Annotated in this window: 54 protein-coding genes (1 of these 54 only partly in view); 32 read left to right on the top strand and 22 right to left on the bottom strand. The window is 63.1% G+C overall.

The annotated features are described in order from the left end of the window. The 4 genes from AC1DD7_RS05380 to AC1DD7_RS05365 form a co-directional block, all read right to left on the bottom strand. Positions 1-625 carry the 5' portion of an ABC transporter substrate-binding protein gene (locus tag AC1DD7_RS05380; RefSeq protein ID WP_477514131.1) on the bottom strand. 302 nt of this gene lie to the left of the window's left edge, so the window shows 625 of its 927 coding nt (coding positions 1-625); its start codon is at positions 623-625; its stop codon lies off the left edge, out of view. Positions 626-741: 116 nt separating this feature from the next. Continuing rightward, positions 742-2,115, bottom strand: coding sequence for an aspartate aminotransferase family protein (locus tag AC1DD7_RS05375; protein WP_477514130.1), 1,374 nt, complete (start codon positions 2,113-2,115; stop codon positions 742-744). 29 nt (positions 2,116-2,144) lie between these two features. Next, positions 2,145-3,194 carry a phosphotransferase gene (locus AC1DD7_RS05370; RefSeq protein ID WP_477514129.1) on the bottom strand — a complete coding sequence of 350 codons (1,050 nt, stop codon included), beginning with the start codon at positions 3,192-3,194 and terminating at the stop codon, positions 2,145-2,147. Positions 3,195-3,229: 35 nt separating this feature from the next. Next, complete coding sequence (locus tag AC1DD7_RS05365) at positions 3,230-3,904, bottom strand: haloacid dehalogenase type II (protein WP_477514128.1); 675 nt, start codon at positions 3,902-3,904, stop codon at positions 3,230-3,232. A gap of 182 nt (positions 3,905-4,086) precedes the next feature. Between AC1DD7_RS05365 and AC1DD7_RS05360 the strand changes: the two genes are divergently transcribed. Together AC1DD7_RS05360 and AC1DD7_RS05355 are read left to right on the top strand one after the other, a co-directional pair. After that, positions 4,087-4,635 (top strand): hypothetical protein, encoded by a 549-nt coding sequence (locus tag AC1DD7_RS05360; RefSeq protein WP_477514127.1) that lies wholly within the window; start codon positions 4,087-4,089, stop codon positions 4,633-4,635. Further along, complete coding sequence (locus tag AC1DD7_RS05355) at positions 4,632-7,592, top strand: ATP-binding cassette domain-containing protein (RefSeq protein WP_477514126.1); 2,961 nt, start codon at positions 4,632-4,634, stop codon at positions 7,590-7,592. Before AC1DD7_RS05360 ends, AC1DD7_RS05355 begins: the two co-directional genes overlap by 4 nt. On the opposite strand, the gene metH is transcribed toward AC1DD7_RS05355, so the two are convergent. After that, positions 7,582-11,247: a methionine synthase gene (gene metH / locus AC1DD7_RS05350; RefSeq protein WP_477514125.1), complete on the bottom strand. Its 3,666-nt coding sequence runs from the start codon at positions 11,245-11,247 to the stop codon at positions 7,582-7,584. The two genes, AC1DD7_RS05355 and metH, sit on opposite strands and share 11 nt — an antisense overlap. A 149-nt stretch (positions 11,248-11,396) precedes the next feature. On the opposite strand from metH, the gene AC1DD7_RS05345 reads away from it, so the two are divergent. Together AC1DD7_RS05345 and AC1DD7_RS05340 are read left to right on the top strand one after the other, a co-directional pair. Continuing rightward, positions 11,397-12,551: a WD40/YVTN/BNR-like repeat-containing protein gene (locus tag AC1DD7_RS05345; RefSeq protein WP_431120066.1), complete on the top strand. Its 1,155-nt coding sequence runs from the start codon at positions 11,397-11,399 to the stop codon at positions 12,549-12,551. A gap of 7 nt (positions 12,552-12,558) precedes the next feature. Beyond that, complete coding sequence (locus AC1DD7_RS05340) at positions 12,559-12,846, top strand: MoaD/ThiS family protein (protein WP_477514124.1); 288 nt, start codon at positions 12,559-12,561, stop codon at positions 12,844-12,846. 26 nt (positions 12,847-12,872) lie between these two features. On the opposite strand, the gene AC1DD7_RS05335 is transcribed toward AC1DD7_RS05340, so the two are convergent. Continuing rightward, positions 12,873-13,109, bottom strand: coding sequence for a hypothetical protein (locus AC1DD7_RS05335; protein WP_442004857.1), 237 nt, complete (start codon positions 13,107-13,109; stop codon positions 12,873-12,875). A 273-nt stretch (positions 13,110-13,382) separates the two neighbouring features. On the opposite strand from AC1DD7_RS05335, the gene AC1DD7_RS05330 reads away from it, so the two are divergent. After that, a complete protein-coding gene (locus AC1DD7_RS05330) occupies positions 13,383-16,124 on the top strand; it encodes an FG-GAP-like repeat-containing protein (RefSeq protein ID WP_477514123.1) in 2,742 nt (913 codons plus the stop codon). 139 nt (positions 16,125-16,263) lie between these two features. On the opposite strand, the gene AC1DD7_RS05325 is transcribed toward AC1DD7_RS05330, so the two are convergent. Beyond that, positions 16,264-17,586 (bottom strand): MFS transporter, encoded by a 1,323-nt coding sequence (locus AC1DD7_RS05325; RefSeq protein WP_477514122.1) that lies wholly within the window; start codon positions 17,584-17,586, stop codon positions 16,264-16,266. Positions 17,587-17,788: 202 nt separating this feature from the next. Between AC1DD7_RS05325 and AC1DD7_RS05320 the strand changes: the two genes are divergently transcribed. The 12 genes from AC1DD7_RS05320 to AC1DD7_RS05265 all read left to right on the top strand — a co-directional run bounded on the left by AC1DD7_RS05320 (position 17,789) and on the right by AC1DD7_RS05265 (position 29,303). Next, positions 17,789-18,559, top strand: a complete 771-nt coding sequence (locus AC1DD7_RS05320; protein ID WP_224165817.1) for an IclR family transcriptional regulator — start codon at positions 17,789-17,791, stop codon at positions 18,557-18,559. A gap of 204 nt (positions 18,560-18,763) precedes the next feature. Beyond that, a complete protein-coding gene (locus AC1DD7_RS05315) occupies positions 18,764-19,681 on the top strand; it encodes a shikimate dehydrogenase (protein ID WP_477514121.1) in 918 nt (305 codons plus the stop codon). Continuing rightward, on the top strand, positions 19,681-21,552 hold the full coding sequence (locus AC1DD7_RS05310; RefSeq protein ID WP_477514120.1) for a bifunctional sugar phosphate isomerase/epimerase/4-hydroxyphenylpyruvate dioxygenase family protein: 1,872 nt from the start codon (positions 19,681-19,683) through the stop codon (positions 21,550-21,552). The genes AC1DD7_RS05315 and AC1DD7_RS05310 overlap by 1 nt, the downstream gene beginning before the upstream one ends. A gap of 36 nt (positions 21,553-21,588) precedes the next feature. Further along, on the top strand, positions 21,589-22,488 hold the full coding sequence (gene pcaH, locus AC1DD7_RS05305) for a protocatechuate 3,4-dioxygenase subunit beta (protein WP_477514119.1): 900 nt from the start codon (positions 21,589-21,591) through the stop codon (positions 22,486-22,488). 4 nt (positions 22,489-22,492) lie between these two features. Continuing rightward, on the top strand, positions 22,493-23,092 hold the full coding sequence (pcaG, locus tag AC1DD7_RS05300) for a protocatechuate 3,4-dioxygenase subunit alpha (RefSeq protein WP_477514118.1): 600 nt from the start codon (positions 22,493-22,495) through the stop codon (positions 23,090-23,092). Further along, entirely contained in the window at positions 23,089-24,501 is a 1,413-nt protein-coding gene (locus AC1DD7_RS05295; RefSeq protein WP_477514117.1) for a class-II fumarase/aspartase family protein, read from the top strand. Before pcaG ends, AC1DD7_RS05295 begins: the two co-directional genes overlap by 4 nt. After that, positions 24,494-25,297 (top strand): alpha/beta fold hydrolase, encoded by an 804-nt coding sequence (locus tag AC1DD7_RS05290; protein WP_477514116.1) that lies wholly within the window; start codon positions 24,494-24,496, stop codon positions 25,295-25,297. Before AC1DD7_RS05295 ends, AC1DD7_RS05290 begins: the two co-directional genes overlap by 8 nt. Next, complete coding sequence (gene pcaC / locus AC1DD7_RS05285; RefSeq protein WP_477514115.1) at positions 25,294-25,731, top strand: 4-carboxymuconolactone decarboxylase; 438 nt, start codon at positions 25,294-25,296, stop codon at positions 25,729-25,731. The genes AC1DD7_RS05290 and pcaC overlap by 4 nt, the downstream gene beginning before the upstream one ends. A gap of 121 nt (positions 25,732-25,852) precedes the next feature. After that, entirely contained in the window at positions 25,853-27,067 is a 1,215-nt protein-coding gene (locus tag AC1DD7_RS05280; RefSeq protein WP_477514114.1) for a thiolase family protein, read from the top strand. Positions 27,068-27,069: 2 nt separating this feature from the next. Next, positions 27,070-27,756, top strand: a complete 687-nt coding sequence (locus AC1DD7_RS05275) for a 3-oxoacid CoA-transferase subunit A (protein ID WP_477514113.1) — start codon at positions 27,070-27,072, stop codon at positions 27,754-27,756. Positions 27,757-27,758: 2 nt separating this feature from the next. After that, on the top strand, positions 27,759-28,427 hold the full coding sequence (locus AC1DD7_RS05270; RefSeq protein ID WP_477514311.1) for a 3-oxoacid CoA-transferase subunit B: 669 nt from the start codon (positions 27,759-27,761) through the stop codon (positions 28,425-28,427). Positions 28,428-28,499: 72 nt separating this feature from the next. Next, entirely contained in the window at positions 28,500-29,303 is an 804-nt protein-coding gene (locus tag AC1DD7_RS05265) for an IclR family transcriptional regulator domain-containing protein (protein ID WP_477514112.1), read from the top strand. Positions 29,304-29,315: 12 nt separating this feature from the next. On the opposite strand, the gene AC1DD7_RS05260 is transcribed toward AC1DD7_RS05265, so the two are convergent. Together AC1DD7_RS05260 and AC1DD7_RS05255 are read right to left on the bottom strand one after the other, a co-directional pair. Continuing rightward, a complete protein-coding gene (locus AC1DD7_RS05260) occupies positions 29,316-29,660 on the bottom strand; it encodes an iron chaperone (protein ID WP_431117224.1) in 345 nt (114 codons plus the stop codon). Between the two features lie 41 nt (positions 29,661-29,701). Continuing rightward, a complete protein-coding gene (locus AC1DD7_RS05255; protein WP_442017275.1) occupies positions 29,702-30,100 on the bottom strand; it encodes a RidA family protein in 399 nt (132 codons plus the stop codon). A gap of 134 nt (positions 30,101-30,234) precedes the next feature. Between AC1DD7_RS05255 and AC1DD7_RS05250 the strand changes: the two genes are divergently transcribed. From AC1DD7_RS05250 to AC1DD7_RS05215, 8 genes are all read left to right on the top strand, one after another. Next, complete coding sequence (locus tag AC1DD7_RS05250; protein WP_477514111.1) at positions 30,235-31,107, top strand: fumarylacetoacetate hydrolase family protein; 873 nt, start codon at positions 30,235-30,237, stop codon at positions 31,105-31,107. A 26-nt stretch (positions 31,108-31,133) separates the two neighbouring features. Continuing rightward, positions 31,134-31,616: a cupin domain-containing protein gene (locus AC1DD7_RS05245; protein WP_431117221.1), complete on the top strand. Its 483-nt coding sequence runs from the start codon at positions 31,134-31,136 to the stop codon at positions 31,614-31,616. A gap of 6 nt (positions 31,617-31,622) precedes the next feature. Beyond that, entirely contained in the window at positions 31,623-32,489 is an 867-nt protein-coding gene (locus tag AC1DD7_RS05240) for an acyl-CoA thioesterase (RefSeq protein WP_477514110.1), read from the top strand. A gap of 62 nt (positions 32,490-32,551) precedes the next feature. Next, positions 32,552-34,231 (top strand): AMP-binding protein, encoded by a 1,680-nt coding sequence (locus tag AC1DD7_RS05235; RefSeq protein WP_431117219.1) that lies wholly within the window; start codon positions 32,552-32,554, stop codon positions 34,229-34,231. 14 nt (positions 34,232-34,245) lie between these two features. Continuing rightward, the gene (locus tag AC1DD7_RS05230; RefSeq protein WP_477514109.1) at positions 34,246-36,636 is read left to right on the top strand and encodes a bifunctional salicylyl-CoA 5-hydroxylase/oxidoreductase; all 2,391 of its coding nucleotides are present in this window, start codon (positions 34,246-34,248) and stop codon (positions 36,634-36,636) included. A 2-nt stretch (positions 36,637-36,638) separates the two neighbouring features. Continuing rightward, positions 36,639-38,030 (top strand): MFS transporter, encoded by a 1,392-nt coding sequence (locus AC1DD7_RS05225; protein WP_477514108.1) that lies wholly within the window; start codon positions 36,639-36,641, stop codon positions 38,028-38,030. Positions 38,031-38,037: 7 nt separating this feature from the next. Continuing rightward, positions 38,038-38,499 (top strand): acyl-CoA thioesterase, encoded by a 462-nt coding sequence (locus AC1DD7_RS05220; RefSeq protein ID WP_477514107.1) that lies wholly within the window; start codon positions 38,038-38,040, stop codon positions 38,497-38,499. Between the two features lie 123 nt (positions 38,500-38,622). Next, on the top strand, positions 38,623-39,507 hold the full coding sequence (locus AC1DD7_RS05215; protein ID WP_442004835.1) for a PaaX family transcriptional regulator: 885 nt from the start codon (positions 38,623-38,625) through the stop codon (positions 39,505-39,507). Positions 39,508-39,539: 32 nt separating this feature from the next. Here AC1DD7_RS05215 and AC1DD7_RS05210 read toward each other — a convergent pair whose 3' ends face one another. Both AC1DD7_RS05210 and AC1DD7_RS05205 read right to left on the bottom strand, forming a co-directional pair. Then, positions 39,540-40,322, bottom strand: coding sequence for a VOC family protein (locus tag AC1DD7_RS05210; protein WP_477514106.1), 783 nt, complete (start codon positions 40,320-40,322; stop codon positions 39,540-39,542). Between the two features lie 258 nt (positions 40,323-40,580). Next, positions 40,581-41,222: an NADPH-dependent F420 reductase gene (locus AC1DD7_RS05205; protein ID WP_477514105.1), complete on the bottom strand. Its 642-nt coding sequence runs from the start codon at positions 41,220-41,222 to the stop codon at positions 40,581-40,583. Between the two features lie 104 nt (positions 41,223-41,326). Between AC1DD7_RS05205 and AC1DD7_RS05200 the strand changes: the two genes are divergently transcribed. Both AC1DD7_RS05200 and AC1DD7_RS05195 read left to right on the top strand, forming a co-directional pair. Continuing rightward, positions 41,327-42,034 (top strand): HAD family hydrolase, encoded by a 708-nt coding sequence (locus tag AC1DD7_RS05200; RefSeq protein WP_477514104.1) that lies wholly within the window; start codon positions 41,327-41,329, stop codon positions 42,032-42,034. A gap of 74 nt (positions 42,035-42,108) precedes the next feature. After that, on the top strand, positions 42,109-42,318 hold the full coding sequence (locus AC1DD7_RS05195; RefSeq protein WP_477514103.1) for a DUF4177 domain-containing protein: 210 nt from the start codon (positions 42,109-42,111) through the stop codon (positions 42,316-42,318). Positions 42,319-42,410: 92 nt separating this feature from the next. Here the strand turns inward: AC1DD7_RS05195 and AC1DD7_RS05190 are convergent, their stop codons facing one another. The 3 genes from AC1DD7_RS05190 to AC1DD7_RS05180 all read right to left on the bottom strand — a co-directional run bounded on the left by AC1DD7_RS05190 (position 42,411) and on the right by AC1DD7_RS05180 (position 44,169). Continuing rightward, positions 42,411-42,875, bottom strand: a complete 465-nt coding sequence (locus AC1DD7_RS05190) for an SRPBCC domain-containing protein (RefSeq protein ID WP_477514102.1) — start codon at positions 42,873-42,875, stop codon at positions 42,411-42,413. Positions 42,876-43,168: 293 nt separating this feature from the next. Then, positions 43,169-43,441, bottom strand: coding sequence for a hypothetical protein (locus tag AC1DD7_RS05185; RefSeq protein ID WP_477514101.1), 273 nt, complete (start codon positions 43,439-43,441; stop codon positions 43,169-43,171). Positions 43,442-43,557: 116 nt separating this feature from the next. Beyond that, positions 43,558-44,169, bottom strand: a complete 612-nt coding sequence (locus tag AC1DD7_RS05180) for an NADPH-dependent FMN reductase (protein WP_442004825.1) — start codon at positions 44,167-44,169, stop codon at positions 43,558-43,560. Between the two features lie 184 nt (positions 44,170-44,353). Between AC1DD7_RS05180 and AC1DD7_RS05175 the strand changes: the two genes are divergently transcribed. The 5 genes from AC1DD7_RS05175 (at position 44,354) to AC1DD7_RS05155 (ending at position 48,122) form a co-directional block, all read left to right on the top strand. Next, entirely contained in the window at positions 44,354-45,562 is a 1,209-nt protein-coding gene (locus tag AC1DD7_RS05175) for a Re/Si-specific NAD(P)(+) transhydrogenase subunit alpha (protein ID WP_477514100.1), read from the top strand. Continuing rightward, positions 45,562-45,897: an NAD(P) transhydrogenase subunit alpha part 2 gene (locus AC1DD7_RS05170; protein ID WP_477514099.1), complete on the top strand. Its 336-nt coding sequence runs from the start codon at positions 45,562-45,564 to the stop codon at positions 45,895-45,897. Before AC1DD7_RS05175 ends, AC1DD7_RS05170 begins: the two co-directional genes overlap by 1 nt. Further along, positions 45,894-47,267 carry an NAD(P)(+) transhydrogenase (Re/Si-specific) subunit beta gene (locus AC1DD7_RS05165; protein WP_442004822.1) on the top strand — a complete coding sequence of 458 codons (1,374 nt, stop codon included), beginning with the start codon at positions 45,894-45,896 and terminating at the stop codon, positions 47,265-47,267. The genes AC1DD7_RS05170 and AC1DD7_RS05165 overlap by 4 nt, the downstream gene beginning before the upstream one ends. A 126-nt stretch (positions 47,268-47,393) precedes the next feature. Continuing rightward, complete coding sequence (locus AC1DD7_RS05160; protein WP_477514098.1) at positions 47,394-47,648, top strand: hypothetical protein; 255 nt, start codon at positions 47,394-47,396, stop codon at positions 47,646-47,648. Positions 47,649-47,765: 117 nt separating this feature from the next. Then, positions 47,766-48,122 carry a hypothetical protein gene (locus AC1DD7_RS05155; RefSeq protein WP_442017295.1) on the top strand — a complete coding sequence of 119 codons (357 nt, stop codon included), beginning with the start codon at positions 47,766-47,768 and terminating at the stop codon, positions 48,120-48,122. On the opposite strand, the gene AC1DD7_RS05150 is transcribed toward AC1DD7_RS05155, so the two are convergent. From AC1DD7_RS05150 to mscL, 8 genes are all read right to left on the bottom strand, one after another. Beyond that, a complete protein-coding gene (locus AC1DD7_RS05150) occupies positions 48,119-48,856 on the bottom strand; it encodes a maleate cis-trans isomerase family protein (RefSeq protein ID WP_477514097.1) in 738 nt (245 codons plus the stop codon). The genes AC1DD7_RS05155 and AC1DD7_RS05150 overlap by 4 nt on opposite strands. A gap of 8 nt (positions 48,857-48,864) precedes the next feature. Further along, positions 48,865-50,304 (bottom strand): amidohydrolase family protein, encoded by a 1,440-nt coding sequence (locus tag AC1DD7_RS05145; RefSeq protein ID WP_477514096.1) that lies wholly within the window; start codon positions 50,302-50,304, stop codon positions 48,865-48,867. Positions 50,305-50,331: 27 nt separating this feature from the next. Further along, complete coding sequence (locus AC1DD7_RS05140) at positions 50,332-51,216, bottom strand: aspartate/glutamate racemase family protein (RefSeq protein WP_477514095.1); 885 nt, start codon at positions 51,214-51,216, stop codon at positions 50,332-50,334. Beyond that, positions 51,213-51,896 carry a GntR family transcriptional regulator gene (locus tag AC1DD7_RS05135; RefSeq protein ID WP_477514094.1) on the bottom strand — a complete coding sequence of 228 codons (684 nt, stop codon included), beginning with the start codon at positions 51,894-51,896 and terminating at the stop codon, positions 51,213-51,215. Before AC1DD7_RS05135 ends, AC1DD7_RS05140 begins: the two co-directional genes overlap by 4 nt. Positions 51,897-52,000: 104 nt before the next feature. Further along, complete coding sequence (locus AC1DD7_RS05130) at positions 52,001-53,350, bottom strand: MFS transporter (protein WP_477514093.1); 1,350 nt, start codon at positions 53,348-53,350, stop codon at positions 52,001-52,003. A 361-nt stretch (positions 53,351-53,711) separates the two neighbouring features. Next, positions 53,712-54,626: an amino acid-binding protein gene (locus tag AC1DD7_RS05125; protein ID WP_477514092.1), complete on the bottom strand. Its 915-nt coding sequence runs from the start codon at positions 54,624-54,626 to the stop codon at positions 53,712-53,714. A 119-nt stretch (positions 54,627-54,745) separates the two neighbouring features. Beyond that, complete coding sequence (locus AC1DD7_RS05120) at positions 54,746-55,606, bottom strand: aminoglycoside phosphotransferase family protein (RefSeq protein ID WP_477514310.1); 861 nt, start codon at positions 55,604-55,606, stop codon at positions 54,746-54,748. 240 nt (positions 55,607-55,846) lie between these two features. Further along, entirely contained in the window at positions 55,847-56,299 is a 453-nt protein-coding gene (gene mscL, locus AC1DD7_RS05115; protein WP_477514091.1) for a large conductance mechanosensitive channel protein MscL, read from the bottom strand. Between the last annotated feature and the right edge of the window lie 230 nt (positions 56,300-56,529).

Raw genomic sequence — 56,529 nt, 5'->3', positions numbered from 1 at the left:
TGATGGCGTTGATGGCGGGCTTGCCCTGGGAGGTGCAGGTCCACTCCGAGACGTTGGGCAGGTGCTTCAGTTGCTGTGTTGAGCCCTTGGTCACGCCAACGTTCTTGCCACAGAGCGTGTCATTGGTCAGATTGAGCGGGTTGCCGTTCGCTACGGCTACGGCCGAGCCTCCTTTGAGGTAGTTGATCATGTCCAGCGCCTTCAGCCGCTCGGCTGTAGCGGACATGGTGGTGGCGGTGAAGTCGTAGCGGCCGCCGTCGATGCCGGGAATGATCGTGTCGAACGCCGTGTTCTCGAACTTCAGCTTCAGGCCCAGCTTCTTTGCCACCAAACGGGCAAGGTCCGGGTTCACGCCAATGGGGGTTGTGTTGTCCTCGGCGAGGAACGTCATCGGCGGGGAGCTGAGGTCCATCGCGACCGTCAGCTCGCCCTTGTCCTTGATGGCCTTCGGCAGCAACGCCACCGCGGCGGCGTCCGGTTGGACACCCTCTGAGATGTCACGGGTGTTCTGCGTCTTGGGAATCTCCGTCGCCTGGCTGCCCGTTGCCGCGCCACCGCAGGCAGTCAGGGCCAAAAGGACAGCGAGCCCCGCGGCGGCTGTTTGGATAGTATGTTTCGTCTTCATGGTGCAACCCTTCAAGTGATTTCGGCTGGTGTAATACACAGAGTGCTTTCGCAGTGGAAGGCACAATCCCCAAGCATTTGGTGTCAGCACTGGGCCGACCTGTTTGTTGTTGCGCCTTAGCGCAGTGCCTTGAAGGCACGGCCCATTCCTTCCAACAGGCGATCGGCGTCGTCACTGGAAAAGGGCATTGGCGGACGGATTTTCAGAACGTTGCCCTGGGCGCCGCAAGCCGAGATCAGGATCCGGTCCTGCCGGAGGGCATTGACGATGCTGGCGGCGGCTTCCCCGTTGGGTGTGAGAGTGGATCGATCGGTCACGAGATCGACGCCGATGAAGAAGCCGCTTCCGCGTACTTCTGCCACCTGGTCCAGATTCTGGGCGAGGTCCTTCAGGCCGGTGAGGATCTTTCCGCCAACCTTCAACGCGTTCTCTATGAGCGATTCATCCCGGATCACGTCCAGGACGGCCTGAGCTGCCGCTATGGCTACGGAATTTCCGCCGAAGGTGTTGAAGTAGCGGATGTTCTTCCCGAACTCCTGCAGCAATTCGGGCTTGAAGATTGCTGCCGCTACTGGAATGCCGTTACCCATGGGTTTGCCGATGGTCACGATGTCGGGGACGATTCCGTGGCGCTGGAAGCCCCACCATTCCTCACCCGTTCGGCCGAATCCTGGCTGTACTTCGTCGGCGATGTACAGGCCGCCCGCGGCATGGATCTCTTCGACGATGGGGCGAAGGAAGCCTGCGGGACCAGCGAAGACACCGTCGGAGGAGAAGATGCTGTCGGCGATGAAAGCAGCCACTCCGATACCGTGGCGGTGCAGGTCAGCGATGGCTGCGCGCACCTGGTCCCGCAGGTGATCCTGCAGCGAGCCTTGATCTGATGACGAGCCTTGATCTGATGAATAGCGCAGGGCGTCAGGGGCGTCGATAACCCGTACGTTCGGACCCAGGGGTACGCCCTTGCCCAAGGAAGGCGAGAACGACGAGACCTCGGCAGTAAGGCCGTGGTACGCGCCGGCCGTGACGATGATGCCCTGCTGTCCGGTCACATATTTTGCGACGCGCATCGCGAGGTCGTTGGCTTCTGAACCGGTGCACGTGAACATGACATGGCCAAGTTCGGCGGGGAACGTTGAAAGAAGCTGCTCCGAGTAATCCAGGATGGACTCCTGGACGTAGCGGGTGTTGGTGTTCAGCGTCTGCATCTGCTGGTGGACAGCCTCAACGACACGCGGGTGGCCGTGACCGACGGAAGGGACATTGTTGTAAACGTCCAGATATTCGTTGCCATCCCGGTCAAACAACGTGACGCCCTTGCCACGAACGATTTCCAAGGGCTCGTCGTAGAAGAGCCTGTAACCGGGCCCCAGGCTCTTGTCCCGGCGTCGAATGCTCTTCTGCATCTGGTCCGGGAGCTCGTCCAGGCGGCTGGGATCGAAGCCGTTAACCATGGGGTTGGAGGGCTTGCGGATTGGGGAAGTACCCATGTTTTCTCCTGGAAGCTAGGCGGTGGGGTTCATGGTGTGAAAGAAAGTTCTGGTGCCGGGGCCGCGGCAGTGGAGGCGAGCCGGTCCCAGTCAGGCTTTGAGTGGGAGAGGAGATAGTCGCGCCGTTGCGGCAACTGGCTTGCGCGCCACTGGGTTATCAGGGCCCGCAGCAGCAGGCGCGCCTGGGCGGAGACGATCAGGGCCTCCAACTCCTGCCCCGGCAGGGGGAGGATGCTTCGATAGCCGTTCATGACGTGGAGTGCGTGCTCCCAGGGGTGGCCCGGGTCTGCACCCAGCAGGTTGGCCATGGTGACGCTGATGTCGAAGATTACCGGGGTCCGCACGACGTCCCCGAAATCGATAATCCCCGTCACGTAATCGGGCCTGCTGGGGTTGACCAGGACATTGAACGGACTGAAATCCCCATGGATAACCTGGGACGTCAGCGTGCCGAGGAGCGGAACCACCTTTTCGTCGAACTGATCGAAAATGTCCTCGGCGAGGGATCGTTTTTCCTTCTCATCGACATAGTCAAGAAGCGGGCGCATCCGGTGGAAATGCTTGAGGTCCCAGAGGAGCAAACGGTCCGCGCGAGGATGATCGAAGTCCTGCAAGGCAATCCCCAGGCGGGCCAGGCTTGAGCCCACCAATCGAAGCTGGCCAGCCGACGCGTCGTGATTGGCCAGCAGGTCCCCAGGCAGGAAGCGCATCACCCGCAGTACCCGATCAAAGGCACCCGCAGGCTCCGGAATGAGGACTTGCGGCTCTCCGCCAAGGCTCCTGACAAGACGCTGGACTGGAAGTTCAGGGGCAGTCCGTTCCAAATGCTCCATGCAAGCCGTTTGGAGGTGGACGATCACTGGATCCTCATCCGAGGGTGAAATTTTCACCAGATACGTATCGTCCCCGTCCCGGAGCCGGAAAGTCTCGTCCTTCTCGGTGGGAATCCGGACCAGCGTTCCCTTCAGGCCGTAGAACTGTTCAAGCAGCTCCAGGACGGCGGGGTCAGCGAGCTGCGGATGCTCCGCCAGGAGTCCACTCTCTGATGCCACTGCTTGGATAAAAGCAGAATCACTCATTTCACCCTTTCATCGACGGAGAGCCAGCAGCCGGTTTAGAGACCGAGGTGTTTGTTGATTTCGTCCAGGGACTTAACGCTGTTGTAGTCATAGCCGCCGGTGATGGGGTCGTAGCCGCGGTCCAGCACCCAGAGGTTGCGGAAGCCCATGTCGTGCATCGGGTGCATGTCATACCGGGTGTGCGAGGCGATGTGCAGGAAGTCTTCCGGCTTGGCGTTCAGGGTATCGAGCATGTACTCGAAGGCCTGGTAACGCGGCTTGTAGGCCTGGGCCTGCTCGGCGGTCAGCACGGCGTGGAAGTCCGCACCGAGTTTGGGGATGCTGATCTCCAGGAAGCTGTCGTCGGCGTTGGATAGAGCCACCAGCTTGTAGTTATCGCCCATGAGCTTCAGCGGCGCCGGCACGTCGTCGTGGGCGTCAAAGCCGCGGACAGCGTCAGCGAACTCTGCCCCTGCACCCGGGGTTGGTCCAATACCGAAAAACTTGCAAACCCGGTCAAAGGAATTCTGCAGGATCTGCTCGTACTGCTTGTAGTCGCCAAGGACCTCGTCGAAGCGGTATCCGCGGAACACCTTCTTGAACGCAGGCCACTGCTCTTCAGGCAAACGGCCCGCGAGCAGCCGGCGGGTAGTGGCGTCAGTATCCCAGTTGATCAGTGTGCCGTAGATGTCAAAGGAGATGTACTGCGGGCGGGAGTTGGTAGAAGCCATGATGGGTCCTTTCAGTGGAGGGGTTTGGGGTTTTGATTCACTATGAATCTAAATCCCCGACTGTCAATTGTCAACAATTTCTTCGAGATATGTCCAGAGGTTCCAGCGCCAGAGCAGCGCCACCCAACGTCACACAACCCGCCACATCCCAATCCAGCCAAGCAACGTCCTACCCTTGGATCGTGACTTTTTCCAAGATCTGCACCGCCGCCGCGAGCTCCCTCGCCGCCGCTGGTCTCCTGATTACACTCGCCGCCTGTTCCACGCCAGCTGCTCCCCAGCCGAGCACCGCACCTTCGGCAGCCTCTTCTTCCAGCGCTGACGCTGGGCCCTGCACCGGTGTGAAGGTCATCGTCGATTCCGGCGCCCTGAAGCAACCCGCCGCCGACAAGACTGTTTGCGTAGCGGTGGATGCGCCGACGACGGCCGCCAAGGTGCTCGATGAGGCCAAGGTGAAAACCGAGGGAACAAAGCAATACCCCACCGAACTGGTGTGCCGGGTCAACGGCGTCCCGGCTGCCGACTTCGACATCACCCACAAGGGCGGCACCTACCGCGAAGAATGCAGCAAGATGCCCGCGGCCTTTGCCTACTGGTCCATCTGGGTCAAGCCGGCGTCCGGTGACTGGGCCTACGCCCAGGAAGGCCTCGCCACCCAACAGGTGAAGCCGGGAGAGAGCCTGGAACTGCTGTACACCATCGACGGCGCACCGGCCGCACCCAAGGCATGACCTTTCGACCCGCGCCGTTACGCGCTGCCGCGGCGCTTGCCGTCGTATTCATAGCGGCGCGGGTCATCTATCGCATCCTTTTCAACGGAGCGGGCACCGTTGGGCCGGTGCTGCTGGAATTGCCGTCAGTGCGGCTGCCCGCCCCATATGCCCACGTGGTCTTCCTCGGACCGGTAACATCGCCTGGCCTGTGGGAGGCGGTTGTTTCAGCCCTGCCGATTGCCGGGCTGATCCTTGCCTTCGGACTGCTCAACGCCTTCGTGGACGTGGCAAGGGGCTTCATGCGGCTGGCCCGCGGCGGTCCATTCCAGGGCATAGCCCGCACACTTGTGGTGGCTTGGGCGGCGCTCCCCGCGCTCGCCGACGCCGTTGCCTCCGTCCGCTTGGCCTTCCGGTTGCGGGGCGAACGCCTGGGGCCTCGAGCCCTTGTTCCGGTACTTGAGCGAACTCTTGAGCACGCCAGCCGGGTAGCCGCGGCCTTGGAATTGCGCGGCTACGGGAGAAGGGCGGCACACCAACCCGGCAGCGATCCCGGGTTGCCCCTTGAGATCAGGGACGCCCAATTCCGCATCGGCGACACCCGGCTGCAGGTCGAAAACTTCAAGCCCGGCACCGGGACAGTAACGGTTGTTACCGGGCCCACCGGCTCCGGCAAGTCCACCATCCTGCGGGGTATTGCGGGCCTCCTTTCGCACGTCGACGGCGGAGAACTCACCGGCACGGTCCGTGTAGCCGGAGTGGACCGGGCCGGAGCACCGCCGCGCGATACCGCCGGCATCGTCGGCGTCGTCCTGCAAAACCCACGTGCCGCGTTCGCCAGCACCCGCGTCCGGGACGAAATCTCACTTTCGCTTGAACTGCGCGGTGTTGCAGCCGGCATCGCCAGTGCCCGCACGGTGGAGGTCGCGGAGTGGATCGGAGTGTCGGCGCTCCTGGACCGGAACCTGAACTCCCTCTCGGCTGGCGAGGCAACGCTCGTGGCGATCGCCGCCGCCGTGGTGGAGCAGCCGGCCCTGCTCTTGGTTGACGAGCCGCTTGCTGACCTCGACACCACAGCCCGGGCCCGCGTCATCGCCGTACTCGACGCCCTCGCCCATGGATCGGGCATCTGCATCATTGTGGCTGAGCATCGGGCGGAGCCGCTGTTACCCGTCGCCGATTCGTGGTGGAGAATTCACGACGGCGGCTTGGTAGCAGGTGCCGCGCCAGCACCTGCACGTCCAGTACTGTCACGTCCGGGTGGGATCCGTTCGACGCCGACACTGTCGCCGGGATCGGCACAGTTACCGGCTTCCATAACCCCACCGCAGGACGCGCCGGTGCTGACCGCGACAAAGCTCGCTGTGCACCGCGACGGCAAGGCGCTCGTCAGCGACGCCTCACTGACCCTGCACCCTGGCGAAGTGGTCGCCTTGGTTGGGCCGAACGGGGCCGGCAAGTCCTCGCTCCTGGTGGCCCTTGCGCTCGGAGAAGGAACCAGCGGGACGGTGGACGGCGGCCGCGTCGCCTTGGTTCCGGACGCCTCCGACGACCTTTTCACGAGGGACACGGTGGCTGCTGAGCTCCGGGCGGCAGATCGACGCGAAGCGCGGGCCCGGCGTAAATCAGACGGGAACGGCTCGGACAGAACCGTGTCACAACCGGCAACATCACGTCTGGCCCGATTGCGTGGTGACGTTCGGATTCCGATAGGAAACGAGCACCCGCGGGACCTGTCGGCCGGAGAGCGTCGCATCCTCGCCATCGCACTTCAGACCGCGGACGACCCCCAAGTCCTCCTGATCGACGAGCCCACCCGCGGGCTTGATCCTGAGGCCCGCGCAGGAGTCTCGGCCGCCTTGCGCGCATTGGCGGACACTGGCGCAGCAGTCCTGATCGCCACCCACGACCTCGACTTCGCCCACGGCCTTGGCGCCCGGATCGTACAGATGGACGAAGGCGTGGCGCCTGCTGAACGAATACCGGGCGTTCCTGCCCGGGAAGACCCGGCTGCGGTGACGGTGACTCCCCCGGCTGCGACTCCCCCGGTTGTGAGGCCCGCTCTGCGGGCTAAATCCAAGGATCGGAGCGTAGAGCGGGCCCCGCAACGCCACGTCCGCTTGCCACGGACCCTTGAGATCGCAATTCTCGCGGCTGCCAACGTTTTGGCCCTGGGCGCGTTCTGCTGGCCGTTGCTCGCGGCTGCACTACCCGAGGATGCGGCCGCGGCGGTCCCGTTTGCGGCCCTGGCGATTGCACCCCTTGCCGTTGTGGGCATTGTGGTGTCCCTCGACGGCTCGGTCCGTTCCGCGCACACCGTGGCCTTGCTGGGCGTCCTGGCCGCTGTCGGTTCGGCAGTTCGTGTGGCGAGCACCGGCGTCGGGGGAGTTGAAGCAGTGTTCATCCTGCTGATCCTGGCCGGCCGCGCCTTCGGTGCCCGGTTCGGAATGCTCCTCGGCGCGGCCACGATCGCAGTCTCCAGCGCCCTGTGGAGCGGCATCGGCCCTTGGTCGCCGTTCCAGATCTTCGCCTGCGCATGGGTGGGGGCTGGGGCGGGCCTGTTGCCGCGAAGGGTTCGCGGACGGGCTGAACTATGGATGCTGTGCGCCTATGGAGTGGTGGCGTCCTACGTTTTCGGCCTGCTGACCAATCTGTGGTTCTGGCCTTTCGCTGTCGGTGCCGGAACGGGTATTTCTTACGCACCCGGCGCCCCGCTGGCCACCAACCTCAGCAGCTTCCTGCTCTACTCCCTTTTGACCTCGACGGCGGGATGGGACACCCTGCGTGCCATCACCACGATCATCGGAATCGCCGTTGTGGGACGGGCTATCCTCGCCGCTTTCAGGCGGGCGAAGCCAGTCTCCAGCCAGGACAGTCAAACCGCACGGGCTGAGGATGGTGTATCCAGGAAGGCGAGCACAAAGAGTGCCCGCCCCCACGGCCCCAAAGCCAAAGACCGGCGTCAACTCACACCTTGAAGTACTTGGCCTCCGGGTGGTGGAACACGAAAGCATCCGTGGACTGCTCCGGGTGCAGCATCAGTTCATCGCTGAGGATCACGCCCATCCGTTCCGGTTTCAGCAACTCCGTGACCTTGCGGCGGTCCTCCATGTCCGGGCACGCCGGATATCCCAGCGAGAAGCGCGCCCCGCGGTAGTCGAGCTTGAAGTATCCGGCCTTGTCCTTCGGCTCTTCGGCTGCGAAACCCAGCTCGGAACGGATCCGGGCATGCCAGAATTCAGCCAGCGCCTCGGTGAGCTGCATGACCAGGCCATTGAGCTCGTAATAGTCACGGTAGTGGTTTCCTGCGAAAAGCTTGGACGTCACTTCTTCGATCTTTGAGCCCGCGGTGACCAGCTGGATCGGCAGGACGTCGATCTGGCCCGATTCCCGGGAACGCACGAAGTCGGCGAGGCACAAGTGCCGGTCCCGGCGCTGGCGTGGGAAGTCGAAGCGCAGGCGCTCGGTGCCGATTGGACCGCCTGAGCCACCGTCGGGGGCGAGCAGCGCGGGAGTGCCGAGGACGCCGTCGAGGTCCTCTCCGTGGTGCAGCACCACCACCTGTTCGCCCTCAGAGACCACCGGGAAATAGCCGTAGGCGACCGACGCATCGAGCATTCCCTCGGCGAGGATCCGGTCCAGCCAGTACCGCAGACGCGGCCGGCCCTCGAGTTCCACCAGTTCGTCATAGGAGGCGCCGTCGTCCCCTCGCCCGGGCTTGAGCCCCCACTGGCCCATGAAAGTGGCGCGCTCATCGAGCAAAGCAGCGTAATCGTGCAACGCGACGCCGCGCACAATTCGCGTGCCCCAGAACGGTGGAGCGGGGACAGGGTTTTCGGTGGTGACGTCGGACCGGCCGGGCATTGCCTCCGGTTCGGTCACCGTGAACTTCGGACCACTCTTGTGGATCCGCTTCTTCAGGGGCGGAAGGCCGACCGCGTCCGGGTCAGCGCCGCGAGCCACCTGCACCAGCGGTTCCATGAGAGCGAGGCCCTCGAAGGCGTCCTTGGCATACCTGACGGTCCCTTCGAACTGCTCCGCCAGGTCCTGCTCCACGTAGGCACGGGTCAGGGCTGCACCGCCAAGGATGATGGGCCACTTTTTCGCCAGGCCCCGGGATTGGAGCTCGGCAAGGTTTTCCTTCATCACCACAGTGGACTTCACGAGCAGGCCGGACATGCCGATCACGTCGGCGTCATGCTCCTCCGCCGCAGCCATGATCTCGGCGATTCCCTGTTTGATGCCGATGTTGACCACTTTGTAGCCGTTGTTGGTGAGGATGATGTCCACCAGGTTCTTACCAATATCGTGCACATCGCCGCGCACGGTAGCGATCACCATGGTGCCCTTGCCCGACGAGTCCGACTTCTCCATGTGCGGCTCAAGCAGTGCGACCGCGTTCTTCATCACCTCAGCGGATTGCAGCACGAACGGAAGCTGCATCTCGCCGGCGCCGAAGCGCTCGCCTACAACCTTCATGCCTTCCAGCAGTTGGTCGTTGATGATGCCGAGCGGGGTCATGCCTTCGCTGCGTGCGAGGTCGAGGTCCTCCTCGAGGCCCTTGCCTTCGCCGTCGATGATGCGCCGCTGCAGGCGTTCGCCGGTAGGCAGCGCCGCGAGTTCCGCAGCGCGCTGGTCCTTGAGCGCGGCGGTATCGACGCCGGCGAAGAGGTCAAGCATGATGGCCAGGGGGTCATAGGTGACGTTGCCATCGGCGTCGTACTCGCGGCGGTCCCACACGAGGTCCAGGGCCACCTTGCGCTGTTCATCCGGCAGTGACGCGAGCGGGACGATCTTCGCGGCGTCGATGATGCCGCTGGTCAGGCCCGCCTGGACGGCCTCGTGCAGGAACACCGAGTTCAGCACCATGCGCGCGGCTGGGTTCAAGCCAAAGGACACGTTCGAGACGCCGAGTGTGGTCTGGATACCGGGGTACTTCGTGGTGATCTGGCGGATTGCCTCGATGGTTTCGATGGCGTCCCGGCGGGTTTCTTCCTGGCCGGTGGCGATGGGGAAGGTCAGGGCGTCCACGATGATGTCTTCGACCCGCATCCCCCATTCGCCCACCAGGGCGTCTACGAGGCGGGAAGCGATGGCCACCTTGCCTTCGGTGGTGCGGGCCTGGCCTTGTTCGTCGATTGTCAGGGCAATCACGGCCGTGCCGTGTTCCTTCACAAGCGGCATGATGCGCGCAAAGCGGCTGTCCGGGCCGTCGCCGTCCTCGTAGTTGACGGAGTTGACCACCGGACGTCCGCCGATGTGTTCGAGTCCGGCCTGCAGCACAGGCGGCTCGGTGGAATCGATGACCAGCGGGAGGGTGGACGCCGACGCGAAACGCGAGACGATCTCCTTGATGTCTGCGACGCCATCGCGCCCCACATAGTCGATGCAAACATCGAGCAAGTGCGCGCCGACCCGGACCTGCTCGCGGGCGATATCGACGCAGTCGTCCCAGCGCTCTTCCAGCATCGCTTGGCGGAACGCCTTGGAACCGTTGGCGTTGGTGCGCTCACCAATGGCCAGGTAAGCCGACTCCTGATCGAACGGAACGTGGTGGTAGAGGGACGCGACGCCGGCCTCCCGCTCGGTGGGGACCCGGCCGCCGGCGCTTTTCGCGCCGCCGGTGACGGTTCCGGCGTCGGGCGCGCTGCCGTTGGTGCGGAAGGGCTCAAGACGTTCGACGACGGCGGCCATATGCTCCGGCGTCGTACCGCAACAGCCGCCTACCAAGCCCAAGCCGAATTCACGCACGAACTGCTCGTGCGCAGTGGCGAGTTCCGTGGGGGAAAGGGGATAGTGCGCGCCGTTCGCGCCGAGGATCGGCAGCCCGGCGTTGGGCATGCAGGCGATAGCGACCGAGGACTGCTTGGAGAGGTGCCGCAGGTGCTCGCTCATCTCATCCGGACCAGTGGCGCAGTTCAGGCCGATGGCATCGACGCCCAACGGCTCCAGGGCTGTGAGTGCAGCGCCGATTTCGGAACCCATCAACATGGTTCCGGTGGTTTCAACCGTCACCTCCACGAAGATGGGGAGGCGGACGCCGCGGGAGACAATCGCCTGCTTGCAGCCGTTGACGGCGGCTTTGGTCTGCAGGAGGTCCTGGCTCGTCTCGATGAGGAATGCGTCCGCTCCGCCATCGATGAGGCCCTCGGCCTGCAGGGCAAAGGTTTTCTTGAGGTAGTCGTAGCTGGTGTGGCCGAGGCTGGGGAGCTTGGTGCCAGGGCCCATGGACCCCAGGACCCACCGCATCCGACCGTCTACGGTTTCCGCTGCCTCTGCGCGCTCGCGGGCGATCCGGGCCCCTTTATTCGCGAGTTCTTCGATGCGGTCGTCGATGCCGTAATCGGACAGGTTGGACCAGTTGGCGCCGAAAGTGTTGGTTTCCACGGCGTCGATTCCCACCGCAAAGTACGCGTCATGAATGTCCGCGATGACATCCGGACGGGTGTCGTTGAGGATCTCGTTGCAGCCTTCGAGGTTTTGGAAGTCGGCCTCGAGCGACAATTCCCGGTCCTGCAGCATGGTGCCCATCGCGCCGTCGGCAATGACGACGCGCTGGTTGACGGCGTCGAGGAGCGACTGGGAACGGGTGGGACGAGGGACGGAATCGACGTCCAGTGCAAAACGAGGCATATAAACAGAGTACGTGCGAGGCCGGACACAGTACGGAGTATTTCCATGTACTACTTCCATATGTGGATAACCGTGGTCGGCTTCAAACCAGGACGGTTATCCACATAGCTCCAAGGAACCCGTTGCCACCCATGCGCCCTGATGGTTCGATGGGGTTCATGGCTACCGCAGAAAGTTATGTCCTAGCGATCGGAACCAAGAAGGGTTTGTGGCTGGCAACCAGCCCGGACCGCAAAGAATGGTCCCTCTCCGGCCCGCACTTCCTGATGAGCGAGATCCCCAGCATCGGGATAGACACCCGGGACGGCAGAACCAGAATCATGGTGGGGGTGCGTTCGGAGCACTGGGGTCCCACCGTTGCCCATTCCGATGACCTCGGTGCCACCTGGACCGAGCCCGAGCAGGGCGCCATCAAGTTCCCGGACGGCGCAGACGCTGCCTTGGAACGCATCTGGCAGATTTACCCCGACACCGAGTCCCGCCCCGGCGTGGTCTGGGCTGGGTGCGAACCGATTTCAGTGTGGAAATCAACCGACGGCGGCGAGCACTTCGAGCTGAACCGCGGACTGTGGGACCACCCCCATCGCAGCGAGTGGGGTGCGGGGTATGGTGGCGCGGCGGCCCACTCGATCGTGGTGGATCCGTCCGGCGAGAAGGTCCATGTTGCCATGAGCACGGGCGGCGTTTACAGATCGCTCGACGGCGGGACCTCCTGGGAGCCCCGCAACAAGGGAATCTCGGCCTACTTCATGCCTGATCCCAATCCCGAGTTTGGCCAGTGCGTTCACAAGATTGCTGCGGATGCCGCCGTCGAGGGCCGTTTGTACGCACAGAACCACCATGGTGTGTACCGCACAGACGACGACGGCGAGAACTGGAACTCCATCGCAGACGGACTGCCGGCGGACTTCGGATTCGTCATGCTGACCCATCCCCGGCGCGAGGGCACAGCCTGGGTCATCCCACTGAAGGCCGACGGCGAACGCATCCCGCCCGACGGCAAGCTGAGTGTGCACCGCACTGAGGATGCCGGTGGCACGTGGAGGGAGCTTCACACAGGTTTGCCGGACCACGAATACAACGCTGTGCTTCGCGATGCCGCATCCGTGGACACGGCCGAACCGACTGGCGTGTACTTCGGTACCCGCGGCGGATCGGTGTACGCCAGCGCCGACGAGGGCGAGACCTTTACTGAAGTGGCCTCGCACTTGCCGGACGTGCTGTGCGTGCGTGCCGCCGTCGTGGTTGGAAGCCGCAGTGGCGTGGAGCGGGAAGCATCAGCCAGCGCCCCGGTACCTGGTTAGGCCCGTTGTGGCTGACTTTACGGTGGTGTTGCCGGGTGTCCTGCAGCCACTCGTCGGCGGACAGTCCTATCTGACTGCGTCCGCCGACGGGGCTGTGACCGTTGGACAGTTGCTGGACTCCGTCACCGGAGAATATCCGGTGCTGGCCAGGCGTTTGCGGGATGAAACCGGTGCGCTCCGCCGCTTCGTGAATATTTACGTGAACGGCGATGAGGTCCGGCGTCTGAAGGGTCTTGATACGGAGGTCGTGGCCGGCCAGGAGGTCTTGATTATCCAGTCCGTGGCGGGCGGCTAAGCGGGCGTTTGGGGTCAAGCCGGGGTTCAGGCGACGCGCCAAACACTGCATTCGTCGGTATTGATGGCTTTCCTCATCCCGGAGACGTGGTCCATGATCCAGACGACACCGATTCCCGGTGCTGTTTCCTGGACCCGTCCGCGACGAATGACTACGTCGTCGTAGGCGGGACCTACGGACATGCGGGCCTCGATCTCGTCTCCGCGGTGGAGCTGGCTGAGCGCGCGTATACGTGTTGTGTGAGTAGTGACTTCCTTCAGCATGGTGTCCTCCTGAACTGGAGCTGGTGCCTGCACTTGCCGGCTATTCCAGTGTGACGGGGCATTGTTGCCGGAGTATTTCGGCGTGGTTAGGGTCCGGTTAGCATTCCGGGATGCTTGCGTTTCGGGTAACGCCCGACGCCGGTGCGCGCCATCGGCGGCAGGACTCGCCGACGGTTGGCGCGCACCTCCGCAAGCCACTGCCGGCCCGGTTGTAGCCTGATCTCGGTTCTTGAGACTCAAAGGAACCACAGACTCCGTCCCCGGGGAGATTCAATGGTTTTTTTGCGACGTGCAATCGCTGTCTCCACAGGCTTGGTGGTTTTCGCCACCGGCCTGTTTTTCGTCCAGGCCCCTGCTTCGGCAGTGCCGGAACCGACGCCCGATAATCCGAACGTACGGTTCTTCGAGGGGACACCGCATTCGGAGCACGTCTTCGAGACGCCACCCGGACAGGCGCCATCCAGCGGTGGCGAGATCACCGACGTCGAATCCCTTCTCGGCGAGGGCGCAGCAGCAACCGGCCCCAACGGCGATATCCGGGTTCGATTGGTCACAGCCAAACTGGCGGACAACACCAACCCGGTCTCCATGTCAGGGGCCGAGCAAACGGTGGCGGCAACCAGCAGTTACTGGAAAGCCATGACGGACAACAAGCTGTCCATGACCGTGGACAGCAAGGTCTCCGGGTTCCAATCCAAAGCCAGGTCGACCGACAGCTACAGCACCATCATGTCCACCATCACCAGCGAATTGAAATGGACAGCCAGCCCCTATACAGCCCTGGTGATCTTCATTCCGACGTCCACGCTTTCCGGGAACGCCCTGGGCGTCGGCTACAGCAGTGGCAGCTACAGCGGGCGTGTGCTGATGCCGCAGCTCAGCAACTTCTCCAACAACGTCATGAGCCATGAATTTGGGCACGTGATCGGATTGATGCACGCCGATGCGTTGCAGTGCTACAGCGGCGCATCCGACGTGGGCGTGGACAGCACCGGGCGGTTCACGGATAGCTCCTGCTACATCCGTGAATACGGAGACACCACGGACCTCATGGGGGCGGCGCAGTACGCCCAGCCGGTGGTGAGCTCCAGCTTCTGGGACTACGCAGGGCTGGGCCGTGGCGACGAAATCCGCGATGTCGGGGTGGCCACGGGCGTCAAAAGCTACACGTTGAAGCCTTGGGGAGGCACCGAGGCGCAGAGGGCCATCAAGTTCACGGACCCGGTCAGCAAAGAGGTCTACTACTTGGAACTCAGGCAGCCGGCGGGGTACGACAGTTATCTCGGGGAGCAGGGCAGGCCCGCTGGCAACAGGGGCGTCAAGATCGTCCAACGTGGCGGCGCCACGATCGCTTCATCGCTGATTCTCATGCCATCCACCATCCCGTTCCAGGAACAGTACTACGCCAAGAACCACGCTTGGCAAGCCGGCAGCACCTTCACCACGTACACGGGCACCCAGGTCACCATCAACACCGTCTCCACAACCTCGGCGACTGTCACCATCAACGCCGATCCCAAACTCAAGGCACGCATGCGTTTCTCCGCCGGCGACTTTGACGGCGACAAACTGGCCGACGTGATCTCCCGGGAAGCTGACGGTTCGCTGCTGCTTTTCAGTGGCCTCCCCGGAAACCGGCTGGATGATCCGGTGCAGATTGGCTCTGGGTGGGGCATTTTCAACGCCGTCCTGGGAACGTCGGACTTCAACGGTGACGGCTTTGCGGACGTTCTGGCCCGCACCAGCGACGGTGCGTTGTGGCTTTATCCCGGCAACGGCAAGGGCGGTTTCCTGTCCCGGAGCCAGATCGGGTTTGGTTGGCAGGGCTTTACCCAGTTGGTCGCTGCGGGGGACTTCAACGCCGATGGCCGGAGCGACCTGATCACCGCCGGCACGGATGGCCGCCTGTGGTTGTATCCAGGCAACGGCACAGGTGGTTTCCTCGCCCAAACGCAGATCGGCCAGGGCTGGGATTCCTTCAACAGCCTGGCAGCGTCAGCTTCGTTCGGCGGCGGCGCTCCGGGCTTGCTGGCACGTGCCAGCGACGGCACCCTCTACGTCTACCCAGGGGATGGCAAGGGCGGCTTCCAGCCGCGTGCCGCCGTCGGAACTGGTTGGAACGGCGTGGGTGACATCGTTGGCGGCCGGGACTTCACGGGCGACAAGCGCGTGGACGTCCTGACTGCAGCAGCGGCCGGGCGCATGACCCTCTATCCAGGTGACGGCGTTGGCTTCGCGGATCGGCTTGCGATCGGGACCGGATGGAACCAGTTCGCTCAGGTGTGGGAAGCAGGCGATTTCGACGGCGATGCTGCCGCCGACATCCTGGCGCGCGGAACCGACGGCGCGTTGTGGCTTTACCCGGGCAACGGATCGGGCAGTTTCCTTCCGCGTGTTCAGGTCGGATGGGGCTGGGGCCAATTCACGTCGGTGCTGAGTGCGGGAGATTTCGACGGCGATTCCCACCCCGATCTTGTGGCCCGGGCTTCCGATGGGACACTGTGGCTTTACCCGACCGATGGCACGGGACAGTTCCTTGCACGTAAACAGATCGGCACCGGATGGCAAGGCTTCGAGCAGTTGCTGGCCCCGGGCGATTTCACGGGCGACGGAAAGCCGGACATCGTTGCCCAATCCGGCGATGGCGTGCTGTGGGTCTACCCTGGCAATGGCACCGGGGGCTTCCTTGCCCGCAAGCAGATCGGCACCGGGTGGGACATCTTCAACCTGGTCCTGCAGGCCGGTGACTTCAACGGCGATGGAAGGGAAGACCTGGTTGGCCGTTCCGGTGATGGCGGACTCTGGCTCTACCCGGGGAACGGCGCTGGCGGCTTCCTTGCACGCTCCTACCTTGGTTCAGGGTGGAACATGTTCTCCAGCATCGCTGCTCTCGGTAACGGGTTTACGGGTACCGGCGACCCCTCTGTGGTGGGAGTCGCCGGGGACGGGACGTTGCTGATGTACTCCGGAACGGGTGCTGGGAAGTTCAAGCCGGTGGCGCTGAACCCGCGGTAGGTCTTGTGTTGCCGGGGAGTGCACTCCTTCCCGGTTGCCTCTCACTTCAGTTAGGTCAGACACCGAAAGCCCGGAATGTCAAAGGACATTCCGGGCTTTTCCGTTGCTGGCGCCCAGCAAGTGGGAGGAGCGCGGTGACTTACTTGTGCAAGCCGAGTTCCGCCGTCGGGACCTTTACTGACTCGCGGGCCGTAAGGGCAGAGACGGCTGCGATCACGCAGATGACTGCCGTGAAGATGGAGATCTGCACCCAGCCGCCAGGCTTGGTGCCGCCGAGGGCTGTGACGATGGTCGGAGCGAAGCCGGCCATGAGGAAGCCGAGCTGTGTGCCGATGGCCAGACCGGAGAAGCGGACCTTCGTGCTGAACATTTCACCGTAGAAGGACGGCCACACGGCGTTGGCGGCGGCATACCCGAAGGAGAAGAACACCACGGAGACCAGGAACATGAGCGGGACGACTCCCGATTCCAAAGTCAGCAGGAACACCGGAGTCATGATGGCGCTGGCGATGGCGCCGTAGATGAAGACGGGCTTACGGCCGATCTTGTCCGCGAGCATGCCGAACAGCGGCTGGGTACCGAGGGCCACAATGTTGGCCACCACGACGAGCCACAAGGTGATAGTGCCGCTGACGTGGGCCACATCCTGGGCGTACTTGATGGCCAAGGTTCCGAATACCGTGCTCACGGCTGCGATGAATGCACAGCACACCACGCGGAGGACGTCGCGCCAGTGCAGCTTGAGGAGGTCGGCGATGGGCAGCTTGGCGATCTGATTGTTCTTCTTGGCCTCTGCGAATGCCGGCGGCTCGTGCAGGGTGCGTCGGATGAAGAACGCCACGATGACAACTACGGCGCTGAGCCAGAACGGGATGCGCCAGCCGATGCCGTACTTGACCTCGTCCGGGAGTGCGAGAACTGGAATGAACACCAGGGCTGCAAGGATCTGGCCACCCTGGGTGCCGGTCAGCGTCCACGAGGTGAAGAACGAGCGGCGGTTGTCCGGAGCGTGCTCCAGCGTCATTGACGAGGCGCCGGCCTGCTCGCCGGCAGCCGAAAGACCTTGAGCAAGGCGGGCGAGTACCAGCAGGACGGGAGCCCACCAGCCAATGGTCTTGAAGTCCGGGAGGCAGCCGATCACGAAAGTGGCGGCACCCATCAGGACCAGTGTGAACATGAGGACCTTTTGTCGGCCGATCCTGTCGCCGAAGTGCCCCAGGATGACGGCGCCTACAGGACGGGCAACGTAGGCGAAGCCGAAGGTTGCGAAGGACATGATGGATGCGTTGGTGTCCGCGTCCGGGAAGAACACGTGCGGAAAGATCAAGGCGGCGGCGGAGCCGAAGATGAAGAAGTCGTAGTACTCCACTGCGCTTCCCAGGAAGCTGGCGAGTGCCGCCTTCTTGGGAGTTCCTGCTGGGGTAACTGTGCCTGGCGTCGCTGACGGCATTGTGTGGCTCATGGGTGTTCCTTCTGTGACGACGATGTCGCGGATCTAGCTTCTGCGGGAAGACCAGAGCGAGGTGCGGCCGGATCAATCCCAAAGTAACCACATGGTGAGAGCTACTTGTGCAATACAGCAATAGTGGCCGTGACTGGGGTCACTTGTCAAGACTTGTCCCCACTATCTAGAAATAGCTCTCACGATGTGAGAGCATCTAAGCATGAGTGTGAAAGAGGACACAAAGACCGACATGGTCGGCAAGGCCCTGGGCCTGTTGGTATTGCTGGGAAATGAGCCCAAAGGCGCGAGTGCCGCGGATCTGGCCAGGAGTGCGGGACTTCCGTTCAGCACCACCTACCGGCTGCTCGGCTCACTGACGCGCGACGGATTCGTGGATTACGAGCCCGACGGCCGTCGGTATCACTTGGGATTGCGGGTCTTCCAGCTGGGCCAGCGGGTTTCCAACCACCACGGTTTCGCAGCAACGGCCCTTCCTGTACTCCAGCGCGTTACGGAGCGGACCGAGGAAGCAACCATCCTCTCCGTGCGCGACGGAAACCATCATCTGACCGTGAACAAGGTGGACGGTCCCAAGACCTTCCGCGTCACCAGCGATCCCGGCCATCTGGGCGCGCTGCACACGACATCCGTGGGTAAGGCGATTGTCGCTTTTGAGAACGACGCCGAACGCGAACGACTGCTCGAAGAGTTGCCTTTGGAGCCACTCACTGAGCGCTCCATTACCGATCGGGCTGCATTCCGGGCAGAGATTGAGCAGGTGCGCCGGCAGGGCTACGCGGTGATGGATGAAGAAAACGAGATCGGCATGCGCGCGGTCGCGGTGCCGGTCCTCAATTCCCAAGGCCACGCCTTTGCGTCTCTCGCCACGGCTGTTCCGGTCTTTCGTCTCACCATGGACGAACTCATCGCCCACGTCCCCACGTTGCAGGAAGCTGCGGCTGAACTCGCGGCCCGCTTGCCCCAGCGCTAGCCCAACTGGGGGACAGGACATGTCGCTATGAGCCCCCAGTGGGGCGTTATCTGTCCCCTAGTTGGGTGAGGGGAGCGCAAATGTTCGCGATAAGAACAAGCGTGCGGAATATGAACACTTGTAGTAACCTAAATAACACCCCGGGGAGCGGCGCCCCAGAAAGTGCCAAAAACCCGGCGGTGCTGAAGTCAAAGGAGCTTTAGGATGAGCAACCGAGCCGAGTCCGTTCTGGTGGGCCTCATAGGCGAAGGCGTCATGCCCTCGCTCACGCCGCCCATGCACGAACGCGAAGCCGATGTGCAGGGCCTTCGCTTGCTGTACCGCCCCATCGACCTGCTGGACCTGGCCTTGCCGGCCACCGCCGTCGGGGACCTCCTCACCGCAGCCCAGCGCATGGGCTTCAATGGCCTGAACATCACGCACCCGTGCAAGCAGCTGGTGCTGGAGCACCTTGACGAGATTTCCGACGACGCCCGCAGCCTGGGTGCCGTCAATACAGTCCTGATTCAGGATGGTCGATTCATCGGCCACAACACAGACTTCTCCGGATTCGGCTCGGCGCTCGCCGACGGGCTGCCGGATGCGAAGCTCGACCGCGTGGTCCAGCTTGGTGCTGGCGGTGCCGGGTCCGCGGTCGCGTACGCGTTGCTCAAAGCCGGCGTCAGCACGCTGGACCTCGTGGACATGGACTCCACACGTGCAGCCGAACGTGCCACGGAACTCGGCGAACTTTTCCCGGCCTCCACGATCACGCCGCGCACTCCCGCCGAGCTGAGCGAGATCATGCCGCTCGCCGATGGCTTGGTGCACTGCACGCCTATCGGTATGGCCGCCCATCCGGGACTGCCGCTGGACATCGACCTCCTGGAACCGCGCCACTGGGTTGCCGACATCGTCTACCGGCCGATCGACACGCGCCTGGTCCGCGAGGCGCGCGCCAAGGGTTGCGACGTCCTCGACGGCGGCAGGATGGCAGTCGGTCAGGCGGCCGACGCTTTCCAGCTCTTCACCGGACGCGACGCCGATCGTGACCGCATGCGGGCACACTTCCTGGAATTGATCGCCGTGGAAGATGCCGCAACCCAACTCTCCGCCACGGTACTGGCGAAGGCGGCCCACTGATGCGCACTGGAATCGCCACCGTCTGCCTCTCCGGCACACTGAAAGAGAAGATGCAGGCCTGCGCAATAGCGGGCTTTGACGGCATCGAAATCTTCGAGCAAGACCTCGTCATCTCGCCGCTCAGCCCCGAGGAAGTGCGGAAAATGGCTGCCGATCTCGGCCTGGGTCTGGACCTCTATCAGCCATTCCGCGATTTCGACGGCGTCACCCCGGACCTGCTCAAGGCCAACCTTCGCCGGGCCGAGGCCAAGTTCAAGCTCATGTCCCGCCTGGGCGTGGACACCATCCTGGTCTGCTCCAACGTGGCCACGGCAACAATCAACGACGACGAACTTCGCGCCTCCCAACTGGCAGAGCTTGCTGAACTTGCCGGGGACCATGGCGTCAAGGTTGCCTACGAGGCATTGGCCTGGGGTAAGTACGTCAACGATTACGAGCACGCGTATCGCCTGGTGGAGATGGTGGACCACCCGAACCTCGGAACGTGCCTGGACTCCTTCCACATCCTCTCCCGCGACTGGGATACCGCGCCGATCGAGGACATCAACGCGGACAAGATCTTTTTCGTCCAGGTTGCCGACGCCCCCAAGCTCTCCATGGACGTCCTCTCCTGGAGCCGCCACTACCGGGTGTTCCCGGGAGAGGGCCAGTTTGAGCTCGCCAAGTTCATGGGGCACGTGGTCCGCGCCGGCTATACGGGTCCGGTTTCGCTGGAAGTTTTCAACGATGTCTTCCGCCAGGCGGACGTCGAACGGACGGCTGTGGACGCCATGCGCTCCCTGATCTGGCTGGAGGAGCAGAGCGCCAAGTGGCTCGAAAGCACCTCCGCGGACTCCGCAGCCAGCAACGGAAGCGCCTCCCGGCGTCGTTATCCCATGGAACTGGCCACTCTGCCCAAGGTGAACGAACCCGCCGGCTTCAACTTCGCCGAGGTCAAGGCCGACGACACCGCCCAGCTTGAGAAGCTCCTTGGCCAGCTTGGCTTCGAGTTCGAGGGCCGCCACCGCACCAAGGACGTCCAGCTCTGGACCATGGGCAAGGCCCGCGTGATCATCAACGAGCAAGCGGCACAGCACGCCGAACCGGCTATTGCGGCTTTGGGGTTCGACGTCGACTCTCCCGTGATTGCCTCCGCTCGCGCCCAGCAACTCAAGGCGCCGGTGGTTGCCCGCAAGGTCCAAGCCAATGAGGAAGTCTTCCAAGGCATCTCCGCGCCGGACTCCACCGAAATCTTCCTGTGCCAGGGAAGCCCGGACGGGACTGCCGCGTGGACGCACGAGTTTGGCGAGGGCCTGGAACACCCTGGCTCAGGCGTCAGCGCGGTGATTGACCATGTTAATTTGGCCCAGCCGTGGCAGCACTTCGACGAAGCCGTCCTGTTCTACACCAGCGCCCTGGCCCTTGAACCGCAGCCCTTCGCTGAGGTTCCGAGCCCCAGCGGACTGGTGCGCTCGCAGGTCATGGAGACCTCGGACGGCTCAGTCAGGCTGGTGCTGAACCTGGCACCGGCACAGCAGGCGCAGACTGCCCGCAAAACGTACCAGGAACACATCGCATTCGCCGTGAACGACCTCGTGGGTGCAGCCCGGGCGGCCCGCGATCGTGGCCTCGAGTTCCTGCAGATTCCGGCCAACTATTACGAAGACCTGGACGCGCGGTTCGAGGTGGAACCGGAATTCCTGGCCACCCTCAAGGAGCTCAATCTCCTGTATGACCGCGACACCAACGGAGAATTCCTGCACTTCTACACCGCCACGGTTGGCAGCGTCTTCTTCGAAATGGTGGAACGCCGCGGCAACTACGACGGCTACGGAGCGCCCAACGCGCCGGTGCGCCACGCCGTCCAATACGACTCGCTGCACCGCATTTAGACCCATAACGAAGCCATCAACCGAAAGGAGCCCGCCGTGCCGCAAGAACAGACTGCACAAGTCAACTCTGCACAGGTCAACTCTGCACAAGCGCTCGAATCCGAGGAGCTCGTGCCTCCCGCTGAGGCACATGCAGCGCATGATTCCAAGAAAGTGGAAACCCAGGCGGATCTCAGTGCTGAGATGAAGGGCATTGGGGACCGCTACGCGGAGGCATTGAAGAACGGCAAGGTGCCGGAGACCATGCCACGTCTGGACTACGCTCCGTACCGCAGCAGCATCCTGCGCCACCCGACCAAGAGCCTGCACCACGCGGACCCGGAGACAATCGAGCTCTACTCGCCCGCGTTCGGCCACCAGGATGTGCACGCGCTGGAATCGGACCTGACCATTCAGCACAACGGTGAGCCGCAGGGTGAGCGCATCATCGTCGCCGGCCGCGTTCTCGATGGCGACGGCCGCCCGGTTGCCGGCCAGCTCGTGGAAATCTGGCAGGCCAACGCAGCCGGCCGCTACATCCACAAGCGCGACCAGCACCCCGCACCGCTGGACCCGAACTTCACCGGCGTCGGCCGCTGCATCACCGGTGACGATGGATCGTATCGCTTCACCACGATCAAACCCGGCGCGTACCCGTGGAAGAACCACCTGAACGCCTGGCGCCCGGCCCACATCCACTTCTCCATGTTCGGCTCGGAGTTCACGCAGCGCATCGTCACCCAGATGTACTTCCCGGGCGATCAGCTCTTCCCGCTGGACCCCATCTACCAGTCCATCGTGGACCAGGACGCCCGCGACCGCCTGGTGGCTGAGTACGACCACGAGCTCACCAGCCCCGAATGGGCCCTTGGCTACAAGTGGGACATCATCCTGACCGGCTCCAAGCGGACCTGGACAGAGAACGAAGCATTCGGCGACGCCGGGGACGAGGAGTAAGCACATGAGCAAGCTGACACCCACACCGGGCCAGACCGTCGGACCCTTCTACGGTTACGCCCTCCCCTTTAACAAGGACAACGAACTACTCGCCCCGGGCAGCCCGGGAAGCATCCGCCTCCAAGGCACGGTCTACGACGGTGTCGGCAACACCATCCCGGACGCCATCCTTGAAATTTGGCAGCCGGACTCCGAGGGCAACATCGTCCAGCGCACCGGCTCCCTGGTCCGCGATGGCTACACCTTCACCGGCTGGGGCCGCGGTTCTGTCGGGAACTCCGGCGTGTACACGTTCACCACCGTCAACCCCGGACCCACCTCGCCGGGTGCGGCCCCGTTCATCTCCGTGGCGGTCTTTGCCCGCGGCCTCATGAACCGCCTCTTCACCCGCATGTATCTTCCGGAAAATGAGGAAGCCCTGGCCAACGATCCGCTGCTGAGCTCCCTGGATCCCCAGCGTCGCAAGACCCTGATCGCCCGTCGCGACCCCGACGGCGGCCTCACCTGGGACATCCGACTGCAGGGCGGCGACGAAACTGTATTCCTGGATTTCCAGCAGGACGGTTCGCTGGAAACCAGCGTCAACGCGGACTCACAGCCATGACCGACGGCGACTTCGGCCTCCTTAGCCCCGTTTCGGCGTCGCCCGCTGTTGCGGCGCTGACGGGCGACCGTGCAGTGATCGCGGCGATCCTCGACGTCGAAGCCGCCTGGGCGGTTGTCCTCGAGGAAGCGGGGCTCGTCCCTGCAGGTTCCGCCGCAGTTGTGGCCGAAGCCGCCGACCCCGGTTCTTACGACGTCGCTTCTGTGGCGAAACGCGCCCAGGGCGGGGGCAACCCTGTGATCCCCTTGCTGGGTGACCTGCGGGCGCGGGTGAAATCCTTGGACGCTGGCGCGGCAATCGCTGTGCACACCTCCCTCACCAGCCAGGACGTCCTCGACTCCGCCCTCGTGCTGCTCGCCAGTCGCACCATTTCATCACTGCTGGCCGACGTGAGACGCACGACGACGGCGCTCGCTACCTTGGCGGAACAGCATGCGGACACCCTGTGCGTGGGCAGGAGCCTGACGCAGCACGCGCTGCCGTACACGTTCGGGCTCAAGGCCGCGCAGTGGTTCCACGGTGTGGCGGCTGCAGCTGCGCGGTTGGAAGCGCTTGAACTACCCATACAGTTTGGCGGGGCTGGCGGGACCCTGGCGTCGGCAACCAAGCTGACTGCTTCCTCGCAGAGCACTCCCTTTGATCTGGCCGATTCTTTGGCCTCAAAGCTTGGCCTCGCAACGGCCTCTGCTCCTTGGCACACGAATCGCCTGGCCGTCACCTCCCTGGGCGATGGACTTGCTGCCCTGATTGATTCCTTCGGCAAAATCGCCGCGGACCTGCTGTTCCTGAGCCGACCGGAAGTCGCCGAGCTCGGCGAACCACTGGCCGCCGGACGCGGGGTTTCCTCGGCCATGCCACAGAAGCAGAACCCTGTGCTGTCCGTACTCATCCGCAGTGCGGCGCTGCAGGCACCCGGCCTCGCGTCGCAGCTGCACCTCGCGGCGGCCACCTTCAACGACGAGCGCCCGGACGGCGCCTGGCACAGCGAATGGCCAGCCCTGCGCCAGCTGCTCGCGCTAGCCGTTGGTGCCGCTGGACATCTCCGTGAACTCGCGGAAGGTCTTCGTGTCTTTCCGGAAGCGATGCGCCGGAACCTGGAAATTTCGGGACCGCTGCTCCTCAGCGAAGGTGTGATGGCCGCCATCGTGCCTCTCCTGGGTCCGCACGGAAAACAAAAGCTGCAGAACGTTGTCGATGAAACGCTCAAGGCGCCCGCGGCCGAGCAGACGCGGATCTACACCAAGCTGCTGCGCGAGGCTGTCCCTGCGGACAAGCTCAGTGACGTCGAACTCGAGGCACTCCTGGATCCCGCGAGCTACCTCGGTGAAGCTGCCGAGATCACGCGCCGGATCCTTGCCGCCTATCCGGTCTTCGCAGGAATCTCAACGAAGGGAGCCACCCGTGGCTAAGCCAACCGTCAAGGCCGTTCTGCTGTCCCCACAGCGCGAACTCGGAACGAAGCCGCTCCTTGTGGTCGGCCCATCGTTGGGCACCTCCACCGTGCTCTGGACCGAAACGGCAGCGCTGCTTGGCGATGAGTACGACGTCATCGGCTGGGACCTCCCCGGCCACGGCATCTCGCCAGCCGCCTCCGAAGGATTCGATATCGCGGAACTGGCGGACGCCGTCGTCGATCTCGTGGACTTTGTGAGTCCGGGCGCGAAGTTCCACTACGCAGGCGTCTCGCTGGGCGGTGCCATCGGCCTGCAACTTGGCATCAAGCATGGCGACCGCCTCCGCAGCCTGTCCGTGCAGTGCAGCGGCGCCAAGATCGGCACGCCTGAAGGCTGGCTGGAGCGCGCCGAAACCGTACGCAAACTGGGGACGCCCGTGATGATCCAGGGCTCCGCCGAGCGTTGGTTCGGTCCCGGCTTCATGGACCGCCAGCCGGAAATCAGCAGCCGCCTCCTGCATTCACTCCGCGACGCCGACCGCTTCAGCTACTCGTTCTGCTGCGAAGCCCTCGCCGGATTGGACGTCCGCGAGCAGCTCGGCAGCATCACCGTTCCCACCCAGGCGATTGCCGGCGTCGAGGACTCTGTGGCGCCGCCATCACTGGCCGAAGCTGTTGTTTCCGGTATCACCGCAGGCGGCGGTACCGCTCAGACGGTGGCGCTCGACGGCGTCGCGCACCTCGCGCCAGCGGAGGCGCCTGCAGTTGTGGCCGGGTTGATGCGGACCTTTATGAAGGAGAACGGACGATGACCTCTTTGTCTCCCGAGCGGAATGGTGCCGTTCAGCCGAGCGCCACCGCGCAGGACATTTACGACGCCGGCATGGCGGTGCGGCGCGAAGTGCTCGGCAATGAGCACGTGGACCGTGCGAACACCAACATGGACTCCTTTACCGAGGACTACCAGGACATGATCACCAGGATCGCCTGGGGTGGCATCTGGACGCGGCCCGGCCTTAGCCGGCAAATGCGCTCCGCCGTCACCCTCACGGCGCTGGTGGCGCACGGTCACTGGGAGGAGCTCGCGATGCACATCCGGGCGGCCCTCAACAACGGCCTGAGCAGGGACGAGATCAAGGAAATCCTGCTGCAGACCGCAATCTATTGCAGTGTTCCCTCGGCCAACTCGGCCTTCAAGACGGCGCAGAAAGTATTCGCCGAGATCGACACCAACGAACCCAACTAGTCCCCACCGCCACCCTCGCCTCGCAAGCTCGGCCAGGGAACCCTGGCGGCGTGGGCCCCACCCGCTTGATGTCCTTGAGCTCCTATAGCTAGTTGAAACTACAAAACCTAGAGGAAACCCCATGAACCAGGCTTTTGTGTACGACGCCGTACGCACACCCTTTGGCAAGTTCGGCTCCGGCCTCGCGGCTGTCCGTCCCGATGACCTTGCTGCCCACGTGGTCCGTGAGTCCGTAAAGAGGGCTCCGGAGCTGGATGTTGAACGGATCGACGAAGTGGTGTTTGGCAACGCCAACGGCGCCGGCGAGGAGAACCGCAACGTGGCCCGGATGGCCACCCTGCTGGCAGGATTGCCCATTTCCATTCCGGGGACCACGGTCAACCGTCTCTGTGGTTCGTCGTTGGACGCGGCAATTATTGCGTCCCGCCAGATCAATGCCGGCGATGCGGACCTCATGCTAGTGGGCGGGGCAGAATCCATGTCCCGTGCGCCGTGGGTGCTGCCGAAGACTTCCAAGCCGTACCCCGCCGGTGATATGACGCTCGCGTCCACCACGCTGGGCTGGCGTTTGGTGAACCCGGCCATGAACAAGGACTGGACCATCTCATTAGGCGAAGCCACAGAACGGCTGCGCGAGAAGTACGGGATTACCCGTGAACGCCAGGACCAGTTCGCGGCGGACTCACACAACCTGGCCGACGCTGCGTGGAACGAAGGCTTCTACGACAACCTTGTTTCGCAGGTTCCGGGAACGGACCTGGTTCGGGATGAGGGAATCCGGGCTGGTTCATCCGCAGAGAAGCTGGCTGGGCTGAAGACCGTTTTCCGTGCCGAGTCTGACGGGCCCGACGGCGGCACGGTCACCGCCGGGAATGCCTCGCCTTTGAATGATGGTGCTTCGGCCGCGTGGATCGGCTCTGAGGCGGCCTCCTCGATCCTTGGTCTCGAACCCCTGGCCCGTATCGCCGGCCGTGGTGCTCATGGCAACGATCCCCAGTTCTTCGGGTTCGCTCCGGTGGAGGCGGCGAACAAGGCCCTCGCGAAGGCGGGCATCGGCTGGGACCAGGTTGGCGCCGTCGAACTTAACGAGGCGTTCGCCGCGCAGTCGCTGGCGTGCGTTGACGCGTGGGGGATTGACCCCGGAATCGTGAACCAGCATGGCGGGGCTATTGCGATGGGCCACCCACTCGGTGCCTCCGGTACCCGCCTCCTCGGGACGCTTGCCCGTTCCCTGCAGGCTTCCGGGCAGCGCTGGGGAGTGGCGGCGATCTGCATCGGGGTTGGGCAGGGCTTGGCTGTGGTCCTGGAAAACGTTTCTGCTGGGGTGAAGGGTTAGTCATGTTGAATTTCATTGACACCGTTGGCGAAGCTGTCGCCGGCATCAAGGACGGGTCCACCGTGATGATCGGCGGGTTCGGCAACGCCGGGCAGCCATTCGAACTGATCGACGCCCTGATGGACTGCGGCGCGAAGGACCTCACCGTGGTGAACAACAACGCCGGTCAGGGCGATCAGGGGCTCGCGTTGCTGATCAAGGAAGGCAGGGTCCGCAAAATGATCTGTTCGTTCCCGCGGCAGTCTGATTCCTGGCACTTCGATGCCAAGTTCCATGCGGGTGAGATTGAGTTGGAGTTGGTTCCGCAGGGCAACCTGGCCGAGCGTATCCGTGCCGCGGGTGCAGGGATTGGCGGGTTCTTCACACCCACTGGCTACGGCACCACGCTGGCTGAGGGCAAGGAAACGCGCTTGCTGGACGGGAAGTGGCAGGTGTTCGAAACGCCCATCCACGCCGACGTCGCCCTCATCAAGGCACTCAAGGCGGACCGCAAGGGCAACCTCGTGTACCGAAAAACTGCCCGGAACTTCGGCCCCATCATGGCGGCCGCTGCCAAGCACACCATTGTGCAGGTCTCGGAGATCGTGCCCACGGGTTCGTTGGATCCGGAGAATGTGGTGACGCCGGGGATTTACGTCAACAGTGTGGTCCGGGTTGGTTCTGCAGAATTCGATGGGAAGGTGGCTTGATGATGAGCACTGCGACAAGTATCCAGACGTCCGAGAAGCCGTTGGGTCGCGACGAACTCGCCCAGTTGGTGGCACGCGACATCGCGCCTGGCTCATTCGTGAACCTGGGCATCGGCCAGCCCACGCTCGTGTCCAACTACCTCACCGAGGAACAGAACATCACGCTCCACACGGAGAACGGGATGCTCGGGATGGGCCCCGCGGCTGAGGGCGATGAGATCGATGGCGACTTGATCAATGCCGGCAAGATCCCCGTCACCGAGCTGCCCGGAGCCTCGTACTTCCACCACGCCGACTCCTTCGCGATCATGCGCGGTGGGCACCTGGACATCTGCGTCCTCGGCGCCTTCCAGGTCTCCGCCACGGGCGATCTCGCCAACTGGCACACCGGCGCCCCGGACGCCATCCCGGCTGTGGGTGGTGCCATGGACCTTGCAACGGGCGCCAAGGATGTGTTCGTGATGATGACGTTGTTGACGCGCGAGGGCGTGTCCAAACTGGTGGAGCAGTGCACCTACCCGCTCACTGGCGTCGGCTGCGTGACTCGCGTGTACACGGACAAGGCCGTCTTCCTCACAGGCCCCAACGGCGTCACTGTCCGCGAGACGTTCGGCTGCACCTTCGAGGAAATCCAGGAGCTCGTACCCCTGCCTCTGAAGCCCGGCGCCTAACACTGCTCACGTTGTGGGGCCTGCTCTGGGGATGCAGAGTAGGCCCCGCAACGCACCTTAGGATTGGTAACCATGACCGATTCCGCAGTTACCCCGCAGGCCAGCGACCAGTATGTGCAGTCGTTGGCCAGGGGTCTGGCCGTGATCCGGGCGTTCGATGCGAACAACCCGGTCATGACCCTCAGCGAAGTCGCAGCCCGCACCGACCTGACCCGCGCCACGGCCCGTCGTTTTCTTCACACCCTCGTGGAGTTGGGCTACGTCCGCACGGACGGCAAGACCTTCGCCCTCACTGCAAAGGTGCTGCAGCTCGGGTACTCGTATCTGTCGGCGCTGTCCCTGCCTCAGCTGGCTCAGCCACATCTGGAGCAGTTGAGCATGAAGCTGGGGGAGTCCACGTCAGCGGCAGTCCTTGACGGTCCGGACATCTTCTACGTTGCCCGCGTCGCGACCCGCCGGATCATGAACGTCGGCATCACTGTGGGCACCCGTTTCCCGGCATACGCCACCTCCATGGGCCGTGTGCTGCTCGCCGGTCTGCCACAGGCCAAGCTCGAGGCATACCTGGCCAACGTCGACCTCAAGCCCATCACGCCGCGAACCGTGGCCAACGCGGCAGACTTGAGGTCCGCCGTCGAGCAGGTCCGTGCGCAAGGCTGGTGCCTGCTGGACCAGGAGCTGGAAATCGGGCTCATGTCCATCGCGGCGCCGGTGTGGAACCACAACAACGGCGACAACGTTGCGGCGATCAACGTGTCCCTGCAGGCCCAGGCTGTCGCGGCGGAGTCGGACCCGGACAAGTATCTCGAGTCCGTACGGCAGGAAGTGGTCGCAACGGCCAACGCGATCTCGCAGGACGTGTCCGCGAAGCACTAAATCGAGGCGCCTCTACTTCCGGATCGCAGCCAGCCGCGTCTCGAGAATGCGCCGCACCATGGAGTCGGGAACAGGGTTGTCCGCAGAGAACCGCAATGTCCCCGGCGACCACGAGTAGCCGCCCAGCTCCTCCGACATCTCCGGCAGGATCTGCCCACTAAACGGGTACAGGGCCAGGTGGTTCTTGGTTTCGAGTACGCTCACGAAGCCCTTGCCATCCACAAGCAAGGCAGGCATGCCGTAGCTGGTGCCTTCCTCGGCGTCCGGGGCAAGTTCACGTGCGATCGCAACTATCCGCTCCAGGATTTCCCGGTTGCCTTTGCTGACGTTCTCCAGATATTCGGTGACGGTTCCCATAGGGGACATGCTTCACTAAGCCCGCAGCAGAGGCCAGAGATTTAGCCCTCAGGAATAACCGCGATGCCCTGGATTTCGATCAGGGCCTCTTTCTGCCACAGCCGGGTCACACCTATGCCGGCCATCGCCGGGTACTGTGTGCCAGCCATTTCACGCCAGATTCGTCCGATCTCGCGGCCGTTCGCCATGTAGTCGTCTACGTCTGTGAGGTAGATGGTGACGTTGACGAGGTCCTCCGGCTGCCCACCGGCTTCCCGCAGCGTGGTCAGCACGTTGGAGAACGCCTGCGTGAACTGCTCCACGATCCCGCCGGGGACGATGTTCATGTTCTTGTCCAAGGCAGTCTGTCCACCCAGGAACACCGTGTTGCCGGCAAGCATGCCGTGCGCAAAACCGGATGGCTTGGGGAGTGACTCCGGGTTGATTGTTTTGTGGCTCATGCTGTTCCTCCTTGTTGTGGCAACTGCAAAAACTTTTGAAATGCCTCTGTGCAGATCATTTCTGCCGTGCTACGTTGAGCATATGTGACGATCGTAAAAAAGTCGACACATTGAATCTCGAAGGAGCAGAACCCATGAAACTTGCCACCTTGCGCACCTCCGGCGGAAGTACGACGGCGGCACTCGCCACGGGCGCCGACACGTACGTTGCGTTGCCGGCCAACGACGTCGGCGCGCTCCTGGCCCAGCCGGAATGGCGGTTGATCACCGAGAAGACAGCCGAAGCGGCGGTGGAGGGCGGGCAAGTCGTCATCGCAGCAACTGAAGCTGACTTCGCCCCGCTCCTGCCCCGCGCCGGAAAAGTCATTTGTTGCGGGCTGAACTACGGGGACCACATCCAGGAAATGGGACGCGAACTTCCTGAATTTCCCACCCTGTTCGCCAAATACGCTGACACCCTGATCGGGGCCACGGACGTCGTAGAAGTCCATGGGAGTGGGCGCGTGGACTGGGAAGCCGAGTTGGCCGTCGTCGTGGGTTCTGAACTGTTTCGTGCCGACGAAGACCAGGCCCGGGCGGCAATTGCCGGGTACACCGTTGCCAATGACGTCTCCATGCGTGACTGGCAGAACCGCACCCTGCAGTGGTTCCAGGGCAAGGCCTTCGACGCAACCACACCAGTGGGCCCGGTGATGTTGACTGCGGACGAGGCAAGCGAAAGCTTCGAGGTCCGTGGCTACGTCAACGGTGAGCTCGTGCAGCAGGGCAATACCAGCACCCTGGTGTTCGGCCCCGCACAGCTCCTGTCCTACATTTCCCAGTTCACCGTCCTGCGCCCCGGCGATCTCGTACTCACGGGCACGCCCGGGGGAGTGGGCATGGGGATGACCCCGCCGCGTTTCCTGAACGACGGCGACGTCCTCACCACCGAAATCGACGGCATCGGCCGCCTGGAAAACCAATTCCGAATCCACGCGCCGGTCACGCCAGTCCCCGCCAACGCCTAAAACCCACCGCCAAAAGGAGAACCCCCATGAGCCAGACCACCACCGAATACCGCCTCGAAGGCGACAACTCCATCTACGCCGGCGCTGACGGCAAGGTTGTCCCCGTAGTCACCCGTGCGGGTGAAGAAGACACCAACACCGCCCAGTCCGGGGATTGCATCCGCGTCTCCGGAGTGAGCATCCAGCACACTCCGGCAACCAAGATCTGGTTCGGCCAGGTGTCCAACACCCCGGGCTACCGCTCACTCCCGCACCACCACGGCGAGGCAGAGACCGGTGGCTATGTGCTCCGCGGCCACGGCCGCATCTACTTCGGCGAGAACTACTCGCAGTTCATCGACATGAAGGCCGGCGACTGGGTGTTCGTCCCGCCGTTCATGCCGCACGTCGAAGCAAACATGTCTGTCACCGAAGAACTCGTGTGGCTCACGGCCCGCACCCCGGAGAACCTCGTGGTCAACCTCGACGACGTCCCGGACGAAACCCTCGCCGACTACCGTCGGGCGTAACCAGCCATGATCACCGGAACCTTGACCTCGGAGACCTTCCTCAAGGCTGTGGAGATGACAGCCGTTGAAGCCCACGTTTTTGACGAAGCCTACGAAGCCACCACCCAGTACGTTCCGTGGCCAAAAGCCTATGGCGGAGACATGGTGGCCCAAGCGGCAGCCGCCATGATGCTGTCCGTGGAGGCCGACAGGCAGCTCCACTCGATGCACAGCTACTTCATGCGGCCCGTGGACATCGGTGCCCATGTTCGCTACGAAGTAGAGCGCTTGCGCGACGGTCGCGGCTACTCCACCCGCAACGTCCGTGGTTTCCAGAATGGTAAGCCTGTATATGCCGCGATGGGTTCGTTCCAGGTTCCCGAAGATGGTCCGGACTTCCAGCCCGAGGCTCCTGCCGCCGTCGAGCCTGAATCCCTGCGCTCCGCAGCGGAAGCACTGGACGGGACAGAAGGCCCAGCCGCAAACTATTGGTCTACGGGCCGTAGTTTCGACATGCGGCATATTCCAGGACCGGTATACATCGAGCTTGAGGGTGGATCCATGCCGCAGCAGGCAATTTGGGTCAAGGCTTTCGACAGCCTCCCCGACGACGCCAACCTCCACCGCACCGCCCTCGCCTACGTTTGCGACTACACGATCCTGGAGCCGCTGCTCCGGGTCAACGGACTCAACTGGTCCAGTCCCGGGCTCGCCACCGCCAGCCTTGACCACTCCATGTGGTTCCACCGCGATGGCCGCGCCGATGAGTGGGTCCTCTATGCACAAGAGGCCATATCCGGCCAAAGCAACAGGGGCCTGGCCATGGGCCGCTTCTTCGACCGGCAAGGAAGGCTCCTCGCCACAGTCGCCCAAGAAGGCATGATCCGCGCCTGAACGGCTTTACCCCCCCCAACATCATCCCCAGCTTCACTGACGCACCACTGAAAGGAACGGCCATGAGCATGACGCCATCGGCCCACGTGGACACGTTCACGCGCGACCACTTGCCGCCCGCCGACACCTGGCCGGCGCTCGAATTTACACTGCCGGAACTCCACTACCCGGAGCGGCTGAACGCTGCCGCCGTGCTGATCGACAACGCGGTCGAGACGTACGGCCCGGACCGGCCAGCGCTCCGCACCCCGGATGGCACAGTCTGGTCTTATGGACAGTTGCAGCTGCACTCCAACCAGGTTGCCCAGGTCCTCACCGAAGACCTCGGGGTAGAGCCCGGAAACCGTGTGCTGCTCCGCGGCCCCAACAATCCATGGCTGGTTGCCGCCTGGCTGGGTGTGCTGAAGGCGGGCGCCGTGGTGGTCACTACGATGCCCATGCTGCGTTCCAGCGAGGTCGCCACGCTCATCCAGCTCACCAAGCCTGTGGTCGCCATTTCCGATCACCGCTTCGTGGATGAGCTCGCGACGGCCGCAGGCGAGGACGTCACCGTCCTGAGCTACGGAGGGCACGACGACGGCGATCTCACCCAGCGCTGCCAGCGCAAGAGTGGGGAGTTCACGGCTGTGGACACGTCGGCAGACGACGTAGCCCTGCTGGGTCCAACGTCCGGGACCACGGGTGTGCCGAAGGTGACCATGCACTTCCACCGGGACGTCCTGGCGAATGCGGACACCTTTGCCCGCCACATCCTTCAGCCCACAGCTGATGATGTCTTCGCCGGTTCCCCTCCACTTGCCTTCACGTTCGGGCTCGGCGGATTGGTGATCTTCCCGCTGCGGTTTGGCGCGTCGTCGCTCCTGACGGAGAAGGCCGGGCCTGTGGAACTGGCCGAGCATGCTTCGGCTGCCGGGGCCACCATCCTTTTCACGGCTCCCACTGCCTACCGGGCGATCCTGAAGGAAAAGCGCGGGGACTTGCTCCGTGGCCTCCGCGTCGCTGTTTCGGCGGGGGAGCACCTGTCCAAGGAGACGTGGGAAGCGGTCCGTGAGGCGACGGGCCTGAGGCTGGTCAATGGTATCGGCGCCACAGAGTTGCTTCACGTGTTCATTTCCGCTGCAGGGGATGACATCCGTCCAGGTACTACCGGCAAGGCTGTGCCGGGCTTCCGTGCAACCATTCTTGATCAGGACGGCCACCAGCTTGGCCCAGGCCAGTCTGGCCGGCTTGCAGTGATTGGCCCTACGGGTTGCCGCTACCTGGACGACGCACGCCAAACGAATTACGTGGTGAATGGCTGGAATGTCACTGGCGATACGTTCTCGATGGATGAAGACGGGTACTTCACGTACCAGGCCCGCTCGGACAACATGATCGTGTCCTCCGGCTACAACATTGGCGCACCCGAGGTGGAATCCGCCATCGACCAGCACCCGGACGTGGTGGAGAACGCGGTGATCGGGCGGCCTGATCCTGAACGCGGAAGCATCGTGTGCGCGTTCATCGTCCTGCGAGAGGGCGTCATTGGCGACGCCGCGAAGCGCAAGGAAATCCAGGACTTCGTGAAGCAGACCATCGCCCCGTACAAGTACCCGCGCGATGTCCGCTTCGTCACCGAGCTGCCGCGGAACCCCAGCGGCAAACTCCAGCACTTCAAGCTCCGCGATGGCCTCCTCAAGGAGAGCACCACAGGCGAAGCAGAAACCCAACAACTTACCCCCGCCGGCCAAAGCCAGGCTTGAGAAGGAGCATGAGCATGAAGATCGCAATCGTTGGAGGCGGCCCGGGCGGCCTGTACTTCGCAGCACTGATGAAGCAGCTGGATGCGTCACACGAGATCACTTTGTGGGAGCGGAACGCTGCCAGTGACACGTTTGGTTTCGGTGTGGTGTTCTCCGATGAGACATTGGGCGGGATCGGGAACGCGGATCCAGTGGTCGCGGAGTACATGAGCCGCCGGTTCGCGCGGTGGTCCGATATCGATATCCACTTCCGTGACCAGATGATCACGGTCGGCGGGCAGGGGTTCGCGGCGATGAGCCGCAAGGAACTGCTGGAACTGCTGCAGCGCCGCTGCATCGAACTGAACGTCGATGTCCGGTTCTCCACCCTGGCCCCGGCCATCGAGGACCTCGAAGCGAACTATGACCTGGTGCTCGCCGCTGATGGGGTGAACTCCCAGATCCGTGCTAAGTACGCCGACGCGTTTGGCCCGGACCTGGACCCCCGGACCAACAAGTTCATGTGGCTTGGTACGGACCAGGTGTTCGAGGCCTTCAAGTTCTTCGTCAAGGAGACTGAATTCGGCGTCATGCAGATCCATGGCTACCCGTACTCCGATGAGGGCTCGACGTTCATCGTGGAAATGCACCAGGACGTATGGCACGCGGCAGGGTTCGACGAAACCGCCAACGAGGTCTTCCCTCCCGGGGTCTCGGACGAGAAAGCGATCGCGAAAATCCGCAGCATTTTCGCGGAGGAGCTGGATGGCTACGAGGTCCTGTCCAACAACTCCAAGTGGATCAACTTCACCACGGTGCGGAACCAGAGCTGGCGCAAGGGCAACGTGGTCCTGCTCGGCGACGCCGCCCACACCGCGCACTTCTCCATCGGCTCCGGCACGAAACTGGCCATGGAAGACTCACTCGCCCTCGCGGCCTGCCTGCACGAGCACCCCGACGTGGACTCCGCTTTGGTAGCGTACGAGGCTGAGCGGCGTCCCGTCGTCGCCTCCACGCAGCGCGCCGCGCAGGCATCGCTGGAGTGGTTTGAGCGGATCGGCCAGTACAAGGACCAGGACCCCACCCAGTTCGCGTTCAACCTGCTCACCCGCAGCCGCCGCATCACCCAGGAAAACCTCCGCCTCCGGGATCCCGAGTTTGCGCAGGCCGTGGACCGGAACTTTGCCGAATCCCAGGGCCTTGCCCAGGTAGCGCCGGCGATGTTCCAGCCCTTCCGGATCGGGGAACTGGAGGTGAAGAACCGCATCATCGTCTCCCCCATGGACATGTACTCCGCCACCGACGGGATCCCCGGGGACTTCCACAAAGTCCACCTCGGCTCCAAAGCCCTCGGCGGCGCGGGCCTGGTCATGACCGAAATGGTCTGCGTGTCCGAAACCGGGCGCATCACCCCCGGCTGCAGCGGCCTGTACACGGACGGACAACGGGACAGCTGGAAGGAAATCGTGGACTTTGTCCACGCCCGCTCCACCGCCAAAATTGGTGCCCAGCTGGGCCACTCCGGCCGCAAGGGCTCCACCAAGCTCATGTGGGAAGGCATCGACCAGCCCCTCGAGTCGGGCAACTGGCAGGCCATTGGACCGTCCGCCCTGCCGTACGGTCCGGAAAACCAGACCCCGGCCGAACTGGACCGGGCCGGCATGGATGCCATCACGGCCGAGTTCGTGGCTTCCGCGGTCCGCGCGGACGAGGCAGGCTTTGACCTCCTGGAAATCCACGCCGCTCACGGCTACCTGCTCTCCTCCTTCCTCTCCCCGGTCTCGAACAAGCGCACCGACGAATACGGTGGCAGCCTCGAAAACCGGTTGCGGTTCCCGCTGGAAGTCTTCGACGCCGTCCGTGCGGCGTGGCCTGCCAACAAGCCGGTGACGGTGCGCATCTCCGCGACGGACTGGATCGAGGGCGGCAACACCTCCGACGATTCGATCGAGATCGCCAAGGCGTTTGTGGAGCACGGCGCCGCCGGCCTGGACGTTTCCACCGGCCAGGTCGCCAAGGAGGAAAAGCCTGCGTTCGGCCGCAGCTACCAGACCCCGTTCGCGGACCGCATCCGCCAGGAAGTCGCCGCACCCGCCGGGGTGGCCGTGATCGCCGTCGGCGCCATCTCCAGCTACGACGACGTGAACTCGATCCTCCTTGCAGGACGCGCGGACCTCATCGCCCTGGGCCGCACCCACCTTTACGACCCGCAGTGGACTTTGCACGCCGCTGCAGAACAGGAATACCACGGTCCTGGCGCACAATGGATCCCGCAATTCCGCGCCGGCCGCCGCAAACCCCCAAGCGCCCGCACGGACGCCGTCCGCCCCCGCCTGTCCCTGCTGAAGGAACCCGACACTGAAGAAACCACCACCCACCTCCGCTGGACACCTGCGTCCGCCGCTGCATCTGCGTTGGTGAAGTAGCCATGGCCGCCGCACCGATTAATGACTGGAACGTGCCCAAGCGCACCACTGGCTTGGTGTTGATTTGTTGCTGGCTCGCCATCCTCGCTGAGGGGTACGACGTCGGCGTCCTGGGGGCAGTGCTTCCGGCCCTGGCCGAGTACAAACAATGGAACCTCAGCCCGCTTGCCCTGGGTGGGCTGGGATCATATGCCTTGATCGGCATGCTTATCGGAGCCCTGTTCATCGGGACTCTGAGCGACCTCGTAGGCCGCAAGAAGATGCTGTTGGCGTCCATGGTGATCTTCACCCTCACCCAGGCTGGTGCGGCCTGGGCTCCGACGCCCGAGCTGTTTGGCCTTTTCCGGCTCATCGGCGGACTGGGCATGGGCGGTGTCATCCCCGTGGCCGCAGCCCTGACCATCGAGTACTCAGCTCCCAATAGGCGTTCCTACAACTACGGCCTCATGTATTCGGGCTACTCGCTGGGCATCGTTGCGGCCGCGCTTGCTGCGATGTTCGTGCTGCCGGTTGGTGGCTGGCGGGCCGTGATTGCTATTGGTGCCGCGCCGATTGTCCTGCTGCCCATCATTTGGAAGTTCCTCCCGGAATCGTTGGAGTACCTCGAGTCCAAGGGACGTAAGACCGAGGCCAAGGCCTTGGCTGCCAAGCTGGAGATCGCCGACTACCAGCCGGTGGCAACGGTGGCAGAGCTGGGTTCACAGGCCTCCTCACACGCCGCAGATCCGTGGTGGAAGACCATCACCACGATGTTCTCCAGGAAGTACCTGCGCTCCACGGTGTTCTTCTGGATTTCCCTGTTCTGCGGCCTGGTACTCGTCTATGGCCTGAACACCTGGCTGCCGAGCATCATGAAGAAGGCCGGCTACGATCTGGGCTCGTCCCTGACATTCCTGTTGGTCTTCAGCCTGGCCTCCGCCATCGGCGGCCTGCTCCTTGGCCGTGCGGCAGACAAGTACGGCAAGAAGCTCATCCTCGTGGTGTTCTACATCCTGGGTGGCCTGGGCATCATGCTCCTCGTCTTCCCCAACACCATGGTGGTCAACCTGCTGTTCGTGGCCTTCGCAGGCGTCGGTTCCATCTCCACGTCCCTGGTCCTGACCGGCTACATCGCTGACTACTATCCGGCCAAGGTTCGCGGTACGGCCACGGGTTGGGCTCTCAGCTTTGCCCGCCTGGGTGCGATCTCCGGACCCTTGATCGGCGGCTGGATTGCAGGTTCCAAGCTGCCCTTCGAGGCCAACTTCGCGATTTTCGCCGGCATCGCAGTGGTGGCCGCGGCCGCCGTCGCTATGATTCCGAAGCCGCAACCCGAGGTGACAGTTGTTGCGCCCAACGCGGCAGCCGACGTCGCGGACCCGGACGACGAGACCGCGGCAGTCAGCACCCGCTAGGAGAATCATGGACGCGTTTCCTGAAGCGAGTGTTGAGCGGACGGTTGAGTGGGTGGACACCGATGCCTCCGGCCACCAACACAACTCGGCCATCCTCCGATGGGTGGAAGCCGCCGAGGCAGAGCTGTTCCGCTCCCTGGAGCTGCCCGACTACTTCCCCAACGCTCCCCGCGTCCAGCAGGTGATCAACTACAAGGCCAAGCTCTGGTTCGGCCAGCGCGTCACCGCCACGGTGAAAATCCACGCGCTCGGCCGGACCTCGCTGACCATGGCCTTCGAGGTCCGCGGCCACCGACTTGAAGATATGCCCCGCGGAACGCCCGACGGCGTCACTCAGCAAGGTGCATCGTCGGACGGCAGCGAGGTGGCCGCCTTCGGGACGGTGACCACGGTCCACGTCCCCAACGGCACCACCGCCGCGCAGCCTTGGCCGGAACATTTCGTCCGGGCTGTGCGGTGTGCTGACTAGCTGACAACAAGGACGCCCTCAGGATCGGCTGGCAGAGCATCAGCCTTTCCCGGCCATTGATGGTTCCCCACCTATGATGAACATGACTGGCGCCTAACCTGGCGCGGAAATGAGGGTCCTTCAATGTTCGCCGTCCCGGCACCCCCGGTGCGCCATCAGCAACTCCTGGTCACCATCTTCGGTCTTTATGGCAGGAATGCTGGTGATGCGTTGCCGGTCTCCGCGCTGGTTTCGATGCTCGGTACGCTCGGCTATGACGCGCCGGGTGTGCGATCGTCCGTTTCCAGGCTTAAGGCAAAGGGTGTCCTGAAGAGCGTCCGCGAAGGCGGCATTGCCAAATACAAGATCGCCGAATCGGTGAGCGACGTCTTCCGTGAAGGTGATCGGCGGATCTTCGCCCCGGAACAGCCAGCTCCTGTGGATACGTGGGTGCTCGCCGTGTTCTCGGTGCCCGAGTCGATGCGGAACCGCCGGCACCAGCTGAGGTCCGCCTTGTCCAGCCTGGGATTTGGGTCCGTGGCGTCCGGTGTATGGATCGCTCCGGCACACAAACTGGAGCAGGCTCGCGAACGCCTCACCGCCAGCGGGCTCATCGAGTTCGTGGACCTCTTCCGCAGCGACTACGTTTTCGATGGCCCCATGCGGCCCAAGATCTCCGAATGGTGGGATCTCAAGGAACTCGATGAACAGTTCACGGAGTTCCTTGAGATCTACCGGGGCGCCGAGCAGCAGTGGATTGACCTGGTGGGAACCGACCCTGAGGCGGCCTTGGCTGATTCGACGGCCGAAGTGCGGCGCGACGCTTTCCGCTACTACATTCCGATGCTGACCTTGTGGCGGAAGTTCCCTTACCGGGACCCCAACCTCCCGACGGACTACCTTCCGCCTGAGTGGCATGGGCCCGAAGTCCGCCGGACCTTCCAGGCAGTGCACCGGCTCGCCGCGCCGCTCGCCGCGGCACACGCCCATGAGGTCATCAGCGAAGCTTTGGATCCAGTCCTGACGTAGCCGTTGGTGCGGGTTTAGCCGGCGGTCCGGGCTTAGTCCTTGGTTCGGGGCGCGTCGATGATGCCGAAGATTTCTCCCTGCGGCGCCTGCAGGATTGCCATCCGTCCCATGGGGCTGTCCATGACTGGCACCAAGGCTGAAGATCCGAGTTCCATGGCTGTTGCGGCGGTTCGATCTACATGGTCACTGGCAAACCACGTCAGCCAGTGATTCGGCGCGCCCTCGGCAATTTCGGTGTCGTGCTGAATGCCGCCCACTTCGCGGCCATCAGAAGCCCGCTTGGCGGTTGCGTATATGAATCCGTCCTGGTCGATGTCCTGATAGCTGAAGCCAAAAACATCGGCATAGAAGGACCGGGCCAGCGCGTAGTCGCGGGTGTGGAGTTCGTTCCAGCACAGTGCACCGTGCTCGTTGACGCGCTCCGCCCCGACATGGCTTCCCGCCTGCCAGATGCCAAAGACCGCACCCACGCTGTCTGCGGCAATTGCCATGCGCCCGGAGTCCATCACATCGAAGGCAGGAGCGATGAGTTGGCCACCAGCGGCGGCTACCTCTTTGCACGTGGTGTCGACATTGTCCGAGGCCAGATACGTAGTCCAGACGGTTGGCATGCTGGAATCCTGTTTGGGGCCGAGTCCCGCAACAGCTTGTCCGTCCAGTTGGGCCAGTAGGTAGCCCCCTGCCTCTTCGTCGCCGGAGAGGTAATCCCAGCCAAACAACTCCGTGTAGAAGGACTGGGCGGCAGGGAGATCATCGACCCCCAGATCCACCCACGCAGGTGTTCCTGCAGGCCATTTCTCAGTTTGGGTAGACATAGCAACTCCTTGGGTTCGGGGCTTAATTGGCGCGGCTGCCTCCCGGAATGCCCCATGCGCCGGGCTTCCTGGGAGGCAGCCACTCCCTTTGTGCGTCCAGCGTCCAATTCGTGATGCGATTCGGCCCAAATCTTGGCCGCAAATCGTGCCCACCCGTCGTGGAGTGGCAGTCCCACAGCACCCCAGCACAAAGGAGGCGGCAGGCGTAAGCCGCCTGCCGCCGTCGTGCGTGTTTTGTTGTGAGATGGTGCGGGTCTATCAGACGGTGCGGGTCGCCTTGGCGAGGTTTTCGCGAAGTTCACCCGCGTTCTGACGGATGACGTAGGCCGGGCGATCGCGCTCGACGCGCCAGCTGTCTTCGAGCGGCCCGATGTTGACGGTGTCGAAACCGAACTCGTCGTAAAGCTTGGTCACGAGTTCGGCGGCCTCCGGGAAGTCGCTGGCTGTGGCCAATGCGCGGCGGTTGGGCGTGCCGGCAGGAATGCCATCGGTAGTGATGTCCTTGGCGAAGATGTGGTTGAAGCCCTTGGCCACCTTGGATGTGGGCAGGTGCTTCTGGAGCAGGCCCGAGGTGGTGGTCTCGCCGTTATCGAGCGCGGGAATACGGCCGTCGCGCTCCCAGTAATAGTTGTTGGTGTCGATGACGATCTTGCCTTCCAGCGGCTCCGCCGGGATGTCCCGGTAGTTCTTCAGCGGAACGGTCACGACGGCGAAATCACCTGCCGCTGCTGCCTCAGCCGCCGTCGCGGCCCGGGCCCGCGGCCCGAGTTCTGTTACCAGGTCCGCGAGGGTTTCCGGCCCCCGCGAATTGCTGATCACGACGTCGTAGCCGAGTTCAACCGCTTTACGCGCAACCTGGCTGCCAATGTGTCCTGCACCGATGATTCCGATTGTTGTCATACTCCCGCCAACAAGATGTTGCAGACGCGTATTTCCGGCGTTACGCAATATGTCGAAGAGCGCGTCCAGTTTCCGCGCAACGGAACGGTAAGTAGACTTACTAAATGTCTACTCAAGCCAACTCCAGCTCCAAGAAACGCGGTGTCCTCTTTGACGTCGATGGGACATTGATCGACTCCAGCTACTTCCACGCGTTCGCCTGGTGGCAGGCATTCAGGCGCGAAGGCTTGGACATCCAGATCTCCGACATTCATCGCTGCGTCGGGATGGGTGGCGACAAGCTGGTCCAGCACCTGGTGCCGGACTGTCCGGAAGACATGCAAAAGGAACTGAAATCCGCGCACGGGGCTGTGTTTTCGACATTCTGGCCGTCTTTGCGCGCCTTCGACTCCGCCCGGGACCTCCTTGCAGCCTGCTCGGATTCCGGGTTGGCGGTCGGGCTGGCCTCGTCGGCGCAAGAGCGCGACCTTGACGTCAGCAGGCGGCTCCTCGACGCCGGTGGGTCCATTGACGCGTGGACCAGCTCCAACGATGCGGACGAAAGCAAGCCTGCCCCGGATATCCTCCTGGCGTGCCTGAAGAAGCTGGAACTCGATCCAGCGGACATCGTCTTTGTTGGCGATGCAGTCTGGGACGTGAAGGCTGCTGCGGCAATTGGCGTTCCCGCCATCGCCCTGACCTGCGGTGGTATCAGCGAGGCCGAGCTCCGCGACGCAGGCGCCGCGGAGGTCTACGACAATCCGCGGCACCTGCTGGAAAATCTGGAAAGCAGCGCCATTGGAAGGCTGACGGCGGGGAGGCTCAGTGGATAGGGCGCGCCGCAGTCCGCGCCACAGCGTTGAGTAGCATTGCCCCCAATTGACCAGCAACGGAAGGAAGTCGCATCATGCAGCAGTATGTCGTCCTGCAAGTGATCCTCAAGGAGAAACTGTTGGGAACCGGTTCGGGCAATCTGACCTCCCTGGAGAAAGCCATCAACGATCAGGCCGCGAAGGGCTACCGGCTTCACACCATCACCACGTCGAGCAGCGGGAGCAAGGGGATCGGCGGCGGGGACCGTATCCAGGCAACGATGGTGTTCGAGCGCCTCGGATAAAAGCGCGCGTGTTGGTTTTTCTCCGTAACTGCCCTGATGACAACGGCGGCGGCGAAAACGGATCGTCACCTGCTCGTTTCGCCATCACCAGACTATGTTTTAAGGGCTCCTGGTATCCCGTTGAGGCGAAGGGCCGTCCCGGTGCGCAGATGAGGCAGGTCAGCGCTGCCGTCGCCGGTTCGCGTGAGGAACGTGACCTGCTCTGTCCAGGTCAGCTTGCTCCTCCCTGTTTCCGCATCCGCCAAGGTCACTGTTACAAGCGATGCCCACCGGGTTACATCGTCCACGATCGCTTCATAGACGAAAACGATCCGGCGATCGGGAATGATGTCGAGGTAGCGCGAACGATTGCGCAGTTTCTCGGCCTGCCCGTCTAGCAGGACGAAAGTGCTGCTCGCTTCCTCACCGCCGCCAATGCGGAAGTCGTGATCATAGACGGACCCCGTTCCTGGCATCCGAAACCATTGCCGGCGCAACCGATCATCCGCGAACACGGCGAAGAGGTCCGCCCGGTTCGCATCGAAGTCGCGCGTGATACTGAAAGTCTCGTGCCTCACGTCCGAAGGCTGCTCCCCACTCGTTTGGTCGGAAGGGTGCCCATCACGCAGCTCAGTCATGTCAGCCAACTCTCTGTTTTCTCATCACGTATCTGTGGGAACAGAGGCAGGCCGCAGTTGCTTCCCGCACTTGATCTCAGCCGGACGGCCACGCCTGGCGTCGTCTAGAGTTCCTCGTCCCGCACTTCCTCATTCCGGCCGCGTCCTCGAACTGCCCAGATGATCAACGCAATGACGATGATCGCAGCAACGGCTGCCAGGATCCACGGCGTGACGTCGGTCCGGGTTTGTTCCTAGGGTTGGGACTCTCCGGTCCCTGGGTTCGCGGGTCCGCTGCTTGCCGGGTTGGACGTGGTTTGCCCGCCGGACGATGGAGCTGGGTTTGTGGGTGTCGCCGTTGATGGGCCGGACGGGTTGCTGGGCGAGGCCGACGGCGTGGGGGTGGTGGCAGCTACGTGACCTTGGAGGGCGGCCGGGTTTGCTGCGTTTGCTGCTGCCGCGATGGACAACATGGACCCGGTGAAGAGGGTCAGTGCCAGGGTTGTCAGGGCTAATCTACGAAGCATCGTTTCTCCTGTGGGATAGGGCGTGTCCGCGAATCCTCATAGTAGTAAGCATACTGACTAACAAAGAAAATGGGATGGGTGTCGCCCCTAGACAAGGGGCGACCCCACCCGAGGGGCTAGCGCGTTAGCTTGGCGGAATCCGGTTCCGGATCGCCGATATGGCCCGGAGCGTTGGCTGCCAGGACACGCTGGACGAACGCGCTGTATTCCTCCATATAGTGGCGCAGCAACCCTGCCGTGCCCTCGTCCTTAACCGAGCCGTCGTCGTCGTACGCGTCCGCGACGAAGCGGATGTAAGCCTCCGGCGCATTCAGCTGAGGTGCGTCGAGGAAGCTGAGGACGCTGCGCATGGAGGACTGCATCACCGCGGTTCCGATGCCACCAGGCGACGCGCCGATAATGCCGGTCGGCTTCCGTGCGAAGGAGTTGCTTCCCCACGGTCGTGATCCCCAGTCGATGGCGTTCTTCAATGCGCCTGGAATGGAACGGTTGTACTCGGGGGAGACGAACAGGATGCCGTCCGATGCGGCGATCGCGTCCTTCAATTCCCTGCCGGCGGGCGGGAAATCGGAGTCATAGTCGGAGCTGTACAAGGGGAGGTCCCGGATGGCGATCTCATGGAACTCCAGTTCCGGAGGCGCCACGCTGATGAGCGCCTTGGAGAGGACCCGGTTGATCGAGGTACTAGAGAGGCTTCCGACGAAATAGCCGATTTTGAATGTGTCCATAGCGGCGTTCCTTCCCGACGGCACGGCCGGAACCGGCTCGTCGACGGTGTGGACGCTGGTTGCCCCAGCTTCCACCGACCCTAATGGACTTGTCCACATAGCGCACCCCCTACTCCCGTCCGGACCCTTGCGGCCATAGACTCATGCCAACTGGTTCCGGAGAGTTCCCGAAGAGGGGTGGCGGGTGAAAGCAGGCATAGCGCGCGAGGCACTCGACGGCGAGCGCAGAGTGGCAGCCACGCCCGAAACGGTCAAGCAATTGACCGGGTTGGGCCTTGATGTTGAGATCGAGTCCGGAGCGGGGCTTGCCTCCGGACACAGCGACGATGATTACCGGCAGGCCGGCGCTTCTGTTGTGCAGTCCTTGGATCTCGGATCCGTAGACGTTTACTGCCACGTGCGTCCCATGGAACCGTCGACGGCGGGAGCTCTCCGCCCGGGTTCAGTCACCGTCGGTTTGGGGTCGCCGTCGTCGGAGTTGCCAACCGTCCGCGCGCTCGCCGCAGGTGGCATCACCTCCTTTGCGCTGGAACTGGTTCCCCGGATCTCGCGGGCCCAATCCATGGACGCCCTGACCTCACAGGCCCTGGTGGCTGGCTACCGCTGTGTCCTTGAGGCCGCGACGCGACTGCCGCGCTTCTTCCCCCTGTACATGACCGCGGCCGGAACTATTCCGCCGGCGCGAGTCCTGGTGCTGGGGGCAGGCGTGGCCGGACTCCAGGCGATCGGCACTGCCAAAAGGCTTGGCGCGCGTGTTTCAGCCAATGACATCAGGCCGGCCTCGGCAGACGAAGTGGCTTCCATGGGTGGGACTTTCATCAAGCTGGACCTTGAAACAGCCGAAGCTTCAGGCGGATATGCGCGCGAGCTCAGCGCAGACAGGGGTGCCTTGCAGCGTGCGCTCCTGACCCCGCACGTAGCGCAGGCAGATGTCCTCATCACCACTGCTGCCGTCCCCGGACGCCGGGCACCACTTCTGGTGAGCCGCGAAATGGTCCAGGGGATGCGCCCAGGATCGGTCGTAGTAGATCTGGCGGCAGAGTCAGGCGGAAACGTGGAAGGCAGCATCCCCGGGCAGGACATCCACATCCCCACCGCTGATGGGCAAGGCGAAGTGACCTTGGTGGGGCTCAAGGACCCAGCGTCCGCGATGCCCGGCGATGCCTCACGCTTGTTCGCCAAGAACGTGGCCAACCTGATCGCATTGATGACCCGGGACGGAGTTGTCGCCCCGGACTTTGAAGACGAGGTTGTGGCGGGAACCTGCCTCACCCACGACGGCGAGGTGCGGCACGCGCCAACGGCTGAGGCACTCACGGCGCTCGCGGGTGAGACCGGCCCCTTTGGCAGTGCCCACACCGCGGCCAACCCTGGCAGTGAAGGAGTGCATTGATGGATGGCATGAGTCTGCTGACGATCACCGTACTGGCAGTTTTCGTGGGCTTCGAGGTCGTCTCCAAAGTTTCCAGCACCCTGCACACACCGCTCATGTCCGGGGCAAATGCGATCCACGGGATCATCCTCGTGGGTGCGATCATCGTCGCTGGCGAGGCCTCTGATCCGTGGGTTTTGGCGGTTGCCCTGCTGGCTGTTGTCCTTGCCACTGCCAACCTTGTGGGCGGCTTCGTGGTGACCGACCGCATGCTGGAGATGTTCCGCGGGAGGCAACGGCCGCCGTCGCCAGTTGTTTCATCCGAGGATCATGCGGGTAAGGAGCTCGGCCGGTGACTCTTCTGGATCCCACCTGGACAGCTCTCCTCTATCTCGCAGCCGCAGCCTGTTTCATCCTGGCGCTTAAAGGTCTGAACTCACCGCGGACGGCACGGCGTGGAAACCTCATTGGGGCGTTCGGAGCCTTGTTGGCTGTCGTCACAGTGTTCGTCTCGGTGAAGCTGGACAACGTTCCGTGGATCGTTGGGGCAATAGCTCTGGGATCGGTGGTGGCCGCACCCGTGGCACGGCGCGTTCAGATGACGCAGATGCCCCAACTCGTGGCCCTGTTCAATGGTGTGGGTGGCGGCGCAGCCGCGCTCGTGGCCTTGCTGGAGCTCTCGCACACGGGTGATGCGTGGGTCCGCCTGGCCATTGTTTTCACGCTGCTCGTCGGGGCCGTTTCCTTCGCCGGTTCTGGAGTTACGTTTGCCAAACTCCAAGGGCTGATGACCACCCGGCCAGTAACGTTCCCGGGCCTGCCTGTGTTGATGGCCGTAGTGTTGCTGGCGGCAGTGGGCGCAGGGGTTGTGGTGATACTGAACGGTTCGCTGCTGCTCGCGCTTGCGCTGCTGATGCTTGGTCTTGTGACCGGCATCCTGCTGGTCCTCCCGGTGGGTGGTGCCGACGTGCCCATCGTCATCTCGCTGCTCAACGCCTTCACCGGATTGGCCGTGGCCGCATCCGGATTGGTGCTGGGCAACGTACTCCTGGTGGTGGCCGGCACCCTGGTTGGGGCGTCCGGCACCATCCTCACTCGGGCCATGGCCGCCGCAATGGGCCGCAGCGTTGCGGGCATCATGTTCGGTGCCTTCAAGGGTGGCTCCACGGCTGGGTCCACTGCGGTTAGTGAGCGCCCGGTCAGATCCTCCAGCCCGGAGGATGTTGCAGTGCTGCTCGGGTACGCCCAGCGGGTGATTATCGTTCCCGGGTACGGCTTGGCCGTGGCGCAAGGCCAGCACACGGCCGCTGAGTTGGCCTTGGCTTTGGAGGCGCGCGGGACCGAGGTGGACTTCGCCATCCATCCTGTGGCCGGACGCATGCCCGGGCACATGAACGTCCTCCTGGCCGAGGCAAACGTGCCGTACGAGTCGCTGAAGGAAATGAGCGATATCAACCCGGAGTTCAAGACGGCCGATGTTGCTTTGGTGGTGGGTGCCAACGACGTAGTGAACCCTGCAGCCAAGACCACCTCCGGCTCGCCGATTTACGGAATGCCCATCCTGGAAGTAGCTGACGCCCGGCAGGTGGTATTCCTCAAACGGTCCATGCGTCCAGGATTCGCCGGCATCGAAAACGAACTTTTGTACGAGCCACAGACCACGTTGCTGTTCGGCGACGCAAAGGATTCATTGACCAAGGTGTTGGGCGCAGTAAAGGCGCTCTAGGAGGATCGGCCCTCTAATTTCGGGCCCAAATTTCGCGTCACGTTCCGACTGCTGAAGCCACATCTTTTAAACAGAAGTCTGCCCAGAAAGGCGACTGCGGAAAGATGCATGGCTAGGAGTCATCGATTGCAAGACGATATGAACGATTCGACGCCGGATTCCCGCTTCGACAAACCACAAAGCAAGAGGGTGACAGATTGGAGGCCACTCGTTGGCCTGGACGTTCAAATCTGGCGCGGCAACAAGATCGTGGACCAAGGCCTCGTGGAAGCGGTGACCGCTGACGGCGACGTTTTCTGGCTCAAACAAGAGGGAGCAACAAACCGTCGGCTTGTCATGAAGGAAGCCGGAACAGGGCTTCGGGTACGGCTCATCACCTGAGCACAAAGCCGGGGTGCCCGGTATCGCACCCTTCCCGGCCATCCGCCGTCGTCCTAAGCTGAACCGTACGAGTTACCCAACCCATGCCGAACCGCCACATCTAAGCGAGGTTGCGCCATGACCGTCAAACTCAACAAGAAAGCATTCGATAACGCGAAGCACCTGATCAGCGACGGGAAGATCGTCAAGGACGTCCGGGATGACTGGAGCGAGCATGCCCCGTCCACCCAGGACGAGAATAAGTTCCTGGAGAAGCACGGCCAGGCGGAGTATTCCAAGTGGTATCTCGGTGTGGACGACGATCACCCGGATGACCAAAAGGGCCACTACAAATTCCCCTTCGGCGACTTCAAGAAGATCCACAGATGTGCGGTCATCTCTGCCGAGAGCCGTGCGGCGCAGAACGACTATGACGATATCCGGGATGCGCTCGGCAAGCTGCTCGAACGCATCGATGAGGATAACGAGGATTAGTGTACGGCGTCAGCCAGCAACCGCCCCCATTTCGGGTCCAGCAACGGAGCTCCGGCAAGCTTGAGGGCATGCCAGAGTGTCACTGCCACGGAATCGAGTACCGGGACGCCTGTTCGGGCTTCTACGTCTGCTGTGATGTTGGCTCCATAGAGGTTGGTGCACAAATAGACCAAGGCATCGGGATGAGCTGCAGCCAGCTCCAATGAACCCGGCAGCATTTCCTCATCAGTAACGCGGCCAAAGGATTCGTTATCGGTGAGATCAAGGTGCCGGTGATCGATCGTCTTGATGCCTTCTTTGATATAGGACGCGATCACGGCCTCATTCACGTCTGCGGTGTAAGGCGTGAACAGACCAATTCGCTCGGTGCCAAAGGACGAGAAGGCCTCCAAGTAGGCGAGCGTGGACGTGGTGGCCGGTATGCCTGTGGCGTCGGTGATCTCACGGACCAAGGCGTGGTCGTGGGAAGCGCCGAGCCAGGATCCGGACGTGCCGTTCCATGCAATAACGTCCACGTTCGCTGTGGCCAGCAACTCGGCGGCGGCGCGCATCACGGAGGAATCGAATTGCTTGTCCGAGGAGTCGTCCAAGGCAATCCTGGTGACGGGGATGCGGGTTGAATGGATGGTTACATCCTGGCGGTCGCCAAGAATCCGGTAGGTCTGCGGCTCGAGGCAGGTGTTGGAGGACGGCACGATCATGCCGATGCGGATGGGGTGGTTGTTTGAAGGCATGGTTGCTCCTAAGCGCTAAGGGATTCGGCAGAAGGAATGACGGGAACGGAGAGGGCGTCGCGGTGTTCCGTGAAGCCGTTGCGGGGCACGAAGCGACCCACCGGCCCGGGATCGTGGAAGCCTGCTTCATCAAGGACCACCCGTCCCGCGGAGATCACCACTGCGGGCCAGCCGCTGAGCGTCTTCCCCTCAAAAGGCGAGAAATCAGTCCCCATGTGCAACGCACCGCCGTCGACCGTTTGCTGTGCGGCGGGATCGAAGATCACGATGTCGGCATCGAAGCCTTCCATGATCGCGCCCTTTCGCGGGACTGCATTGATCCTGGCGGGGCCTGCGGAGAAAACCTCAACGAAGTCCTCCACAGAGCCGCCCGACTCCGTAACCAGTGCCGTGAACGTCACGGGCATGCGGGTTTCCACGCCGGGGAGGCCGTGCGGCATGTAGCGGACATCGTCCGTGCGCTCGCGTTTTTGGGAGAGGTCGTAGCAGGAATGGTCCGAGGAAACGGCGTGGATGGCACCGGCAGCAAGCCGAGCCTTCAAAGCGGCCACCGTTTCGGCACTGCGCATCGGCGGGCAGCACGCGTACCATTCCGGGAACGCGGAACCATAAACGGTGTCGTCCAAAGTCAGATAGTGCGGGCACGTCTCGGAGTAAGCCTCCTGGCCGCTCTCGCGGGCTTCGGCCACGAGGTCCACGGAGCCCGGAGTCGACTGGTGGACAAAATAGACGGGCGCTCCGGTGTACTGAGCCATGGCCAGGGTTTCCTTGACCGAGATCTCTTCGGCAAGCTCGGGCCGCGTGCGGTGCAGGTGCTCGATGCCGATGCGACCGTCCGAGGCGTGCTGCTCAGTGCAGTCGGTGATGATGGGATCGTGCTCTGCATGGATGTACGTGAGGCCATCCAGGCGCACCATCTCTCGCATGACCTTCAGGATGGTGTCACCATCGGCCATGGTTGAGCCGCGATTGGTGGTGTACATCTTCACGGACCTGACGCCCTCGGCTGCAAGCTGCTCGAGCTGCCACGGAACCGTCTCATCCCACGTGACAACAGCGCCGTGCAGGGCAACATCGCAGCGGGATTCTGTGGCGAGGCGCTTCTTGTTCAGGACCGCTTCGAGCGGAGTCTCCTGTGCATCGCGGGGGATGCCGAAATCGATGATGGTGGTGGTGCCGCCCCAGAGTGCTGCCGTGGACGTGGTCCCGTAGTCATCCAAAGTGCGGAATCGGCCCGTCACTTGGGCAACATGGCAGTGGCCGTCGATGCCGCCGGGGATGACCAACTGGCCGTGGGCTTCAATGGTTCGTGCGGCCGCGGGAATGGGTTCGGCAGCGTCAACGAGCTGGACGATGCGTCCGCCGTCGACTACGACGTGGGCGGCTTGCCTGCCGAAACTGTTGACGACGGTGCCGTTGGCGATGACGAGATCGGGGAAGTGGGACATCGTTGTCCTCCTTGTTCTTGGAAGTTTTTAGCGGGACGGGAGGGCGGGCGATGCCGGAACCGGCGCGGAGGAGAGGTGCGCGGAGTGGGCTGCTGACTGGGCCGCGGACTGAGCACCGGTCAGGGCAGCGTCGAGGTTTTCCGAAAGACCCTGCCGCCGTTTGACCGGTGGCGCTGCGAACGAGCCGCCTCGGTGAACGCCGGACTTCAACGCGACCACGGCCTCCGTCATGCGGATCCCGGCGGAAATGCCGTCCACCACGGGCACGGGGATCTGACCTTCGAGCTCCCGGGCAAGCCCGGCTAGCGGCGCACCGGCAAGGATCACGACGTCGGCGCCGTCCTCAGTGACGGCCTGTCGGCTGAGTGCCAGCAGGGTTTCCTTGAAATCTGCCTGCACCGACCCTATGGAGTTCAGGCTTTGGTTAATGGAGCGGATGGAAGCGAGACGGCCGGCAAAACCGAAGCGCTCCACGCAGTCCAGGTACCAGGCCTGGATCCGGTCCGAAATGGCGATGATCGAGAAACGGTGGCCCTGCAATGCTGCAGCGCACAGTGCCGCCTCGGTGATGCCGATGACCGGTACGTCAACGAGTTCCTTCAGCGCAGGCATTCCGGGATCACCGAAAGCAGCCACAACGATGCCGTCCACAGCGGCCGGGCCGCCCTCGAGCGTAAGGCTGGCGCCGTCGCGCCCAAGGCCGGCGCCGCCGTCGTGCGCGTATTCGGCGATCAGCTCAGCCACCGCGCCGGCGGCGATAAGCGACTCGAAGCGGGTTTCGATATATTCGACGCCGTGCCCGGCTGTCCGAACAATCAATTCGGTGTCCGGCCCCGCCGAGCGCACGGCCTCAGCCTCGATCAGGGCTGTGACGTCGTCGCTGATGTTGGGGTTGATGACCAGGAGTCTCATGGTTTTTTCCGTTGCAGTTTGGGCTCGGTGTGGCTGGAATCCTCCGGGAACTGCTCGCGGTACTTGCCGATGTGCGACGCCGACTGGATAGCGGCGCGGTCAGGGTCGCCACTGGCGATGGCACCGTAGAGGTCGCGGTGTTCCTGGATGAGTTCGGGGAGATCGCTGACGTGGCGGAACAGCCAGTGCATGCGTCCCTGGAGTGGTTCCAGCGCGGAGCGGAGAAAATCGTTGTTGGCGATCGCCGTGATGGCATCGTGGAAATCGCTGTTGGCGCGGTGTGCTTCCAGGATGGAGCCCTTGGCCAGGCAGCGATCGGCCTCATCCAGCAGGCCGGCGAGGTGTTTAAGGTTCTCGGTGGTGGCCCGCTTGGCGGCAAGCCGGCAGGCGAGGACTTCCAAGGATTGACGGACGTCGAAGAGGTCCTCCACATCCTTGGGGCTCAGGCCGCTGACTTCCGAACCACGGCCGGCGCGGTCCCGGATAAGTCCTTCCTGCCTCAGCATCCGGAGTGCTTCGCGGATGGGCAAGCGGGAAACGTTGAATTCGGCGGCGAGGTCGCGCTCCACCAGCCTGGTGCCGGGCGCATAGTGCCCCTCAAAAATCCTGGAACGGAGCGTGTCACGCACTGACTCCCGGAGGGGGCGATCAGTGATGTTCGTGTCTTCTGCGGCTAGCATTTCCAGCTCCATTTCGTGATGTGTGAGGCAGCGCGCCCGGCGACCAAGCGGGCTTCCGGCCGTCCGGCGGTTCAGGACCGTCCGGCCGGGCCCGGTCAGGCGAGTTAGACCGGGAGTCGCTTGTTGTAATCCAAGACCAGGACGGAGATGCCCATGATCACAGCGGAGCCAACAAAGTACAGCAGCGCCCAGGTGTAGGAACCCGTGGCCCCGACGATCAGGCCTACCACAATCGGGGTGACGAATCCGGCGATGTTGCCGCTGAAGTTCATGGCCCCGCCGAGTACGCCCGCATTCGTGCGGCCGCCCAGGATGGACGGGATGGACCAGAACAGGCCAACCCACCGCAGGAAGAACAGGACTACCGAGAGAAGCACGACGGCGGTGATGGGGTCCGCGACGACCGTGACACCTACGAGGCCGCCCACCACTACGACGCTGGAGATACCCAGCAGGGTGCGCATGACCCGGTTGGCGGAGGCACCGGATGCCCGCCACTTGTCCGCGATGATGCCACCGAGGATTTCGCCGACGAACCCAGCGCCGAAGATCACGAACGTGGACCAGCCGATGGTCTTCAGATCAAAGCCCTTGGCTTGAGCCAGGTAAAGCGGTCCCCAGGTGAGCAGGCCGTAGAACACGCCGTTGAAGCCAAGCCAGCCGAAGCACATTGCCCAGAAGGAACGGAACTTCAGGTATGGCAGGAGGGCGCGCTTGCCCTGTGCGCCTTCCTTGGCGGCCTCGGCGTCGTCCTCAGCGTGGGAAGCCTCGATGTAATCGGCTTCTGCATTGTTGACGCCCTTGTGCTGGCGGGGGTTATCGCGGATGTACCACCAGACCGCCAAGCCCATGAGAATCGTGAGGGCGCCAGCGATGATGAAGGACATCCGCCAGCTGCCCGTGGAGGCGATCAGCCAGGTGATGAGGATACCGCCGAGGCCAGCGCCCAAGGGAGCTCCGGCGTCGAGGATGGTGGCGCCGCGGCCACGTTCCTTCTTATGCATCCAGATGGCGTTGAGCTTGCCGCCGGCAGGCATGACGCCCGCCTCCGTCACGCCGATGCCCAGGCGGGCGATGAACATGCTGAGGAATCCGCCGGCGAAACCCGAAGCGGCAGTCGCGGCACCCCAGCCAATGCAGGACGCCGTGACCACTTTGCGTGGGCCAAACTTGTCGATCAACAGTCCCACGGGGATTTGCATCAGGGCATAGGTCCAGAAGAACGCCGACAACAGGAGCCCCACAAGCTCGGGCGGGAGGTTGAATTCCTTCTGGATGATGGGGAGGGCAACGGATATTGAACCGCGGTCGATGTAATTCACGGCGACCAGGACCAGGAGCAGGATGAAGAGCTTCCAGCGGACGTTTGTGCGTCGCTGCACGCCGTCCTTGCCGGTTTTGGGCTCGTTTTCCTGGTTTTCCTGGGTTGCCAGTTGGGTGTTTTGGGGAGACACAGCTTCTCCTTCAGAGGAGTCAACAGGGGTGGAATGTCTTTGGGGGGATGAGCCGGGCGTGGATATCGCTTCGGCTGGATCCGTGCCGGCGGCAACTGTTGCGATCCCTGCCCTTTTGGTGGCGGGGACCGCAGCCGGTAGCGGGTCTATTTGGGATCCCGTTTTGGGATCCCAAAATCTAAGTTAGATGTGACGGGCGGCACTGTCAAGAGTTTTGGTATACCTAATCTGAAAACGGAATGTGACCGGGCGGGATGGCTGCGTACGCTCCTTCCCGGCTACTCCTGCGTGGACGTGCGAAAACCCGGCCTTTCCTAGGTAATTCCGGGCTTTCGAGGTGCTGACTGGGAAGGAGCGCTGATTAGCCCTGGTATGCCGTTGGCGGGGCGTCAATTGTGCTGTATGCCAAAATCTCCGCCAGCTCAGCCAGCCTGTGTGCTCGGGCCGACTCGGCTGGAGTGAACGGCTCGCCTGGACGGGAGAAGACCAGGGGCCCGTGCCATGCAGTTGGAATCTTGAGAATGTCCGTTGAAGGCCCGACGCCGGCACTCGCCTCGGGTGCCAGTTTCTCCGGATCGTTGGGGACTACTTTGGCGGAGAGCAGTTCGGCGACCGCATGCGGGAGCTCATCCGGGTTCCCCGCAATACGTGTGGCGAGGCTCAGCGCCTTGGTTTGGCCGTCGGCCATGGCGAGTGCCGTGGTAGGCCACACGTGCGACTCACGTCCGCCGCCGTCGTCGAGTGCTTTCAGCAGTTCATGTTCTGTGACCTCGCCCGGGGCGGAGAGGACGAACTCATCCATCACTATTTGCGTGGCTTCTGTAGCCTGGCGGTCCGGGCCTTCGCGGCCCGGGCTGTCCATCGGGTGAACGTGGATGCTGAGGATATTCGTCTCCAGCTTGGCCAGGGACTGAGCGATTTTCTGCAGGGAACCGGGCTGGTCCCGCAGAATGACACGAGCACGCCACAAAGCCGGGGCCGCGTGCAGCTTGTGCCGCTGGCGGAGGGCCGGAGCATGCAACCATCGCCGGAGGACCTTCGCTGCCGATGGTTCTGCCACCCAGATAACCAGCACTGTGGCAGTCACGGTCAGCAGCAGCACCTTGGCCACATAGGGGAGATGGGTTTCCACAACTGCCGCGTGAACCAGCAATTCAATGGGAAGCATCACCGCGATGTTGGCCAGGGTGAGCCGGGCCTTGGGCGGTTCGGGCAACCGTCCGCAGACATCGCACCGGAGATCCGCAGTAACGGGAGAGCTCATTTTGGGCTTCATGGTTTCATGCTGCCCCGCGCCTGTTTCGGGACGGTTGCCTCCGCGTCACGTTCTGGGGACACGTGAAGGCCCGGCGTTCTCGGACCGAGAATGCCTTTCCGGCAGGCGGCACGATCCCGCTAGCTCTCTTGGCTTCCCGTGGCGAGCCTTTCCCTGAGCCATTGAATTACGGCTAGCCCCTGGTCACGCTGGAAACTCCGCAGGCCGGGAAGACCTGCGGGTGGGGGCAGCCTGGCAGCATCCAGGAAATAACCGCCGAACCCAGCCAGTGCGCAGTCAACGCTGTATGCAGCGGCTCCGGCGAAGACCTGATGCGATTTCAGGATGGATTCGACGTCAAACAAAGGATCGAACACCCGTACGTTGATAAGGGTCGTAAGAGCATCGATCCAGGCCGATCCGACGCAAGCCCACGGCCAGTCCACAAGAATGGCCTCGTTGTTGGGTGTGATCAGGATATTGTCGGCGCGAATGTCAGTGTGGACCAGCGTGTTGCCGCCAAGAACGCGAAGACCAGATTGTGCGAGCTGATCCAATCGTTCGAGGTTGTTGAGGATCCATGGCTCACAGTCGTGTGGAAGATCAACACGGATGCGGGACCAACCCTTGAAGGCATCAGCCAGTTCGTGCTCCAGAGTCGGTAGTTGCTCCAAGGCTGGAGGAACAGGCGCCACGGCCAATCGAAGCAGCGCATCGAGCACAATCGTCAGCTCTTCGGACCGCCACGGAACGTGCGGATGCCGGCCGTCGACATCGCTGAGGACCAGGGCCACCCATTCTCCGTCGTCGTAAATGCCAATCAGCCGAGGTGCAGGAACCCCCTCAGCCAGCTCACCGGTGACAGCCGCCTCCTTGCGGTGGATGTCAGGCGAATGCTCATTCAATTGCGGGCTCACTGCTTTGATGAACGCCCTGCGCCCCGAGGTTGTCCGTACTCTGTCAGCGGTGCCGGGCGAAAAGCCACCCTGTTGCCGGGACACTGCTGCAACACGGTCTCCCAGAATCTGCTCGATGCCAGCTTGCACACCCCGCCGGCAGATCGTCCCAGCCGATACGTGGACTCCATTCCGGTTGCATGGAAGCCAATACTAATCTGGTGCGCGATCCTTCCTGTTTCCCCGCGTCAATCTGGACGGGACATGCGAAAGCCCGGCGTTCTCGTACGGAGAATGCCGGGCTCAGCTGTGTAACTGGGAAGACGTGCCCTAAGGGAGTTTGGCTTAGCGGATGGAATCCGAATCGAGGTCCGAATCCCGCTCGGTACTGCGCTGGGCGGCAGCTTCCTTTAGAAGGTCGCGGATTTCGGCCAGGAGGGCCGTGTCAGCCGGCAGCGGTTCTTCTTCGGGTTCCTCGGTGGAGAGGCGATCCTTGACCAGTGAATTGATCTTGTTCATGGGCGCTACGAAGATGAAGTAGACCACTCCGGCAGTGATCACGAAGGTTACCAATGCCGTGAGCACGGCACCAAAGTTGATGAACGTAGCGGGGTTGTCCTGCCAGATCCGGAAGCCCAGGCCGTCAGCGTTCACGCCGCCTGCAGCCGCGATGACGGGGTTGATGATGTTGGTGGTGAAAGCGGCGACGAGTGCCGTGAACGCACTGCCGATGACGACGGCAATAGCCAGTTCGATCACGTTGCCGCGAAGTATGAAGTCCTTGAAACCCTTAAGCATGGAAATGTCCTCCGATTGGGTGCGGTGTCTGGCTCAAGCAGAGATCAAACTACCACTCCGAGGTTTCAAAAGGGTGTCAACGGGATGTGAGAGTGCCCCTATGTTTTTCGTCAAGTGGTGGCGGGTGTTGGGGGTTGGTAGAGGGCGCCGTCGCGGAGCATTGCGTAGAGGGTGTCACAGCGGCGTCGTGCCAGGGCAATGATTGCCTGGTTGTGGCGTTTTCCTTCGGC

This window comes from Paenarthrobacter sp. 10L412, assembly GCF_056395565.1.
The sequence above is the reverse complement of the archived record's forward strand: the minus strand, read 5'-3'. Positions and strand labels throughout refer to the sequence as shown.

Excerpts from the sequence above, each read along its gene's own strand:
- AC1DD7_RS05255 (WP_442017275.1), bottom strand. The coding sequence starts at position 30,100 with ATGAGCCACAAAACAATCAACCCGGAGTCACTCCCCAAGCCATCCGGT.
- AC1DD7_RS05215 (WP_442004835.1), top strand. The coding sequence starts at position 38,623 with ATGTTCGCCGTCCCGGCACCCCCGGTGCGCCATCAGCAACTCCTGGTC.
- AC1DD7_RS05365 (WP_477514128.1), bottom strand. The coding sequence starts at position 3,904 with ATGGCTTCTACCAACTCCCGCCCGCAGTACATCTCCTTTGACATCTAC.
- pcaG (WP_477514118.1), top strand. The coding sequence starts at position 22,493 with ATGAGCAAGCTGACACCCACACCGGGCCAGACCGTCGGACCCTTCTAC.
- AC1DD7_RS05140 (WP_477514095.1), bottom strand. The coding sequence starts at position 51,216 with ATGAGACTCCTGGTCATCAACCCCAACATCAGCGACGACGTCACAGCC.
- pcaC (WP_477514115.1), top strand. The coding sequence starts at position 25,294 with ATGACCTCTTTGTCTCCCGAGCGGAATGGTGCCGTTCAGCCGAGCGCC.
- mscL (WP_477514091.1), bottom strand. The coding sequence starts at position 56,299 with ATGCTTAAGGGTTTCAAGGACTTCATACTTCGCGGCAACGTGATCGAA.
- AC1DD7_RS05295 (WP_477514117.1), top strand. The coding sequence starts at position 23,089 with ATGACCGACGGCGACTTCGGCCTCCTTAGCCCCGTTTCGGCGTCGCCC.
- AC1DD7_RS05265 (WP_477514112.1), top strand. The coding sequence starts at position 28,500 with ATGACCGATTCCGCAGTTACCCCGCAGGCCAGCGACCAGTATGTGCAG.
- AC1DD7_RS05315 (WP_477514121.1), top strand. The coding sequence starts at position 18,764 with ATGAGCAACCGAGCCGAGTCCGTTCTGGTGGGCCTCATAGGCGAAGGC.
- AC1DD7_RS05230 (WP_477514109.1), top strand. The coding sequence starts at position 34,246 with ATGAAGATCGCAATCGTTGGAGGCGGCCCGGGCGGCCTGTACTTCGCA.
- AC1DD7_RS05355 (WP_477514126.1), top strand. The coding sequence starts at position 4,632 with ATGACCTTTCGACCCGCGCCGTTACGCGCTGCCGCGGCGCTTGCCGTC.
- AC1DD7_RS05155 (WP_442017295.1), top strand. The coding sequence starts at position 47,766 with ATGACCGTCAAACTCAACAAGAAAGCATTCGATAACGCGAAGCACCTG.
- AC1DD7_RS05180 (WP_442004825.1), bottom strand. The coding sequence starts at position 44,169 with ATGGACACATTCAAAATCGGCTATTTCGTCGGAAGCCTCTCTAGTACC.
- AC1DD7_RS05220 (WP_477514107.1), top strand. The coding sequence starts at position 38,038 with ATGGACGCGTTTCCTGAAGCGAGTGTTGAGCGGACGGTTGAGTGGGTG.
- AC1DD7_RS05325 (WP_477514122.1), bottom strand. The coding sequence starts at position 17,586 with ATGAGCCACACAATGCCGTCAGCGACGCCAGGCACAGTTACCCCAGCA.
- AC1DD7_RS05270 (WP_477514311.1), top strand. The coding sequence starts at position 27,759 with ATGAGCACTGCGACAAGTATCCAGACGTCCGAGAAGCCGTTGGGTCGC.
- AC1DD7_RS05320 (WP_224165817.1), top strand. The coding sequence starts at position 17,789 with ATGAGTGTGAAAGAGGACACAAAGACCGACATGGTCGGCAAGGCCCTG.
- AC1DD7_RS05370 (WP_477514129.1), bottom strand. The coding sequence starts at position 3,194 with ATGAGTGATTCTGCTTTTATCCAAGCAGTGGCATCAGAGAGTGGACTC.
- AC1DD7_RS05235 (WP_431117219.1), top strand. The coding sequence starts at position 32,552 with ATGAGCATGACGCCATCGGCCCACGTGGACACGTTCACGCGCGACCAC.
- AC1DD7_RS05245 (WP_431117221.1), top strand. The coding sequence starts at position 31,134 with ATGAGCCAGACCACCACCGAATACCGCCTCGAAGGCGACAACTCCATC.
- AC1DD7_RS05150 (WP_477514097.1), bottom strand. The coding sequence starts at position 48,856 with ATGCCTTCAAACAACCACCCCATCCGCATCGGCATGATCGTGCCGTCC.
- AC1DD7_RS05375 (WP_477514130.1), bottom strand. The coding sequence starts at position 2,115 with ATGGGTACTTCCCCAATCCGCAAGCCCTCCAACCCCATGGTTAACGGC.
- AC1DD7_RS05310 (WP_477514120.1), top strand. The coding sequence starts at position 19,681 with ATGCGCACTGGAATCGCCACCGTCTGCCTCTCCGGCACACTGAAAGAG.
- AC1DD7_RS05280 (WP_477514114.1), top strand. The coding sequence starts at position 25,853 with ATGAACCAGGCTTTTGTGTACGACGCCGTACGCACACCCTTTGGCAAG.
- AC1DD7_RS05260 (WP_431117224.1), bottom strand. The coding sequence starts at position 29,660 with ATGGGAACCGTCACCGAATATCTGGAGAACGTCAGCAAAGGCAACCGG.
- AC1DD7_RS05170 (WP_477514099.1), top strand. The coding sequence starts at position 45,562 with ATGGATGGCATGAGTCTGCTGACGATCACCGTACTGGCAGTTTTCGTG.
- AC1DD7_RS05330 (WP_477514123.1), top strand. The coding sequence starts at position 13,383 with ATGGTTTTTTTGCGACGTGCAATCGCTGTCTCCACAGGCTTGGTGGTT.
- AC1DD7_RS05185 (WP_477514101.1), bottom strand. The coding sequence starts at position 43,441 with ATGCTTCGTAGATTAGCCCTGACAACCCTGGCACTGACCCTCTTCACC.
- AC1DD7_RS05240 (WP_477514110.1), top strand. The coding sequence starts at position 31,623 with ATGATCACCGGAACCTTGACCTCGGAGACCTTCCTCAAGGCTGTGGAG.
- AC1DD7_RS05195 (WP_477514103.1), top strand. The coding sequence starts at position 42,109 with ATGCAGCAGTATGTCGTCCTGCAAGTGATCCTCAAGGAGAAACTGTTG.
- AC1DD7_RS05335 (WP_442004857.1), bottom strand. The coding sequence starts at position 13,109 with ATGCTGAAGGAAGTCACTACTCACACAACACGTATACGCGCGCTCAGC.
- AC1DD7_RS05210 (WP_477514106.1), bottom strand. The coding sequence starts at position 40,322 with ATGTCTACCCAAACTGAGAAATGGCCTGCAGGAACACCTGCGTGGGTG.
- AC1DD7_RS05135 (WP_477514094.1), bottom strand. The coding sequence starts at position 51,896 with ATGCTAGCCGCAGAAGACACGAACATCACTGATCGCCCCCTCCGGGAG.
- AC1DD7_RS05205 (WP_477514105.1), bottom strand. The coding sequence starts at position 41,222 with ATGACAACAATCGGAATCATCGGTGCAGGACACATTGGCAGCCAGGTT.
- AC1DD7_RS05345 (WP_431120066.1), top strand. The coding sequence starts at position 11,397 with ATGGGGTTCATGGCTACCGCAGAAAGTTATGTCCTAGCGATCGGAACC.
- AC1DD7_RS05125 (WP_477514092.1), bottom strand. The coding sequence starts at position 54,626 with ATGAAGCCCAAAATGAGCTCTCCCGTTACTGCGGATCTCCGGTGCGAT.
- AC1DD7_RS05250 (WP_477514111.1), top strand. The coding sequence starts at position 30,235 with ATGAAACTTGCCACCTTGCGCACCTCCGGCGGAAGTACGACGGCGGCA.
- AC1DD7_RS05225 (WP_477514108.1), top strand. The coding sequence starts at position 36,639 with ATGGCCGCCGCACCGATTAATGACTGGAACGTGCCCAAGCGCACCACT.
- AC1DD7_RS05145 (WP_477514096.1), bottom strand. The coding sequence starts at position 50,304 with ATGTCCCACTTCCCCGATCTCGTCATCGCCAACGGCACCGTCGTCAAC.
- AC1DD7_RS05275 (WP_477514113.1), top strand. The coding sequence starts at position 27,070 with ATGTTGAATTTCATTGACACCGTTGGCGAAGCTGTCGCCGGCATCAAG.
- AC1DD7_RS05200 (WP_477514104.1), top strand. The coding sequence starts at position 41,327 with ATGTCTACTCAAGCCAACTCCAGCTCCAAGAAACGCGGTGTCCTCTTT.
- metH (WP_477514125.1), bottom strand. The coding sequence starts at position 11,247 with ATGCCTCGTTTTGCACTGGACGTCGATTCCGTCCCTCGTCCCACCCGT.